Consider the following 54584-nt stretch of genomic DNA (forward strand, 5'->3'; position numbering starts at 1 on the left):
CAGGGCGGCGCCGGAGCGCAGCGGAGGTGACGTCATGACCGTCTCGACGGTGCCGCCGGAGGAGAAGGCGTCCGGAGGACAGCCCGCGACGCTCGGGCTGTACGTCCGCACCTACTTCCAGAAAGTGCGTGGCGGGGACATGGGCGCCCTGCCCGCCATCCTCGGCCTGATCGCGCTCACCATCATCTTCTCCGTCGCGCGGCCGGTGTTCTTCAGCGCCGCGAACTTCGCCAACCTGCTGTCCCAGGGCGCCGCCGTCACGGTCATCGCCATGGGCCTGGTGTTCGTGCTCCTGCTCGGCGAGATCGACCTGTCCGCCGGGTACGCCAGCGGGGTCTGCGCCGCGGTCCTGGCGACCCTGCTGACCACGCACGGCTTCCCCTGGTACGTGGCGATCCTCGGCGCGGTCGTGACCGGCGTCGCCATCGGCATCGTCATCGGGCTGCTGGTGTCGAAGATCGGCATCCCGTCGTTCGTGGTGACCCTGGCCGCGTTCCTCGCCTTCCAGGGCGCGGTGCTGCTGCTCATCAAGGGCGGCACGATCATCTCCGTCGACGACCCGGCGATCAAGCTGATCAACTTCGACGGCCGGTTCACCCCGTTGCAGGGCTGGATCCTGTACAGCGTGACGATCGCCGGAATCGCCGCGCTGCAGCTGTGGAAGCGCACCAGCCGCGCCCGCCGCGGCCTGGCCGTGGAGCCGACGTCGGTGATCGCGCTGCGGGTCGGCACGATCGCCGCGCTCATGGGCGTCGGCGTCTACGTGCTCAACCTCGAACGCGGCCGCAACATCCTGTTCTCGCAGAAGGGGGTGCCGATGGTCGTCCTGCTCATCGGCATCCTGCTGGTGATCTGGACGTTCGTGCTGGGCCGCACCGCCTACGGCCGGCACCTGTACGCGGTCGGCGGCAACAAGGAGGCCGCCCGCCGGGCCGGCATCAACGTCGACGGGATCCGCATCTCCGTCTTCGTGATCTGCTCCGCCATGGCCGCCGTCGGCGGCATCATCGCCGCGTCGCGGCAGGCGTCCGTCGACCCGAACACCGGCGGCAGCAACGTGCTGCTCTACGCCGTCGGCGCGGCCGTCATCGGCGGCACCAGCCTCTTCGGCGGCAAGGGCCGCGTCCTGGACGCCGTCCTCGGCGGCGCGGTCGTCGCCGTCATCGAGAACGGCATGGGCCTCATGCAGTACAGCGCCGGGCAGAAGTTCATCGTCACCGGTGTCGTCCTGCTCGCCGCCGCCGGCATCGACGCCCTTTCCCGGCGCCGGGCCGCATCAGCCGGGCTGAGATAGCCGCGCCCTCCCGCCGGTCGAAACAGGTGCCAGAACGGACCTGTTCCGCCCGGCGGGCCGGTCGTACGGTAAGCGCCAGGCACCACCAACGAGAAAGACGAGCATGCGCGTCGGCCCCAGCCAGGAGGAGATCCGCAGGAGCAACCTCGGTGCTCTGCTGCGATCCGTGCACCTCCACGGCGCCATGTCCCGCGCCGACCTGACCACGAGCCTGGGCCTCAACCGCAGCACGATCGGCGCCCTCACCGCCGACCTCGCCGCCGCCGGGCTCGTCAGCGAAGGCGTCCCCCGCGAGCAGCGCGGCCGGGCCGGGCGCCCGTCGCTGGTCGTGCGCCCCGAGTCCGAGCACGTGTACGTCTTCGCGTTCGCCGTCGAGGTCGACCGGATCGTCGCGGCCCGCGTCGGGCTCGGCGGGACGGTGCTCGACCGGCACGCCGCCGTCCGCGAACGCGGCGACCGCAGCGCCGCCCAGGTCGTCGCGCCGATCGCCGACTTCGTCCGGCAGATGCAGAAGGCCGCCCCGCCCGGCGCCCGGCTCGTCGGCAGCGCCGCGGCGGTCTCCGCCATGGTGCGCCGCGAGGACGGGTTCGTCCGGCTCGGCCCGGAGCTCGGCTGGGTCGACCAGCCGCTCGGCGAGGCCCTCGCCGACGTCATCACCAGCACCGGCGTCGACCTGTTCCCGGCCACCGGCGTGCGCGGCCCCGCCACCGGCGTCGTCCCGGTGCAGCGCACGCCCGTACGGGACGGCCTCGTCGCCGCGCGGCTGTCCACCGGCGGTACCGGCGCCGCCGACGACATCGACGAGGACTTCGAGGAACCGGACGGCGCCGAACCGCCACAGACCCGGCCGCTGGTGCAGGTGCGCAACAACGCCGACCTCGCCGCGCTCGCCGAGCACGCCCGGGGCGCCGCCGTCGGCTGCGACAACGTCGTCTACCTGTACGGCGACGCGGGCGTCGGCGGCGGCATCATCGCCGCCGGGCGGCCCGTCACCGGCCACGGCGGTTACGGCGGCGAGGTCGGGCACATGGTCGTCAACCCGGCCGGCAAACCGTGCAGCTGCGGCTCCCACGGCTGCTGGGAGACCGAGATCGGCGAGCACGCGCTGCTCGCCGCCGCCGGGCGCAACCCCTCCGCCGGCCGCGACGGCATCCTCGCCGTCGTCGACGCGGCCGGCCGGGGCGACGCGTCGGCGCAGGCGGCGGTCCGGCAGGTCGGCGACTGGCTCGGCTTCGGCGTCGCCAACCTCGTCAACATCTTCAACCCCGAGATGGTGATCTTCGGTGGGACGCTGCGGGAGGTGTACCTCGCATCCGCCGCACAGGTGCGCAGCCGCCTCAACCGCAACGCCCTGCCCGCCTGCCGCGAACACGTCCGCCTGCGCACCCCGGTCCTCGGCGAGGACGCCGCCCTGCTCGGCGCCGCCGAGCTCGCGTTCGAGCCGCTGTTCGCCGACCCGCTCGACTTCGCCTGACCGCGGTCCCGCGCCACTCACCCGCGGTTTCCGGGGCTTCCTGGGTGCGGTGCGGTTGCCGGGACCCGCGACGTCTCAGTTCCGCATCCTGTCGCCCGATCTTGCCGGTCACTGGACGGGAACTGCGACAGGGAGGCGACAGGCGCATGTTGACCAGGCTGCAGCATGTCGTGGCCCAGCACCGGGGGTTCGCGATCCTCTGCGGCTGCGTCGCCGCCGTCACCGTCGCCCTGTTCGCCGTGCTCGTCACGGGCGCCGGCGGCCCGATGGTCTCGCAGAACACGTCCAACATCGCCCTGTTCGCCGCCGCGCTCACCGCCGCCTGGGGCTGTCTCGCCAAGGCGCTGCGCCCGGCTCCGCGCCGGGTGCGCTGGTCCTGGGCACTGACCGGGTTCGGCGCGCTGTCCTGGGGCGTCGGGCAGTTCTTCTGCATCTGGTACGAGACGTTCCTCGGCGTCGAGGTGCCCTTCCCCTCCCTCGCCGACGCCGGCTACTTCTGGATGATGCCGTTCACCGCCACCGGCCTGCTGGTGCTGCCGATGAGCCGGCAGAGCGTCGCCCAGCAGGCGCGCAGCATCCTCGACGGCCTCATGATCGCCGTGTCGCTGCTGCTCATGACCTGGATCCTGATCCTCGGCCCGCTCGCCCGGCAGGGCGCGGACAGCTTCCTCGCGCTGCTGGTCACCCTCTGGTACCCCGGCGGCGACGTCGTCGTGCTCACCGTCGTGCTGTTCATGCTCGCCCGGCTGCGCGCCGGCGGGCAGCGGCCCATGTCCCTGCCGCTCGTCGGCACCGGCCTGGCCGCGTTCACCGTCTCCGACAGCGGCTACGCGTACCTCACGCTCGTCGACAGCTACGGCTCCGGCGCCGTGCTGGACCTCGGCTGGTTCGTCGGCTTCGCCCTGATCCTCATCGCGTCCCGCAAGCCCGAGACCGAGCACGAGGTCGAGACACCCGCGGCGCTGACCCGACCGCTCGGCGTCATGCTGCCGTACCTCGCCGTTGTCGGCTCGCTGATCACCAGCACGTTCGAGGTCCTCCGGCACGGCGCCCACGACCCGGTCGTGTCCTGGTCGCGTTCGGCGATCATCCTGCTCATCGTCGGCCGGCAGCTGCTCACCCTGCTGGAGAACCGCAACCTGACCCAGGACCTCGAGGACCGGGTCGAGGCCCGTACCGCCGAACTGCGCGCCAGCGAGCAGCGCTTCCAGGCGCTCGTGCAGCACAGCTCCGACGTCGTCACCGTCGTCGCGCTGGACGGCTCCGTCACCTACCAGTCCGAGTCGATCACCCGTGTCTTCGGTTACCCCCGCGAGCACGTCACCGGGCAACGCATCCTCGACTTCCTCGGCGCCGAGGCCCGCGGCCGGCTCGAGGAGGCGTTCGGCGCGGTCTCCGAGACCCCCTACGCCAGCCGGGTCGTGGAGATCCCGATGCGGCACGCCGACGGCGAGTTCCGCCTCGCCGAGGTCACCGTCACCAACCTCCTCACCGACCTCAACGTGCAGGGCCTGGTGCTCAACTCCCGCGACATCTCCGAACGCAAGGAGCTCGAGGACCAGCTCGTCCACGAGGCGTTCCACGACGGTCTCACCAAGCTCGCGAACCGGGCCCTGTTCAAGGACCGGGTCGAGCTCGCGCTGCGCCGCCGCGGCGACGCCGACATCGCCGTGCTCTTCCTCGACCTCGACGGGTTCAAGGAGGTCAACGACAGCCTCGGCCACGCCGCCGGCGACCAGCTGCTGGTCCAGGTCGCCGACCGGCTCAGCGCCGCCGTGCGCCCCGGCGACACCGTCGCCCGCTTCGGCGGCGACGAGTTCGCGGTCCTCATCGACCTGGCCGGCGACGCGGAGGGAGCGGCCGGCGACGCCGACGACCTCGCCACCCGCATCATCGACGCCCTCGACCGGCAGTTCGACATCGACAACACCGAGATCCACGTGCAGGGCTCCATCGGCATCGCCCTCACCGGCCCCGACGCCACCGACGCCGACCAGCTGATGCGCAACGCCGACCTCGCCATGTACCGCGCGAAGGCGACCGGCGAGGGCACCTTCGCCCGCTACGACCCCGCCATGCACACCGGCCTCGTCGACCGGCTGCAGCTCGCCGCCGACCTGCGTCGCGCGCTGGAGGGCAGCACCGGCGAACTGGTCCTGTACTACCAGCCGACGATCGAGCTGCGCTCCGGCACCATCACCGGCTTCGAGGCGCTCGTACGCTGGCAGCACCCGGTCCGCGGGATGATCTCCCCGGCGGACTTCATCCCCCTGGCGGAGTCGACCGGGCTCATCCGGCCGCTCGGCCAGTGGGTCCTCGCCGAGGCCAGCCGGCAGTGCGTCGAATGGGGCCGGTTCGACCCGCAGCGGCCGCTCACCATGGCCGTCAACGTGTCGGGCCGCCAGTTCGACCAGACCGACCTCCCGGCGATCGTCACCGCGGTCCTCGCCGACACCGGGCTGCCGCCGGAGCGGCTGTGCCTGGAGATGACCGAGAGCGTCCTGATGACCGACACCGAGGAGAACCTCGCGGTCCTGCTCAGCCTCAAGGCGATCGGCGTCAAGCTCGCCATCGACGACTTCGGCACCGGCTACTCGTCGCTGGCGTACCTGCGCCGCTTCCCCGTCGACACGCTGAAGATCGACCGTTCGTTCGTCGAGCGCATCGGCGGCGCGACCCCGGACGCGGCCCTGGCCCGCACGATCGTGCAGCTCGGGCAGAGCCTGGGGATGGCCACCGTCGCCGAGGGCATCGAGCAGTACGCCCAGTTCCTCGCGCTGCGCCGGATGGGCTGCGACCTGGGCCAGGGCTACTACTTCTCCCGCCCGCTGCCCGCCGACGAGGCCGGTGCCCTGCTGCGCGACCCGGCCGCGATCGCCGCCTGAGCCGGCCCGATGGTCCGCGCCGGGCTACGGTGGCGGGCATGACCACGCCGCCGGTCGACCCGGCGACGCTGACCAACGGGTACGTCTTCGGCGTCGGCGCCCTGCTGAGCGGCCTGACCGACGCGATCGTCATCGCCGGCGACGAGATGGGCTACGAGGACCTCGCCCCGTACTCCGTGATCCTCGCCGAGGCGGGCGCCCGCGCGACCGACCTGCGCGGCGAACCCCTGCTGTCCGGTCCCCGCACCGCGCTGCTGAGCACGGGCCGGTTCCACGACGAGCTCCTCGCCCTGATCGCGGAGGCCCTGGCCGGATAGCGCACACCCACCTGTACGGCAGCGGAAGACGCCGACCGCTGAAACCTGGCTGCACCGCGGCCGGCACCGAATTGTCAACCGTCCCACGGGACCTTGGTCAGGCGCGTGCTGAGCCAATCTGACCAGGCAATTTCGTAGGATCGGAGTACATCTCACATGACGGCTGCCATCACCGACCAGGCGCGTCTCGACCTTCCGGGGCACTGGCCGGCCGCTCTCGGCCCGAGGGCGCTGGCGGGCTTCGACGTGCCGACGCCGTTCCTGGCGGTCGACCTGGACACCGTCGTGGACCGGTACACCGCGTTCGCCGCCGCCATCCCCGGCGTGCAGACGTTCTACGCGATGAAGTGCAACCCCAGCGCCGACATCCTCGGCACCCTCGCCGCGCTCGGCTCCAGCTTCGAGGTCGCCTCCATCGGCGAGCTGCGGATGCTGCAGGAGATCGGCGTCGACCCCGCCGAGGTCCTCTACAGCAACCCGATCAAGCCGCCCGCCGCCATCGTCGAGGCCCGCAAGGCCGGCCTGTGGCGCTTCAGCTTCGACTCCGAGGGCGAGCTGCGCAAGCTCGCCCAGCTCGCCCCCGGCGCCGCCGTCTACATGCGGCTGCGCGTCGACGACTCGACCAGCAGCTTCCCGCTGTCGCGCAAGTTCGGCGCGGAGGCGCACGAGGCCCGCGCGCTGCTGCTGCTCGCCCGTGAGCTGGGCCTGCGCCCGTACGGCGTGACCTTCCACGTCGGGTCGCAGTGCGCGACGACGAGCGCGTGGCGGCAGGCGATCGCGGCCGCCGGCCGACTCATGGCGGCCCTCGCCACCGACGGCGTGCACCTGGAGATGCTCGACCTCGGCGGCGGCTTCCCCGCCCGCTACGTCGAGCGGGTGCCGTCGCTGACCCAGATCGCCGACACGATCGTCACCGCGCTGGACGAGCTGCTGCCCTACCGGCCGGCCGTCCTCGCCGCCGAGCCGGGCCGGCACCTCGTCGCGGAGAGCTCCGTCATGGTGTCCTCCGTCCTCGGCCGCGAGGTCCGGGCCGGGGAGAACTGGCTGTACCTCGACATCGGCGCCTACCACGGCATGATGGAGACCCAGCAGACCGTGCAGCAGTGGCGCTTCCCGCTGTGGACGTCACGGACCGACCACGCCCTCGTGCCGCATCTGCCGTTCACCGTCACCGGGCCGTCCTGCGACAGCTCCGACACGATGTTCTACGGCGTCAACCTCCCGTCGACCATCGACGTCGGCGACCGGCTGTACATCGGCTCCGCCGGCGCGTACACGCTGAGCTATGCCTCGAACTTCAACGGCTTCCCGCCGCCGGAGCCCGTGTTCGTCGGCGGTGTCGCCCCGTCGGCCGCTCCCGTCCACCTGCCGGCGCAGCCGCCCGCGGCGCGGGTGGGCAGCAGCTGATGACCACGGCCGTTGCGCCCCCGCGGACGCACCGGCCCGAACGCCCCGCCCGCCACCGCAGCGTCACGCCCGGCGGGCGGCGGCGCGCCGGGCGGTTGCGCGAGGTCATGGTGTCCGGGCTCGTCGACTCGTTCGGCCTGTCCCTGGGCTGGACCGTCTTCAACCTCGTCGCCGTCGACCGGGGCGGCCTCGCCCTGGCCGGCCTCTTCAACGCCGCCATGCTCCTCGGCGTCGTGCTGTCCGCGCCCGTCACCGGCCGCCTCGCCCGGCACCTGCCCGGGCGCAAGCTGCTGCTGCTGGCCGGCGGCACCGAGGGCACGCTGCGGGTCGCGACGCTCGCCGCGCTCCTCGCCGGCTACGACGGCAAGCTGATCGCGGCGGGCATCGTCGTCATGCACGTCGCCGCCTACGCCGGGTTCGCCGCGATGCGCGCCGAGGTCGCCGCCGTCGACGCCCGCCCGCAGGCGATGACCCGCTACGCCCTGTCCATCGCCGCCGTCGAGGCCGCCGGCGCCGGCGTCGCCGCGTTGCTCCCGCTGCGCGGCAACTTCGAGGTCGTGGTGTTCCTCGTGTACGGGCTGAGCCTCGTCCCGACGATCCTCACCGCACGGCGGGCGCGGGTGCGTGACTCCGCCTCGGCACCGCCGGCCGCCACGCGGCTGGAGCGGCACCGGGCCAGGCTGCCGTGGCCGGTGCTCGCCGGCGGCGGGTGCGTCACCCTCCTCGCGGCGGGCCCGACGCTGCTGTCGGTGGCCCTCGCGAGCGAGCTGCACGGGCACGCCGCGGTGGCGGGCGCGGCGATCGCGTTCAGCGCCGGCTGCCTGCTGTCGTCGTCCGCGGTCACCGCCGTCGGCAAGCTCCGCCTCCCCATCCAGGTCACCTGGCCGCTGTGGGGCGTCGGGATGCTGATCGGCTGGCTCCTCGCCCCGGCACACGTGGCCGGGCTCTTCGCCGCGCAGTTCCTGTCCGGACTGTCGATGACCGCCTTCGAAGGCGGCATGGACGCCCGGATCGCCCGCGACGTCACACCCGGCACCGTGACCAGGGTCCTCGCGTGGAGCGCCTCGACCCGCGCCCTCGGCGGCGCGATCGCCGTGCGCTTCCTGCCGGCCCTGGTCGCGGCGCCGGCGATCGGCCTCGTCAGCGGTGTCGCGGCGGCGACCCTGGGAGCGGCGGCGCTCGCCGCCCTCGTCCGCTTCCGCCTGTTCAACCTCAAGGGAGCGTCTTGAGCAGCTCCTGCGCGAGCGGTCCCGCCGACGCCGGGTTCTGTCCGGTGAACAGGTTGCGGTCCACGACCGTGTACGGCTTCCAGATCTCGCCACGGCTGAACTGCACGCCCAGCGCGACGAGCTCGTCCTCGGCCAGCCACCTGGCCTTGTCCGCCAGCCCGACCGCCGCTTCCTCGTCGTTGGTGTACGCCGTGACCCGGTACCCCTCGAACGGCGACCTCCCGTCGCGCCGCGTCGCCAGCATGGCCACGGGAGCGTGACACACCACGGCGAGCGGGCGGCCACCGGCGAGGGCAGCGGCCAGCAGCCGCCCCGAGTCGGCGTCCTGCCACAGGTCCTCCATCGGCCCGTGCCCACCCGGGTAGTAGACGGCGTCGTAGTCCTCGACCCGGACGTCCTTGATGTCGACCGGCCGCCGTAGCTCCTCCGCCTCCCGCATGGTCGCTTCCAGCTCCAGCGCCACGTCCGCCCCACCGGCCATCTCCGGCCGCAGGCTCATCACGTCCACGTGCGGCACCACCCCACCGGGCGTCGCCACCACCACCTCATGCCCAGCCTCGGTCAGCACGCTGTACGGCGCCGCGAACTCCTCCGCCCAGTACCCGGTCGGATGTCTCGTGCCGTCCCGCAGCGTCCAGTAGCTCGCCCCGGTCATCACGAACAGGATCTTCGCCATGCCCAAATCGTCCCCGCCCCTCCTGCGCCTGCCACAGCCCCGGCGGGTGATTCCGGCACCCGGGCCGGTAAGCAGTACTGCGCAGAAAATGGCCCGCTCGCTGCGATGGCTGTCACTGTCGAACCGCTCACCTCGCAATGCTTGATTGGAGGCTCCAATGCGGAAGACCGTGCGCGCCAGAGTCGCATCCGTGGCAGCGGCCGTCGTGATGGGCGTGGGCGCCGTCACGCTCCAGGCCAGCCCCGCCGCGGCCTGGTCCACCGGCAACGTGTGGGTCAACTTCGGCTCCTGGAACTGCACCGACGGCGGGACCGTCGACGGGATCTACTGGGCGGTCGACACGCTCTCCAGCGGCCCGGCGGGCGGCGACTGGGGCGACAACGTCATCTACCCGCAGGTCCGGGTCGGCTCCGGGTCCTACAACACCCTGAGCTACCAGCTGTTCTGCCGCAAATGGGGGTGGTACACGTACCGCAGCGTCGTGAGCCAGCGGACGCTGACGCCGTACCAGTCGGGGCTGAGCTACACGTACTGACGCGGGTGCCGGTCGCCTGTCCCCCGGCAGGCGACCGGCTCGCTTAAGCTCCTCGATGTGCTGACCGACATGTCCTGGTTGAACGAGCCCGGCGAGTGGTCCGTCGAGGACGGCGTGCTCCGCGCGGTCACGGACCTGCGCACCGACTTCTGGCGCGAGACGTTCTACGGCTGGACCACCGGCAACGGGCACTTCTACCACCGGCCGGTGACCGGCGACTTCACCGCCTCAGTGCTGGTGTCCGCGAAGCACACGACCCGCTTCGACCAGGCCGGCATGATGCTGCGCGCCGACGCGCGCAACTGGCTGAAGACCGGCCTCGAGATCACCTCCGGCACCCTGCACGTCAGCACCGTGTACACCCGCGACTATTCCGACGTGTCGATGGTCGCGCTTCCGGGCTCCCCCACCGCGGTCGCGCTGCGGGTGTCCCGCTTCGGCACCGCCGTCACCGTGCACTGCCGCGCCGGCGACGACCCGTGGCAACTGCTGCGCCTCGGGCACCTCGACCTCCCGGCCACCGTCGGCGTCGGCGTCATGTGCTGCTCCCCGGAGCGCGCCGGCCTCGAGGCCACCTTCCGGGACCTGCACATCGGCCCGCCGATGCCCCGTGACAACCTCGAGTGATGAGCTACGCACTGGACGTCGACCGGGTCATCGACGCGTCGCCGGAGGCCGTCTTCGACGGCTTCGTCGCGCTGTACGACAGCGAACGCCCGGACTGGGTCGTCGACTCGTCCCTCGATCTGCGCGTCGGCGGCCGCTGGTCGGTCGCCTTCCAGGTGCCGGACGGCGACGCGTTCCGCGAGGAGCGGGTGCTGACCGCCGTCGACCGGCCCTCGCGCCTGGCCTACGACATGACCGCGGTGTTCGCGGACCAGCCGTCCTTCAGCACCCAGGTGCGGATCACGGTCGCCGCCGCGCCCGGCGGACAGCGGATCCGCCTGGAGCAGCAGGGCTTCCCGACGTCGGCGATCCGCGACGAGTTCGCCGGGGCGTGGCCCGCCGTCCTGGACGAGCTGGCCCGCCGTTTGTCATGACCGCCGTTGGACGACCAGCACGTTGTCGGTGACGGTGGCGGTCTGGCCGCCGGGCCCGGTGGCCTGCCGCCGCGGCATGCCGGACCGGACCACCCGCCACCGCCCGGCGTCCAGGTCCAGCTCACCGGCGATCTCGTCCGGCGTCGGGAAGTGCGTGTCCGGGTCCTGGTTCCACGACCACGGTGCGATGGAGCCGTGGTCGACGACCAGGAGCAGCCCGCCCGGTTTCAGGGCTTCCGCCGCGGTACGCAGCACGCGCGGCCGATCCATCGCGAACGGCGTCTGCAGGTACTGCGCGGACACCAGGTCGAACGCCCCACCGGGAAAGCTCTCGGTCAGGTCGTGCCGCTCGGCCGTCACCGCACCACCGCCGGCGTGCGCCCTGACCCGCTCGACGGCGCTGCCGGAGATGTCCACGGCGGTGACCCGCCAGCCCCGCGCCGCCAGCCAGAACGTGTCCCCGCCCGCGCCGCACCCGAGATCCAGCGCGTCCCCCGCCGCCAGGGGTCCGGCCACCTCTTCCAGGATCGGGTTGACCCGCCGACCCGGCGCCTGGTGGGTGCGGTAGTGCCGCTCCCAGAACTCCTCAGCCTCGCTCATGCCCTCCACCGTCCTGCTGCCCGGCGCCGCTTGCAAGGAAAGTTGCGGATCCGCATGCTGGGCGTCATGGACGACGTGCTGCTCGGGGTCGGCCCACGCCTGCGTGCCCTGCGCCGCGCCCGCAACGCCACCCTCGCCGACCTGGCGCTGGAGACCGGGCTGACCGCCAGCACCCTGTCCCGCCTGGAGACCGGCAAGCTCCGCCCGACCCTGGAGCAGCTCCTCCCGCTGGCCCGCGCCCACGGCGTCCCCCTCGACGACCTGGTCGCCGCCCCACCGACCGGCGACCCCCGCATCCACCTGCGCCCCCTGCGCCGCAACGGCCTCACCGTCATCCCACTGACCCGCCGCCCCGGCGGCATCCAGACCTACAAGGTCATCTACCCACCGGCCGGCCAGTCCCCGACGACCACCCTGCAGACCCACGACGGCTACGAATGGTTCTACGTCCTCAACGGCACGATCCGCTTCATCCTCGGCACCCAGGACCTGTGCCTCGGCCCCGGCGAGGCCGCCGAGTTCGACACCCGCGTCCCGCACTGGCTCGGCAGCGCCGGCACCCACCCCGCCGAGCTCCTCACCATGTTCGGCCCCCAGGGCGAACGAGCCCACCTCTCCCCCCGCTGACCAGGCGTCAATCGACCGCTGCCGCTGGGCCTTCGCTGAGCAACACAGTGCGGAAGCCGGAGCAATTGGACTCGCGATGGGCGGCGCGGTGGCTCATCCACAGCGCGACATCCAGAATGCGCAGGAGACTCACGGTGGCGGGGACGCCGGCTTGGACACGGGCCAGCGCCAACGCGTCGCGCAGCGCGCCACCATTCTCGATGAGCCGGTCGTGCAGCGCCAACCACACTCCTCCGGCCGGCTTCCCGAACAGACAGGCGACGACACTGTCATAGACGGGGATGAGGTGCGGGCGTTTGCGGGCCATGAGCTTTCCGGCGATGACGAAGCCGACCTTCGGCCGGCTCTCCAGAAGGCGCCACGCCTGGTCCGCCGGGCTGTTGTCATCCACCAGCTCACCGCTTCCATCGGTGCCCAGTTCCGCGCACACGGCGATCCCAGCAAGCAGGTCCGCCAGCTGCCGTCCGAGAGCACCGTCGAGAAGGTCGATGGCCACCTCGGCGGGAACGACGACGCTCAGCGTCTGCACCGCCACAATGTCCGCAGCGGTGAACACGGAATGGCTGCCGGGGCGATCGCCACCACCTGCGAGCGCTTCAAATCTTCGACCGGTGAATCGGGGCGACGCTTCGTCGAAATAGTTCCGCAAATTTGGAACGACGCTTGCGCCGCCGATGAAGTCGATCAGATTCGGGAGCATGCCGGCAGCGTATCGATCTGCGGGGTATCGCCGCTTCGGCTGAATGATGGCCGATGTGATCCGGTCGATAGGTTGACGGGTCTCCTCATTGCTGGTTCAAATGCCATGATTCGGGGGTGGTGAATGACGGGGAATGGTATGCGATGCCGGAGTTGGTGGGGCGGCGGGTGAGGCTCGAGCCGCTGCGGGTGGAGCACGCGGAGGGGTATCTCGCGGCGGCCGGGAGTGCGGACGAGTCGGTGGAGATCTTCCGGTGGCAGAGTCCGGCCGGTGGGGCGCTGGCGCGGCCGGTGACGGTGCGGGACGCGCGGGGGCACATCGAGGCGGCGCTGGCCGGGCGGGCTCGGGGGGTGCGGTTGCCGTACGCGCAGGTCGACGCCGTCACCGGGGAGGTGGCAGGGACGACGTCGTTCGCGGACCCGGATCCTGGGCTGCGCGCGATCACGATCGGCTACACGTGGCTGGGGCAGCGGTGGTGGGGTGGCGGGGCGAACGCCGAGGCGAAGCTGCTGATGTTGACGTTCGCGTTCGAGACGCTCGGCGCGGTGCGGGTCGGGCTGGTCACCGACGTGCTCAACGAGCGGGCGCAGCGGGCCATCGAGCGGCTCGGCGCCACGCGCGAGGGGGTGCTGCGCAAGCACCGGCGGCGGGGGGACGGGTCGTGGCGGGACACCGTCGTGTACTCGATCGTCGACGACGACTGGGCGCGGGTCCGGGACGGGCTCAACGCGCGGCTGGGGCGCTGAGCAGCGCCTCGACCTCGTCGGCGAGCTCGGTGACCGGGCGGCGGCCGTCCAGTTCGACGGACGCGCCGCGCCGCAGCAGGGGTTCGATTTCGCGGGTGTACCGCGTGATCTCCGCCCGATCGCCGGGGGTGCGCCCGTACGGGTTGCCGGTGCGGTGCGTGACGCGGTGCAGGAGCACGGCGAGCGGGGCGCTCAGCAGGACGACGTGCTCGAAGCGGTCGTAGAAGCGGCCCTGGTTGTCGGTGGTGCCGGAGACGGCGACGTCGGGGTGGGTGGCGAGGAGCGCGGCCATGCGGGGCTCGTCCCACGTGCCGTCCGGCAGGGTCCAGGCGTCGTGGTCGGTGTCGACGGTGGTGTGGCCGCGGCGGGCGAGCTCGGCCAGGACCGTGGACTTCCCCGCCCCGGACATGCCGGTCACCAGTACCCGCGCCACACCGCGACTCTAATGCCTGTTCGGTCCGTTTACGGTATGCGGTCGATGTGCCAAGATCCTGCCCGTGGCAATCGACATTGACGTGCGCGCGGGCGCGGACTGGGCCGTGGCCGCGCTGACCGCGGCCGGCTACCGCGCCGACTTCTCGCCGTCGTCGCTGTGGGAGATCGAGCGGTTCCTGAGCACCGAGGCGCCGGACGGGCGGCCGCGCCCGCGCGGGCTGCTCGGCAAGGACCTCGACGCCCGGGTGTCCATGGTGGGCGGGTACGTCGGCGAGGTGATCCGGCGCCAGCTGGGCGGCGCCTGGGTCCGCGAGGGCGACCACGCCGCCCTGGACCTGCCCGGCGGCGCCCGGATCCGGCCCGCGCAGCAGGTGATGCACCGCCTCGCCACCGGCCCCGCCGGCAGCCTCACCGCCTTCGCGGCAGCGGTCGGCGCCGACCCGGGCCCGTCGACGCCGATCCTGCAGTGCCGCTGCTGCGGTGCGGTCCCGGCCGCGGACACCAAGTTCCGTGCCGTCCAGTCCGTGCTGGTCTGGGGCAGCTACACCCGGAGCCCGGGCCCGTTCTGCCGCGACTGCGGCACCGCCGAGTTCCGGGCGCTCCAGCAGAAGATCTTCACGTTTGGCTGGTACGGCATCTTCTCCGTGGTCGCGCTGGTCACCCTGCTGCTCAACTGGGCCGCCATGAAGAAGGTGGCCGGGCTGGCGGCCCCGGCCCCGCAGCCGGGCGCCGCACCCGTCCAGCCGATGGACGCCGGCCGGCCGCTGCTGCGCCGCCCGCAGGTGATCGCCGGCATCCTCGCCCCGTTCGTGCTGCTGGCCGCCTTCGCGATCCACGCCAGTTCGACCGCTCCCTGACCGGCGTCCCCACTGATCAGGCCGCTCGACCCGGATCCCGGTTTTCACGATGAACACGTTCCGTAGTCACTAGATTGCGAATCGTGCTCGCGTCTTCGGGACGCGGACGATCGTCGGTGACGGGGGACGGCATGACGTCGAGTGTCAGAGGTCGCGCCGGGTCGAAGCGCCGGCGGGTGCGCACCGGTCTCGCGCTGGTGGCGGCGGGGCTGATCGGGCTCGCCACGGGCGGGCCGGCGTTCGCCGGTCTGATGGGGCAGCCGGACGCCTCTCCCGAGCCGTCCGGGGTGGCGAGCATGCCGGCGCCGTCCACCAAGGCCTCGCGGGCGCCGAGCGCGCAGCGCGCCGGCGGCTCACCGACCGGGACCGGGACCGGCGACGCGCGGCCGAGCGGCGGGAACCCGGCGACATCACCCACGAAGGCAACGGCGACGACATCGGCCGCCCACGGGCCGCTGGACGCCGACGGCAACCCCGCCGACGCGATCATCGACGACGCGACCGGCAACCCGGTCGCCCAGCCCGGACCCGCGCCCAGCGACCCCGCAGCCGATCCCGCGACCGACACCGACGACGCCACGGCCGGCGACACCGCGGACGACGGCACGATCGGCACGGCAGACGACACCACGGACGACGGGGTAGACGACACCACGGACGACGGCACGGACGGCACGGCGGACGACGGGGCGGACGCGGATGACCCGGGCGCCGACCCGACCGGCGGCGCGGACGCGATGGCCAATGGCACCGGCGGCACCGGCGGCACCGACACGGACGCCGGCCTCGCAGACGTCACCGCGGCCGGCGCCGCGAACGCCGACGCGGTGCCGGAGGCTCCCGGGCAGGTGTCCGCGGCGCCGGTACAGGGTGGGCTCCGCGTCACCTGGGTCCACGACGGCGTCGACGTCGACCACTACGTGGCCACGGCGTACGACGAGCGGGGCGACATCGCCGGGAGCTGCCTCGGCGCCCACGCCGGCACGTCGTCGTGCGAGATCGGCACCGGGATCGGTGCGGGCGGCGCGTACACGGTGAAGGTCGTCGCGTACGGCGGCGCGGGCTCCAGCGACCCGTCCGCCCCCGCGACCGCACCGGCCGTCGCGGCCGGGCCGCCGGCGTCACCGACCGCGGTCCACGCCACCGCCACCTCGGCGACGTCGGTGACCGTCGTGTGGACGCGACCCACGACCCCGCTCGCGGGAACCCGCGGCTACCGGGTGACCGCCGTCCAGGACGGCACCAGGACGTGCGCCACCGCGGACGGGTCCACCACCTGGTGCGAGGTCACGGGCCTCGACGCCGGTGTCGAGTACACGTTCCGGGTCGTCGCCGAAGGTCCCGCCGGCAGTTCCGCGCCCAGCGCGCCGTCGGCGCCCGTGACGACGGACGGCCCTGGTGTCCGGTCCGCCGCGGAGGTGCCGGAGCCCGTCGACCTCGTGGTGACGCCCGGCGACGGGAAGCTCAACGTCGAGTGGCGGGCGCCGTGGGACCCGCAGCACGCCGTCGGCGGGTACACCGTCCACGTCGAGGAAGAGCCCGGCATGGACTGTGTCACGGCGGACCCGCACTGCACGATCACCGGGTTGGCGAACGGCACCTCGTACACCATCCGCGTCCGCAGCAACGGGACGCACACCGGCGAGTCGGGGTGGGTGACGGCGGTCGGGACGCCGAGTGTCGCGCCGGGTGAGCCGACCGCCGTGACCGCCGTGGCGCGGATCGAGGCGATCACCGTGTCGTGGGTGGCGACGGCGCCCGGCACGGGGGTGGCGCGGTTCCAGGCGCTCGCGACCGCGCCCGGCGGCGATCACGGGGTGTGCGAGACCGAAGAGGGCAACACGTGCACGATCACCGGGTTGAAGTGGGGCGACACGTACACGGTGACGGTCAAGGCGATCGGCCGGCACGGGCGCAACTCGGCCTGGAGCGAGCCGGCGAAGGTCGCCGTGCCGGAAGAGGTGACGGTGCCGGCGCACCTGCCGGCCGGGGTCGGGCACTTCGGCAGTTCCAGCGGTGCCGAGGTCGGGGCGGGTGAGCGCTTCACGGTGAGCGGGTCGGGGTTCGCGCCGCACTCGACGGTGAAGGTGGCGCTGTACTCCGAGCCGACCGTGCTCGCCACGACGATGACCGACGGGACCGGCACGTTCAGCGTCGAGGTGTCGATGCCGCAGACCAGCGGGGCGCACACGCTGGTCGCGGCGGGCACCGACACCGAGGGTGAGGCGCGCTACCTGACGCTGGACGTGACGGTCGGCGCGGAGCACGTCGCGCTGGCGGCGCACGGCGACGCGGGCGGCAGCGTCCTCGCGGTGACCGGCGACCCCGTCCGCGACGTCGCGGGCACGGGCGCGGCCCTCGTCCTGGCCGGCGTGGTCCTCGTCGGACTGGCCCGGAGGCCGAAAAGCACTGAGGGCACCCCGTGACGGGATGCCCTCAGCGGGTGTGACGAAGGTTCAATGTCCTGCCTCGGCGTGGTACCGCTCGACGAGATCCGAACGGATCCGGCCGCGGTCGGACACCTCGATGCCCTTGGACAGGGCCCACTCACGGATGGCCCGGTTCTGCTCCCGCTCGGCGCGGGCGGACAGGACCGGCCGGACCCGGCCGCCCGGGCGAGCCGGCGCGGTGGGTGCGGGGGTGAGACGGCCGACCTTGGTCGCGGCGCCGACGAACGGTGCGAGGGTGTCGCGCAGTTCACCGGCGTGCTTCGCGGAAAGGTCGATCGTGTACTGCACGCCGTCGAGGCCGAAGCTGACACTCTCGTCGGCGAGTTCGCCGTCGAGGTCGTCGATCAGCTCATGGATCACGCGTCTGGCCATGGCGATGCTGCCTTCCGATACGGGGAGTTACTTCCGAACCTGCCAGTTGCCCGAATTTCGTGTAAAAAACGGTCAGACGGGCAGTGACAGGCACGGAACGGTCGTTGGAGCGTACCCGAAGAGTAACCGCTCTCAGACGGCGGCCCGGGCGGACTGACGCGCCCTGGTGGCGTCCCGCCGCTCCACGAACCGGCTCGCCTGCGCGTCGAGGTCGGCCAGGAACGCCGACAGCTCCTCGCGGGCCGCCTCGCCGTCGCCGGTCAGCCCGGTCCGCTCGAACGCCTTCACCTGACGCAGCACCGGGGTGAGCACGTCGTCGTGGTGCAGGCGCAGGTCGTAGATGCCGGCCATGGCGATCTGCACCGACTTACGGCCGAAGTTCTCGATCGTGTGCCCCGGCATCTGGAACGACTTCGCGACCTTCGTCACGGCCCGCATCGACGCGTTGGGCGCGACGTCGAACGCGGCGTTGAGCAGGTTGCGGTAGAAGATCATGTGGAGGTTCTCGTCGTTGGCGACCTTCGCCAGGAGCTGCTCGCACAGCGGGTCGCCGCTGGCGGCGCCGGTGTTGCGGTGCGACACGCGGGTCGCCAGCTCCTGGAACGACACGTAGGCGACCGACTCGATGAGCCCCTCGTAGGAGTTGGCGAAGCCGCCCTCCATGTGGCTCATCCGGGCCCGCTCCAGCGCGACCGGGTCGACGGCCCGCGTGGCGAGGAGGTAGTCGCGGATCGCGATGCCGTGCCGGCCCTCCTCCGCCGTCCAGCGGTGCACCCACGTCCCCCACGCGCCGTCACGACCGAAGATCGTGGCGATCTCGTGGTGGTAGCTGGGCAGGTTGTCCTCGGTCAGCAGGTTCACGATGAGGGAGGTGCGTGCCACCTCCGACAGCTTCGACTGGCCGGGCTCCCACGCCTCACCGCCGAGCACGCCGTCGAAGTCGCGGCCCTCGCTCCACGGCACGTACTCGTGCGGGAACCACTCCTTGGCCGTGGCCAGGTGACGGTTGAGGTTGGCCTCGACCACCGGCTCCAGCTCGTCGAGCAGGGCAAGGGTGTCGGTGGGCTCGGTCGTCACGGAACCTCCGTTGATTGCACGGGATCGTTTGGGTACAGAGTGAAACATGCTCAACTAGTCGGCGGCCAGCAGCGACTCAGGCGTCGGCGCAGTGCCGCCCAGGTGCGCGGGCTGCCAGAACACGCCGTCGGGCTGATGCGGGTATTCGCGCTGGGCCCGGTCCAGCATCGTGCTCATTCGGGTCCGAAGCTCCACGGTGACGGCGTCGGCGTTGTCCTTGCGGGTCGGGTGCAGCGGCTCACCCGCGATGATCGTGATCGGCACCCCGCGCTGGGTGAGGTTCTTCGGGTGGCCCTTCGTCCAGAACCGCTGCGTGCCCCACAGCACCATCGGCACCAGCGGCGTGCCGGTGGCGGCGGCCAGCCGGGCGGCGCCGGACTTGAGGTCCTTGACCATGAACGACTGGCTGATCGTCGCCTCCGGGAACACCCCGACGACCTCGCCGGCCTTCAGGTTCTCCAGCGCCGCCTTGTAGGAGGCCATGCCCGCCTCCCGGTCGACGGGGATGTGCCGCATGCCACGCATCAGCGGCCCGCCGATCCGGTGCCGGAAGATCGACTCCTTGGCCATGAACCGCACCAGCCGCTTGGAGGCGTTGGCGCCCAGGCCGCAGAAGATGAAGTCGAGGTACGACACGTGGTTGCAGGCGATGACCGCCCCACCCGTGGTCGGCACGTGCTCGGCACCCTCGACGGTAATACGCATATTGAGCGCCCGGAACATCGTCTTCGCGAACGCGATGACCGGGGGGTACACGAGATCAGCCATGTTCATACGCTACCGACCTTCGCTGGTGGCCACCCGGTACCCTGCCCCAAGGTCGTTTCTTTCTACTCTTGTAATGGAGCCCGGGTGTCGGTCGACCAGGACCTCGAGAACGACGAAGCCGGCGAGAACGGCGAGCCCGACGGTCCCGACGAGGACGTCATCATCGTCGTGCCCCCGCCGCAGTTCGGCACGCCGGGCCCGCCGATCCGGCGCTCCCCGCTGCTCATCGGCCTGTTCGGCGGGCTGGGGCTCCTGCTGGCCTACAGCCTGTACCAGGCCGTCGACCAGGTCATGTCGATCCTGGTGCTCATCTTCATCGCGATGTTCCTGGCGATCGGCCTCAACCCGGCCGTCGTCCGGCTCACCCGGTGGGGCATGCCGCGGGTCCTGGCCGTGGCATGCGTCGGCATCGGCGCGATGCTGCTGCTGTGCGGCGGCCTGCTCGCGCTCATCCCGCCGCTGGTGACGCAGACCGGGGCGCTGGTGGAGAACCTGCCCGGCTACATCGACAACCTGCGCCACCAGGACCAGCTCAACAAGCTCAACGAGGACTACAAGCTGCTCGACCAGCTCAAGGCGGTGGCCACCGCCGGCAACGTCACCAAGGCCCTCGGCGGCGTCTGGGGCGGCGCGCAGGTCGTGTTCAGCGCCCTGTTCAACATCGTCACCGTGGTCGTGCTCACGCTGTACTTCATGGCCGCGTTCGACCGGTTGAAGGAGGGCGGCTACAAGCTCGTCCCCGCCTCCCGCCGGCAGCGGGTCGCGCTGCTCGGCGACGAGATCCTCGCGAAGGTCGGCGCCTACCTCGGCGGCGCGCTCGCCATCGCGGTCATCGCCGGCATCTCGTCGTTCGTGTTCCTGCTCATCGTCGGGATCGCGTACCCGTACGCGCTGGCCGTCCTCGTCGCGATCACCGACCTCATCCCGCAGATCGGCGCGACGCTGGGCGCGATCGTGGTGAGCATCGTCGGGTTCGCCACCAGCATCCCGGCGGGCATCGCGTGCGTCATCTTCTTCGTCATCTACCAGCAGGTGGAGAACTACCTGATCTACCCGACCGTGATGCGCCGCGCGGTGAAGGTCAGCGACCTCGCCGCGATCCTGTCGGTGCTGCTCGGCGTGGCCATGATGGGCGTCGTCGGCGCGCTGATCGCGATCCCGGTCGTCGCCGCGGTCCAGCTGATCGTCCGCGAGGTCCTCATCCCCCGCCAGAACGCCCGATAGCTCTCAGCAGCCTTCAGTAGCCCTCAGTTGCGGCTCAGGACCCTCGTGAACCCGGCGGCGACCGTGGTCGCGAGGGTCCAGCCGGCGGCGATCAGCCCGAACGCGAGCCACTGCCCGCCGCCGGTCGGCCGGTACGCCGACTCCTGACCGAAATCGATGATCGGCAGGAGGAGGTCCAGCGTGTAGACGACCGGATACAGGTCCGGCGGCTGACCGGGATCGACCGGCACCGGCCGCCACGCGGAGAACACCGCCGTGCCGAGCACCAGCAGGGCCGACAGCCAGCCGGCGGCGCGCTGCGGCCGGTACCCGTAGCCGACGGTGACGTCCTGCAGCCAGCTCCACGGCCACGTCCACCACGGCCGGGTCGCCCGCCGGCGGCGCTGCTTGGCGAGCAGGACGGTGCGGGCGTCCTCGTCGTGCCCGAGCTGCCGGTAGGCGGCGGCGAGCTGCTCGTAGGGCTGCGGCGGCAACCCGTCGCCGGCCCGGTCGAGCCAGTCCAGGCGCCGCTGCGGGTCCAGCAGCGGATGCAGGGTCTGGTAGGTGAGGCCGTCCAGCCGTACGTCGGCGGGCCAGGTGGCGGGGTCGTCGCGCAGCAGCGCCACCCGCACGTAACGCAGGTCGAGCGGTCCGGCCGGTGCCTCGGCGACGCGCAGGTCCAGCTCGACCGCCTCGGCGCCGGTGCACTTGAGGGCGGCGAGGCGGGCGTCCTGGAAGCAGAGCTTGCCGCCGATCCTCGCCGAGGTCAGCGAGACCCGGCCGGTCGCGGTGAACCCGGCGCAGCAGTTCATGAGCGATCCGGTGACGATGCCGCCGGCGCGCAGCGAGGTGCCGTCCGGGTTGTCCAGGTGCGCGCCGTCGAGGAACACCGGTCCGGCGACCCGCGCCTCGATCAGCGACACCTCGCCGGCGGCGGTGAACCCGTCGCGGCAGTCGACCGGCCCGTCGACGGCGCAGTTGTCGGCGCGCAGCGCGTGACCGCCGGGGTTGGTGAGGGTGGCACCGCTCAGCCGCAGGGTCCGGCCGATGCGGGTGCCGACGAGCCGGGTCTCCCCGTCGACGCGGCAGCCGCCGAGCAGGTGGACGCCGCCGCCGACGTCGGCGCGGTCCACGCGGAGCGCGACGGCGCCCGGGTTGTGCAGGGTGGCGCCGCTGAACGTGACGACGCCGCCGATCGTGGCGTGCCGGAGGCTGACCTCGCCGCGGACGTCGGCGCGGCGCAGGAACACCCCGCCGGTGACGGTGGCGCTGTCGATGTCGAGGCCCCGCAGATGCCGGTCGCGCGGCGTGGGTCCCCCGTCGTCGGCCGGTCCCGCGGACGGGACCGGCGGGCCGGGCGGGCTGTCGATGGTCGCGCCGTCGAGGTGCACACCGCCGGTGATGGTGGCCTGGAACAGCCGGATCGTTCCCTCGGCCCGGAAGCCGTTCTCGGCGAGGACGTCGCCGCCGACCTCGATGCGCTCGGCGGACAGGGCGATGCCGCCGGGGTTGGACAGGTGCGCCCGCTCCAGCAGCAGCCCACCGGCGATCTTCGCGCCCTTGAGGTTGATCATGCCGGTGCTGCGGACGCCGGCGAGCCGCAGGTGCCCGGCGATCGTCACGCCCGCCGCGTGCAGGCCCGGCATGCGGGTGTCCCGGAACCCGGTGAAGGCCAGCCGCGCCCAGTACAGGTCGGGTGCCTCCCGGAACTCGCTGTCCTGCACCAGCAGCGGGCAGGTGACCTCGGCGAAGGCGAGGCCGAGCCGGCCGGTGACCGTGGCCCGGCTCAGCCGCAGCGCGGCCCGCCGGGCGGGCGGCTCCCCCGTGAGCAGCTCGGCGAGCAGCGCGGCGGGCACCTCGGCGCCGCCGAGATCCAGCTGCTCCCCCGCCGCGAACGCCAGCCGCACCCGATCATCGACGTCCACGACTGCGATGGTAGCGGCGGCGCGCTCAGCCGTTCGCGGCGCGCCAGGTGGCGCGGGTGATCAGGACGCGGGCCTCGTCGGCGACCTCGGCCTCGACGGTCACCGCGTACTGGCTGGCCTGCAGCGTGCTGCGGGAGGTGAAGTCGCGCCGGCCGCCGGTCGCCGCGTGCGCGAGGGCACCGAAGATGCCGCCCCACAGGGCGCCGATGAGGACCGCGGACAGCATGATGCCGATCCACGACGAGTCGCTGAACAGCGTGAAGAGGAAACCGAGGAAGAGACCGAACCAGACGCCGCTGAGCGCGCCGGCGAGGAACGCCCGGCCGACGGTCAGGCGGCCCAGGACGTTCTCGACGAGCCGCAGGTCGGTGCCGATGATCGCGGTCCGTTCGACCGGGAACCCGTTGTCGGACAGGTAGTCCACGGCCCGCTGCGCGGAGGCGTAGTCGGAGTATCGGGCGACGGTGACGGTGCTGCGCTCCAGCTCGACGAGCTCGTCGGAAGCGGACGGCTGCAACGATTCGGGTTGTTGAGGGGTCGTCATGGGCGAAATCGTAGGCGCCGTCCGGGGATGCGGCTCAGGGACGGTTCAGGGCATCACCCGAGGTCGTCGGGTGCTTCCGGAAGGCAACCTTGGTGGCATGACCGAGATCAAGCGCCTGCGCCGCTCCCGCGCCGACCGTACCCTCGCCGGTGTCATCGGCGGGCTCGCCGAGTACTTCGGGGTCGACCCCACGATGGCCCGTGCCGCATTCCTGCTCGCGATCCTGCTCACCGGCGGGACCGCCGTCCTGGCGTACCCGATCCTGTGGCTGGTGATGCCCGATACCCCACCCGACGTGAAGCCGGTGAGTCCTGCGTCCGGCGATCATCTGCCCTATGGTGCGTGAGTGACCGCGTTGTGCGTGCCGGTGCTGGGCGGCACCCTGGAGGTCCGGGTGGTGTCGCCGGCCGGCGGCGCGGCCGTGGTCCTCGTCGCGCACGACGGACCGTCCTACGAGGACGGCGCCGCGCTGTCCCGGCTGGTGAGCGGCGCGCACGTGGCGCTGCTGTCCCCCGGCGACCGCAACGAGTGGTATTCGGCGAACCCCGCCTATGCCGACGCGCTGGTCGACGAGGTCCTCCCGCGGCTGCCGGCGGGGCCGGTGGTCGGTCTCGGCGCGAGCCTCGGCGCCCTGGCCCTGCTGCACGCCGAGCACCGCCGCCCCGGCGCGTTCGACGGGTTGTTCCTGCAGTCGGGGAGCTTCTTCACCGCCGAGCTCGACCCTCAGGAGTCGGGGTTCCCGCGGTACCGGCGGATCCTCGACTTCGTGGAGAGCGCCGAGCCGACCGGGGCGAGGACGGTGCTGACGTGCGGGCTGGACGAGGAGAACCTGCACAACAACCGGGCGATGGCGCGGCGGCTGGGTGTGCCGCTGGTCGAGGTGCCCGGCGGTCACAACATGACGACGTGGCGCCACGCACTGCGACCCCACCTGCCACCGCTGCTCCGGGAGTTCACGGATGGACCATCTCATCGGCCTGCTGCTCGGCACGGAGCAGGACTGGCCCCGCGCGTTCGAGACGCTGATCGGCCGGATCGGGCCGATCCGCGACCGTGACGGCGTCACGCACCACCTGCGCACCTCCAGGGTGAGCATCGAGCCGTTCAACCTGCGCGACAAGCCGCGGCACGACCTGGTGATCGACCGGCTGGCGTACTGGTACTACCACCCGCGCGAGTGGCTGAAGAAGGTCGCGCTGATGGACGACGTGTATCTGCTCAACAGCCCCTTCACGTTCCAGTCGATGGAGAAGCACGCCGCGTACTGCGCGATGATGCGCCTCGGCCTGCACGTCCCGGAGACGGTGCTGGTGCCGTACAAGAACCCGGTCGACCACGCGAAGTGGGCGTACACGGCGGAACGCTACAACCAGCCGTTCGACCTGGACGCGGTCGCCGAGGAGCTCGGCTATCCGCTGTTCATGAAGCCGTACGACGGTGGCGCGTGGGTCGGGGTGTCCCGGATCGCGGACTCGACCGCGCTGCACGCCGCGTACGACCAGTCCGGTGAGCGGCTGATGCACCTGCAGCAGTCGGTGGAGAACTACGAGGTGTTCACCCGGTCGCTGACGATCGGGCCCGAGACGATGGTGATGAAGTTCCGGCCGGAGCTGCCGATGCACGAGCGGTACGCGGTGGAGCACGACTTCCTCGACGCGACCGTCGGCGACGAGGTGGTGACGATCTCCCGCCTGGTCAACGCGTTCTTCCGCTGGGAGTTCAACTCGTGCGAGTCCCTCGTCCGCGACGGGGTCGTCTACCCGATCGACTACGCGAACGCGTGCCCGGACGTGGCGCTGACCAGCCTGCACTACTACTTCCCGTGGGCGATGACGGCGCTGGTGCGCTGGACGGCGTTCTGTGTCGTGACCGGCCGCCGGCCGGGCCTGGACCTGGACACCGCGCGGTACTTCGCCGTCGCCGACGACGAGAGCCTCGACTATCGGGGCAAGCTCGGCGCGTACCGCCGCATCGCCGACGACTATCTCGCCGTCGACGACTACCGGGAGTTCTGCGACACGGCCCTGCCGCACGTGCCGGAGCTCGTCGCGGGGTGGGTCGCGTCGCAGGAGTTCGACGACCTGCTCGTGGCGACGGTCCGCGGGACGTACCCGCCGCACGAGCACGACCGGTTCATCGCGCACTTCCGCGGCCTGATCGACCTGTGGAAGCACGACACGATCAGCTGATCAGCGCCTTCTGCAGCAGCGGGGTCAGCAGTTTGACGTAGCTGGTCGTGACGTGGCTGCCGTCGCGGAACACGAGGGCGTTGCCGACAATGACCGGGCACACCGTCGCGGTGCAGAACCAGGCGGTGGGGTCGATCACCGTGTAGCCCTCCGCCGCGGCCGCGTCGGCGTTGGCGGTACGGCGGGACGCGTAGATCGCGGTCGTGACCTTCAGCGCGCACTGCTGGACGGCGTCGGGGTGGGCGGCGACGCAGTCGGGGACGCTGGTGCCGCGCGGGTCCGGGGTGTCCTGCATGATGACCGGCCGGGCGCCGAGCTCCTCAAGGCGTTTCGCCGACCGGACGAGCGCCTTGGACCAGGCGTCGTCGGCCTCGGCCTTCCCGGCGGTGACCGCGCCCGACTTGTCGACCGGCGGGTCCGTGTAGGTGCGGGTCGACAGCACGACCAGCGCCGGTTTGAGTTCCTTGATCTTTGCGAACGCCTCCTCGCGCCAGGTCGCGCACTCGGTGAACGCCCGCCGCGCGTTGACCTTGATCGTGTACGCGTCCGCCGGGGTGCATCCCGACTTGGTCAGGACGACCAGCTTCTGGTGCCGGCGTTTGGCGATCGCGTCGAACGCGTCGAACCACTGCTCGGTGTGCGAGTCGCCGAACAGCACCATCGTCTCGGTGCCCTTCGGGTCGCCGTGCTTGTCGCAGCCCTCGGCGAGGGCCGGCTTGATCGACGTCTCGTCCAGCGACGCGAGGCAACCCTTCGACCCCTGCGGCCGGTCGTTGGTCGCCGCGGTGACCGGCGGGGTCAGGTTCTCCGGCATCGCCTTCAGGGTCGCGCCGGCGGCGATGAGCTCCAGCAGCTTCTTGCGGGCCGCCTCCTGCTGCCGCTCCTCGGCGGCCGCGTCGGCCGCCTGCTGCTGGGCGAGGGCCTGCGCGGTGTCCTGCGCGGTGCCCTCGCCGCGGACTTCGTTGGGCAGGCCGAGGAAGATCGCGGCGGCGCCGCAGGCGAGCGCGGTCAGGGTCGCGCCGAGACCCAGCCCGCGGCGGGGGCGGCGCTTGAACACCGGGTTGAACCTGACCCGGTTCTCCACCAGGCGCAGCGACAGCCACGCCGGGATGAGGCTGCCGGCGGCGACCGCCGCCTTCGCCCAGGTGCCGAGCTCGTCCTGGCCGGCGATGTGCGGGGCGAGCATGAGCGCCGGCCAGTGCCACAGGTACCAGCTGTAGGAGAGCTTGCCGATCGCCTGCATCGGGGCGGCGCCGAGGATCCTGATCGCGCCGTTGCGGGGGCGTGCCGCGCCGCCGGCGATGACGAGGACCGCGCCGGCGACCGGGAGCAGCGCCGCGATGCCGGGGAACCTGGTCGTCTCGTCGTACATGACCGCGGCGGCGACGATCGCGGCGACGCCGAGCCACGTCGCCGCGGCGGCCCCTTGCAGCCGTTCCAGGCGGGTCACGGCCAGGGCGACGAGCGCGCCCGCGGCCAGCTCCCATGCGCGGGCCTGGATCCCGAAGTACGCCCACGGCTGCGAGTGCCCGGTCTGCCACACGCACACCGCGAGGCTCACCAGGGCCAGGACGGTGAGCGCTGCCGCGGCGCGTTTGCGGCTCGCTCTGGCGCCGGCCGCGGCGATCAGCAGCAGCGGCCAGATGAAGTAGAACTGCTCCTCGACCGCGAGGGACCAGAAGTGCTGCAGCGGCGACGGCTCCAGCTCCGCCGACAGGTAGTCGGTGCCGAGGACGGAGAGCCTGACGTTGATCCCGTACGCGGCGGCGGCGAGCGCGTCGTACACCACGGCCTTCGCCTGGACCGGCGACATCCACGTCCACGCGGCGGCGACGGTGGCGATCACGACGACCGTCGAGGCCGGCAGCAGCCGGACGATCCGCCGGCCGTAGAACGCGCCGAACCCGATCCTGCCGGTCTGCTGCAGCTCCCGGAACAGGTGCAGGGTGATCAGGAACCCGGAGATGACGAAGAAGACGTCGACGCCCACGTAGCCGCCGTGGACGAGGCCGAGCCCGGCGTGGTTGGCGACGACGAGGAGCACCGCGACCGCGCGCAGCCCCTCGATGTCCGGCCGGAAGCGGTCACCGCTCGGCTTCGGCTGCGGCTTCGGCTGGGGCCTGGCGTCCGCGTGCTGCCGCTGCTGCGCTTGATAGGTGGTCAACAACCCCTCCGGCGGCTCGGCACCGGGACACGGTAGCGGGTGCCTCTGCACGGTCGTCTGTCAGGTGACGCGGCTCACCGGCGTCGTTCCCTCGTACCGGTGACGCTGCGGTAGCCCGCATCACAATCCGGTAGTTCACGCTGGTAGGGCTTCGTACCGTCGATGGTGTCAACGTCATCGCTGTGCTTTGGAGGCCCTTGACATGCGTCCGTACGACCACCCCGAATGGTGCGCCCGCGGTCACCGGTGCGGGCTCGGCGAGCACCGCGCGCACCCGGTCGTCATGGAGGTCGACGGCGTCGGCAAGGTCCTGCTGACCCGGGTCCTCGGCACGAACGGCCGCGAGCGGATGGAGCTGACCGGCTCCGCCTACGTGACCGGGAAGGGCCCGGCCGCCCGCCGCCAGGTCGACCGCACGCTGCGCGGCTTCGCGAACGTCCTGTCTACCGAGGCCAGTCTCGCAGGCGCTGGCGGAGCTCGCTGACCCGTTCCGCGGTCAGCCCGTAGTAGGCGAACCGGCCGTCGTCGAGCCGGTCCAGGTAGCGGCCCGCGGCGTGGACATCGTCGTCCTCGATCCCCGGGTCCTGCCGCCGGGCCAGATCCAGCAGCTGCCGCACGTCGTAGTGCTGCAAAGCCGCCGCGACGTCGATGTAGTCACGGACCTCCCGCCGGTTGACCAGCGCCGCAACCTTCGTCGCGATCAGGTCGTCGCGGTGCATGACCGGCCCGACGTCCATCATCACCGGACTCTCCGTCCGGTCGAGCCGGCTCAACGTCAGCCGCACCGTCCTGCTGCCGTCACCGACGGTGAACTCCCGCTGGTCGAACCCGGCGAACAGCTCCAGCAGGTCGTCGGCCTCCTCGACCTCGACCGAATACCCGGCGGTCTGCAGCGCCTGCCGGACGGCGTCGGCCGCCCGCCCCGCACCGCCGTCGGTGTCGGTGAACAGGTCCACGTCCTCCGTCGGCCGCGACACCAGCCCGCTCATCAGCCACGCGAACCCGCCCCCGAGCACGAACCCGTGCCGGTGCCCGACCGCGAGCGCGATCCTGGCGACCTCGGTGTAGAACGGGTCGGCCTTGTGTCCTCCGCCGTGCCCTCCGCCGTGCCTTCGGCTGTGTTCTTCGCCATGCGCCTGGCTGTGTTCTTCGCCGTGCGCCTGGCTGTGTTCTTCGCCATGCGCCTGGCTGTGTTCTTCGCCGTGCCCCTGGCTCACCTCAGGCGCAGCGGCTGGTGGCGGGCCTCCCAGGCCAGGCGGACCCCGCGGGGCAGATTCAGCTCGGGCCACACCCTGACCAGCCGCCGCCCATTCACCCAGCGCCGCAGCTCCTCGACGCGGATCGCCTCGCGCAGCACGTTCTCATACATCCACAGCAGCAGGTCAGGCTTGTCCAGGTCGAAGTCCCGGCGCGGATTCCACATCAGCCGCTGCGGCAGCTCCACCACCCCACGGACCGGCCCGCGCAGCTCGGTCAGCGTCCGCGAGACGAGCGCGGGACGATGCGGCCGCGCGAGAAACGCGACGCGTCCCGGATCCGACTCGTCCTGCATGCCCGGCCCTTCCCTGGTCCCTGTTGGCGGTAGTGTACCGCCGGTCACCACCCCGAGCTTGTGTGTGCCTTTCGGCATGTCCCCCGTCCGGCGCCGCCGGTCGACCGTCGCGTCCCGGCCCGGGCGTCGACCGGTGGACGCCCGGGACGTGCGCCGGACCGCATGATGTCGCGATGACGCCCCTGCCACCCACCGTCGACGCCGCGACCTTCCGCAGCGCCCCGACCCGGACCGCCATCCTCATGGTCGCCACGGCCGTCGGTGTCTGGTTCGTCTTCGCCACCGTCATGATGGCCGTCAGCCTCCTGGCCGGCGCCTCACTCGCCGGCGCCGCCGACTTCTGGCTCACCCCGCAGGCCCCGCTCGTGGCGTCCCTCGCGCTCAGCGTCCTGTTCGTCAAGATGCTCCGCCGCCCGCACTGGGTCCGGATCACCCCCACCGGCGTCGAGCTCGGCACCACCCACGCACAGGCCGTCCTGATTCCATGGTCCGCCGTCCAGTCCGCCACCGTCCACGGCAGGTCCCTGCTCGCCACGCTCCACATCGTCCCCGCCCCGTCCGCGGACCCCGTGCTCCAGCCGGGCCCCGGCCGGGCTCCGCTCATGCGCCGCTGCGACGGCCACAACGGCTACCTGACCTACGCCGGCCTCTTCCCAGGCGGCGCCGCCGGCGTCCTGTCCACCCTCCGCGCCCACGGCATCCCCAGGACCACACCCCCGGAAGCGCCGCGAAGGTAGCCTGGCAGCGTCCGTAGGTTCCGACCGAAGTGGAGGCCAGCGTGCTGGTCCGCTTTGACGGTGACGCTGTCGACGCGATCCACGACACTGCGAGCCGTCGTTACCTGAAGGAGGTCGGCCTGCCGGCAGATCATCTCCTGTGCGCGGCGCGCCCTCCAGGCACGATGGTGCACACCCAGAGCGGAGCCGAGGCAGTCGCACTCGCCGAGGTTGACGGCGGCATGCTCTGCGTCAACACCGCCACCGGCGTAGCGTTCGTTCTGGGCACCTACGGAGGCATGGAATGGCACGCCAATGCCTCGATAGAGCAATTTGGCGGGTCACTGGCCGTATTTGACAGTCAGTACCCATTTCATGGCGAAGATGCCGACTACGATAGCCTGCTGGCCGCCGCCGACGCTTTTGAGGCGGCAATCTCCACCGTTGATCCTTCTGCAATTTCGCCGCGGACCCTTTGGTCAAACGTAAGCTGGGAAATTTCCAACGGCGACTACATTGAGCCATTTCCAAGCTGACCTTGCGGCTCGAGGTGGGTGCAGCGGACCCGGGCATTGTTGAGGGCGAGGCTCCAGGTAAGACAGCAGCCGGCCAAGATCCGAACAGGATGAAGATGGCTCACTGTTGCCGCACATGGGCCTTCGGGGTCGAAAACGCGGCCGCGAGCCGACAGAGTACGCAGGTGGCCGACGGGTTCGCTGCATCACGCAGCATTCTCGAAGAAGCCGACTGGCGCAGCTTCGAGAACTGGGACGACATCGCCAAAGGATGGCCTCCGCTGGACTCGGCCGTCCGGCTCCGAGGGTTGCCATCCGACAACCTGCCACTCGTGGAAGCGGGACTCTGGCACCTCATGCACGACCTGGTGACAGAGCACCCGAACGTACACCCGGCAACGGCGCCCGCGGTTCGATATGTGGCCGCGCTCCTGACGGAACCGCTGCCTGACGTTGTGCTCAAGTCCAGCTCGGACAGCAGGCTGCTGCCGTTGCGGGCGCACCTGCTGGCGTGGCTGGAAGCAGCGCTCCAATCGGTAAATGACGCGAGTGTCCGCCACTTCGTCGAGCTCGCCGGTTTCTCGCCGATCGAGGACCCGGACTCACCATGGCACGCGGTACGGCAGGTCCGGCCACAGGTGTTCGACGCCGTCGGGCCCTTCTTCGACGATCCGGACCCCGTAGTGCGTAAGTCCGCCCTCGCCGTGGCGGTGATTCTGGTGCAAGACGCAGGGCTCGAAGACCACCGTGAGCACGTTGCCGCTGCGGTGCGACGATTCCTCACCGTCTGTACGAGCCCGATCCACAAACAATGGGCGGTTACCGCACTACAGCAGCTGGACTGCAACTGACGCTGACCGGAGCCGGTCGCCGTAGGTGTGCCGGACGAGGAGCACCCGGTCAGCATCGACCGGGTGAACGATCAGCGCTTTCACGCCGTAGGTGGTCGGCTTGACGATCCGCCAGTAGAACGTTCGGACCCGATGGAGCAGTTCGAACGCGAACGGCGGAACCCTCATGCGGTCATCATCGGTCAGCCGTGGCTTGCAGCGCCGGCTCACCGCCGTGCGCCCATGAGCCGCGGGTGACGTCCGGCAGGTGACGCGGCCTGCACCGGAATACCGCCTCACCTGCCAGAAGTGACATCAGTTATCGGCAGGTGACCGTGGGGTACCTTGTCCGTGGGCCCGGCCGCAAGGCGAAGAGAGCGCCGTCGTCCGGCTTCTGTGCACGTTGGTGTGCTTGTCGCACGCCGATCAGGTGCCGCTCTTGCGATGGCCCGAGTCGCGCGATCATCATGCCCGTTTCTGCATGCCCGCCACGAAGGCGGGTCGATCGCGCCTGCCCAGATTCGCCGGTAATTCTCTCGACACAGTCGAAAACACAAGGGAGGCCATGACATGAAGACGCATTTCGGCCGTGCGGCCGTCGTTCTCGGCGCCGCGGTGATAATCATCGCGGCGGGCGGCGCGGCGGCGCTCGCCACCACCACCAAGCACACCAGGATCTCGTTCAAGATGGTCCGGTCGGCGGCCTCTGAGACGGCGGGCCCGGGCTGCCTGCCCAACGCCAAGGCCGAGGTCACCGTCCGGTCGAAGGGGCCGGTCGAGGAGATGAGGATCGAAGCGAGCGGTCTGCCGAAGAACACCGAGTTCGACCTGTTCGTCATCCAGGTGCCGAACGCGCCGTTCGGCCTGTCCTGGTACCAGGGCGACCTGGAGACGAACCGCAAGGGCAGGGCCGAGGGCACGTTCGTCGGCCGGTTCAGCATCGAGACCTTCACTGTGGCGCCCGGCTCCACCACGGCGCCCGTCGTGCACACCTCGCCGATCCCGGACGCCTCGACGAACCCGGCGACGGGCCCGGTCCACCAGTACCACCTCGGGCTGTGGTTCAACTCCCCGGCGGATGCGAAGGCCGCCGGCTGCCTGGACGCCCTCACGCCGTTCAACGGCGACCACACCGCGGGCGTGCAGGCGTTGAGCACGAAGAACTTCGCGCCCGACCGGGGTCCGCTGCGCATGCTCCAGCCGTGACCGACGGCAGACGGTGACGGCGGTCAGGCCCCGGTGACAACGTCCCCGGCCTGGCCGCCGTCGCTACAGCTGCCTCGCCAGCCGGGCCGGGGCGCGCTCGATACCGCCGCACCAGACACGGCTGATCGAGCGCGTGGCGCGGATGTCATGCAGCGGGTCACCGTCGACGAGCACCAGGTCGGCCCGGCGGCCCGGCGCGATGACGCCACGGTCGGCGAGGCCGAAGTGTTCGGCGGGCAGCACCGTCGCGGCGCGCAGCGCGTCGGTGGTGCTGAGGCCGGCGTCGACGAGCAGCTCCAGCTCGTGGTGCAGGCTGTCGCCGAAGCTGAAGTTCCCCGCGGACTCGGCGTCGGTGTTCGTGTCGGTGCCGGCCAGGATCGGCACCCCGGCGCGGTACGCGGTGGCGACGCTCGTCCGCGCGCTGTCGTAGGTCGCGCCGGGCATCGCCCATTGCGCCAGCGTCTCCGGCGGCGTCGACGGCGCCGTCAACGCCTCCATCATGACCAGTGTGGGGATCAGCGTCCGGCCCGCGGAAGTCATCCGGTCCGCCTCGGTACGGTCCAGTGGCCGGTCCAGCGGCGTGTGGGTGAGCGCGTCGACCCCGGCCGCCTGCGCCACCTCCACGGCCTCGGACGACAGGGCGTGCGCCACGACGAGCCGACCGAGCCTGTGCGCGGTGGCGACGAGCGCGTCGATGGTGGCCCGGTCGGGGCTGGGCCCGGGCAGGTCGATCAGGATCTTCAGGAAATTGGAGCCCTCGGCGAACCGTTCGGTCACGAACCGCTCCGCTTCGCCGGCGGAACGGACCAGGCCGCGCCGGCCGATCTCCGGGATGTGCGAGTGGACGCTGCCCGGGGCGAGCGCCGCCGTGCCGGCGCTGCGGACGTCGGTGACCCCCCGGATCCCGCGCATCGAGTCGATGAACTCCGGCGGGGCGTTGGCCATGTCCAGGGCGGTGGTCACCCCGAAGCGCACCAGCCGGTCGAGCGCGGACCGCCCGTCGAGGTGCAGGTGGGCGTCGGTCAGTCCGGGCAGGAGCACCGCCCCCGCGCCGTCGACGACCGCCTGGGCCCCCGTGGCGTCGGATCCGATGTGCGCGCCGTCGAGCACCACCGTGCCGGGCCGGAGAAGTTGCCTGCCGTCGAACACGCGGACGTTGCGCAGTGCAGTCCTCATGGGTCCGTAGCTGCCCACTTCCCGCCCTGATGAACACCCGTCCGGGCACCCGGACGGGTACCCGGACCGAGCGGGGCACTCACCCGCGGGTGAACCGCTCCCACCAGCTGAGCGGTGCGAGCGCGGCGGTGGTCTGCAGGGGCGTGGTCACGGCGACGGCCGAGGCGGTGAGCTTGAGCGTGCCGACACCGGCCCCCGCCGCGACGCGGCCCGGTACGGTCGCCAGGGTGTCGATCCTGTAGGTCAGCCCGGGCCAGCCGAGCACGTCCACGTCGCCGGTCGCGGCGAGGGTCGTCTTCCTGCCCATCGGTCCCCGGGCGGTCGCCACGACGTCGCCGGTGCGGACGGCCCGGTACTTGTGCACCAGTCCGCTGCCGGCCTGGATCAGGCGGCCGCTGGCCGCGAACGCGTCCGACATGCTCGGGCCGGGTGCGAACACGGCGCCGATGAGCCAGAACCGTTGCCCTTCCGAGGAGATCTCGGCCGCGAAGAGCAGGCAGCCGCCGGCCTCGTCGGTGGAGCCGGTCTTGATGCCGATGACCCCGTCCTTGCCGAGCATGGTGTTGACGTTCCTGACCTGCCCGACCACGGGGAGCGTGGCCTGCGACATCGCCACGATCTGCGCCAGCACCGGTAGCCGCATCGCCGACCGGGCCAGGATCACCTGGTCGACGGCGGTGCTGACGGTGGACGCCGCGAGCCCGGACGGGTCGGTGTACCGCGTGTCCTTCATCCCGAGCTGGGCCGCGGCCTGGTTCATCTTGGTCACGAACGCGTCACTGCTACCGGCGTCCCACCGGGCGAGGATGTGGGCGATGTTGTTGGCCGAGGGCAGGAGCAGGGCCTGCAGCGCCTGCCGTTCGGTGAGCACCTCGCCGGCGATCACCCGTACCAGCGACTGACCGGAGGCGAGCTGGCCCGGGTAGGCGGCGGCCTCTTCAGCCGACACGGTCATCGTCGGGCCGTCCTCGTCCACCCGCAGCGGATGGTCCCGCAGGACGAGGTACGCCGTCATGACCTTGGCGACGCTGGCGATCGGCACGGGCCGCGCTTCGCCGGAGGTGCCCACCCGGCCGAGTCCGTCGACCTCGAGCGCCGCCTGCCCCGCCTGCGGCCACGGCAGTACCGGCGCGGCGCCCGGGATCGCGTACGTCTGCGGCGCGGTCTGCACGATCTGCGGCGCCGGCACCGAACGGGCCAACCTGAACACGATGAATCCGCCCGCGGCGAGGACCGTGACCACCACGGCCACGGACAGCCACAGCCCTCGACGACGAGCCGGCGACGGTACAACCACCGGCTCCACACTGGTCTTGACCAACCCGAACCCCCACGACCGATCGCTCCAAAGTCAAGCCGCGGCACGAGCGCGGCAGTGCGCGCTACCCGGTGCCGCCGTCGGCTAACATCCGAACCGACCTATGGCGATCCTGGTCAGGGCACGATGCCGCCGAGACATCGAGCAGGTGTGGGTGACTTCCGGCGGATACAGCGCCCTGCTAGCGGATGGTCTCCTGTTGCAGTACCCCGAGGTAACCGTGGGCGGCGATGCGCTTCGCGCGATCGGTGTAGAAGTCGGGGTCGTCCGGCAGGACGGTGGCCAACCCGTCGACGTACCGGTTGAACATGCAGAACGCGGCCGCGATCAGCACCGTGTCGTGGAGCTCGACATCGGTGGCGCCCTCGGCCCGGGCGGCGGCCACCAGGTCCTCGGTGACCTCCTTGCCGCCACGTTGGACCGCGCCGGCGACGCCGAGCAGCGCGCGCATCTTGGCCGACACCGCTGCGCCGTCGACGTTGTCACGGACCTGATCGACCAGGGCCATGCCGGCGGGAAGCTGCGCCGCCGCGTACGCCGCGTGAGCGGAGTAGCAGTACGTGCATTCGTTCAGGCTGGACACATAGGCCGCGATGAGTTCACGTTCGCCCCGGGTCAACGTGCCGGGGGCACAGAGCAGCGCCTCGACCAGCCCGTTGAGCGGCAGCGCCGTCTCCGGCCTGAACCGGAACAGGCCACGAATCCCGGGCTCGTCGGTGTTGAGCGTGATGTGTGGCATACGCACTCCTTCGTGAACGGACTGCCGCCCATATTGAGTCACGTCCATCGATCTCGTCAACGTCGGGCAAGCATTTAACCGGGAGCAGGCATTCCCCTATACTGCGGACATGTTCACCCTCGAGCACATCAACGACATCCACGATCGCCTGGGCAACAGAGATTCTCTGGCCCTGTATTTGGCCGCCCTGCGGAACATCGGCGTCGAAACGTACACGTCATATATAACAGACGGGCATTCGGAGTACTTCGGCACGGACGGACAGAAGCTCGTGGGCCCGGCGTTTCACGAGACATTCCCCGTCTCCGACGCCTGCGACAAGGAATGGTTCCTGAAATACCTGCGGGAGGTTGAGAGCGGAGGTATCGGCTACGTGGAAATGTCCAGGTCCCTGGCGGAGCACGGCGTCGAGAAGTGGTCGTTCGACACGGAGAAGCTGACCATCACCTACCTCGACAAGGCCGGCGACGTTCTGCTGAGCGAGAAGGTCGAGTAGGTCGCCGGGCACGCGGCAAGTCGACCTTCCTCTATGCTCATCGGCATGTCGAGTTCAGGAGCCGGTGTCACGGTCCTGCTGTGGGCCATCGGTTGCGTGTCGCTCTACCTCGTTGTCCGGGCGGCGGTCCGGGCCGGCATCGAGGACGCCTGGAAGCGTCGCGCGCAACGGGAGAACGCCCAGCCGTAGACGCATGCCGGGCCTTCTCCGTACCCGCGGGGTTCCGTGTCACCACCCGGGGCCGCGAGCAGGGCGAACAGGCCCGCCCGCGGCGGCTTGATCAACGCCGGCGCATGCTGACGGTTCCCTGTTCCGACAACTCGGCGGCGACCTCCCGAGCCATGGCCATCAGGTCGCGCCACGACTCGCCGCCGACGACCCGGGCGGCGTCGCTCGGGCAGATCGTGGCGTCAGGGCGGCGGTGCTGCAGCAGTGCCCGCATCGCCGCAGCCAGCCGTACACGTTGGCCATCGGGCGTCGGCTCCCACCACGGGTCGCCGCGCTCCCCCAACGCCACCTTGGCATCCTGCACGCGTGGACAGGCCGCGTCCGGATCGCTGCGCACGAGCCGACGGGCCGCCATCAGCTCGTCCACCAGTTCCTGACGCAACGACTCCGGCACGGCCGGGTCGGTGGCCCGCCACCGGCGACCGCCCACGACCAGGTACCGGCCGTCCGCCGTCATCGCGGCATCGTCGCCGGGGTTCACCAAACCAGTATCTCCAGACTCCGGACCGAAATCAGGCAAGCGCTTGCCCTGAAGCGCAGTTGAGCTCTTACGTTCGAGATTCGACAGGATCCCGAACCAGAAGGAGACAGCCGTGCCTGCCGCCATCCCGGATCGCTACCGATACGCCGCCATCCCGCACATCATGCTCGACGGGGCCCGCGAGGCGGCGGAGTTCTACGTCGCCGCGTTCGACGCTGAGGAGCTGATGCGTATTGCCCGTCCGGACGGCAGAATCCTGCACGCCGAGCTGCGCATCGGCACGTCGGTGGTGATGCTCGGTGACGCCGAGATGCCGTTCGTCTCCCCGCAGGCCGCCGGCGGCACCACCGTAGGGCTGCACATCTACGTCGACGACGTCGACGCCCTCTATGACCGCGCCGTAGCCGCCGGCGCGACGTCAGTGCAGCCGCCGACGGACATGTTCTACGGCGACCGAACCATCATGCTGAAAGATCCATTCGGCCATGTGTGGGTGTTCCTCACCCACCTGTACGACCTCCCGGTCCACGAAATCGTGGCACGAGGCACGGCGCTGTTGCACGCCGACAAGGTGGACTGAACACGACGCCGGGGCATCGGGGCAGTCAGGGCCACTGCCACACTGCCGCCAACGCGGCCGGGTCGTCGTCGGGACGGACCAGCAGCACGCCGTCTTCGAGGTCGTCGTCAGAGGCCATGACGACGACCGCGCCGAGCAGATGGCGGATGGCCAACGTCGCTGCCAACGTCGACTCGCCCGGCTTGTACAGCGTGACCTCACGGACCGGATCCTCCGGACGGCTCGCAGGGATGCTGCCGCTCATGTACACGGTCCCGAGATCCCGGGCGTGGTCGTAGTCGTCCCAATCCTGCCGCGGCAGTTCCAGACCGGCGATCTCGAATCCGAGTTGCCCGCGCAGGCCGGCTTCGGCGAAGGCCGCGACGAGCTGGGCCACGGTCGGCCGCGGTCGAGTCTCGGGAAGCGGCAACGCCCGCCCGTCATCCAGCAACGGCCGCGCCCGATCATGCCGTGGACGGTACGCGTGGATCATGAACTCCCAGCTCACGCCGGCAGCGTACCGGCGCGGGCGAGCACTCGATTCGAAACGGCGGAGCCACAGGTCGCGACAGCAGGCCTCATCACGAGGAAACCCCAAAGGTCGGCGGATGTGACGCCGCGCCGTTGTGCGTGTGGCGCGGCCGTCAGCCTCATGGAGACTGCCAGCGGCGTGGTGAGGCCCACGGCCGGGATGAGGACCGGCGACGCAGTCGGCCGCATGGGCGCTGGCTGCCGCCGCTGAGCCGTTGTCCGGAGGCGTTGCACCGTTGCCCGATGAGCCGGAGCGTTGCCGGCCAAGGCCGGGTCGTTGGACGCCACGGACCGAGCCGTTGCCCACCGCCTGAATTCCGCCGGCACGGAATGCCCCTCGGCCGGTTGAGCACACCGAGGAACGGGCAGCGAGCGCGATGGGTGCCGCGTCGTCGTTGCTGGCGCGGCCGTCCGCCTCGTGGCCGCCGACGGCGTGGTGAGGCGCGTGGCCGGGGTGAAGGTCCGCCACGCCGACGGCCGCATGAGTGCCGGCGGCCGCCGTTGTGCCGTTGCTCGAAGGCGTTCGGTCGATACTCGAAGGCGCTGGGCCGTTGCACGACGGGCCTCAGATGCTGGCCCCGGCTGGAAGTGGACGCCACGGGGCGAGCCGTTGCTCACTGCCTGAGCTCTGCTGGGACGGATCGTCCCTTGGCCGGTGACAAGACCGAGGAGCACGCTGCAGTCAGCGGGCAGCCGGTCAGCGGGCGCGGCTGGTCGTCGTGGGTAACGTGCCCGTCCGCCTCGTGGGCGCCCGGACCGTGGTGAGGCTCGTGGCCGAGGTTCAGAGGTCCGCCACGCCATCGGCAACATCAGCACCGGCAGTTGCCGATGAGTCGTTACCCGAAGGCGCTCGGCCCCTGCGCAACGGGCCTGAGCCGTTTCCGGCTAAAGGCGGGTCGCTGGACGCCACGGGTCGAGCCATTGCCCGCCGCCTGAACTCCGCTCGGACGGACTACTCCTCGGCAGGTGCTAGGGAAGACCGAGGAGCGGACTGCTGGTCAGCGGGCGTGGCGGGGTGCCCCATCGTCGTGGATGGCATGGCCGTCCGCCTTATCGCCGTCCGCAGTGTGGTGAGGCGCGTGGCCAGGATGGGGGTCCGCCACACCGTCGGCCGCATCAGCGCCGGCAGCCGCCGATGAGCCGTCGCTCGAATGCACTCGGCCGATACCCGAAGGCACTGGGCCCCTGCACGACGGCCTGAGCCCACCGGCAGCCACCGACGAGCCGCCACCCGAAAGCACTCGGCCGACGCCCGAAAGCACTGGGCCGCTGCACGACCCGGCCTGAGCCGTTTCCGGCCAATGCCGGGTCGTTGGGCGCCACGGGCCGGGCCATTGCCCGCCGCCTGAGCTTCGCTGCGACGGACTGCTCCTCTGTCGGTGGCAGGGAGGAGGACCGAGGAGCGGAGTGCGGTCAGCGGACCGCCGGTCAGCGGGCGTGGCGGGGTGCCGCGTCGTCGTGGGTGGCGTGGCCGTCCGCCTCGTGGGCGCCGGCGGCGTGGTGGGGCGCGTGGCCGGGGTGGGGGTCCGCCACACCGTCGGCCGCATGAACGCCGGCAGCCGCCGCTGAGCCGTTGCCCGACGGCGTTGCGCCGTTGCCGGTCAGGGCAGAGTCGGTGGCGGCGCGGGCGGAGCCGTTGCCCGTGGTGTGGGCGCCTGGCGCGGAGTGATCGGTGGTCGGTGACTTGCCGTTGGGTGGAGCGCCCGCGGTGGCCGATGAGGAGGCGGCAGCGGCAGCGGCGCCGGAGGTGGGAGCGGCGGCGGGGGCGAGCGTGGCCCCGGGAGCCGACGACGAGCCGGCCGCGGCGTCCTCAGCGGCGCGCTGCTGGACGGCGGACTGCGAGCGCAGTGGCAGCTCAGGGAGGAAGAGGATGACGAAGAAGCCGACGATCATGATGGCGGCGGCGACCATGAAGACGGTGCTCATGGCGTCGGAGAAGCCGACCTTGAACGGGTGGGCGAGGGCGTCGTCGAGGCGGTTGACGAAGGAGGTGTTGTTGAAGGAGCTGGCGCTGCCCGATGTGCCGGCCTGCTGGATCTCGCGGACCTGGTCGGGGTGGGCGCGGGCGGCGGACTGGAACTCCGGCGTGGACTGCGCGGTGGTGAAGGCGCCCTTGATCTTGTCGGGCAGGAGGCTGAACAGGACGGAGAGGAAGACGGCCGCGCCGAGGGTGCCGCCCATGGAGCGGAAGAACGTCACCGTGGAGGTGGCGACGCCGATCTCGCGCGGGTTCGCCGCGTTCTGCGCGGCGGTGATGACCGGCTGCATGTTGCCGCCGAGGCCGAGGCCCATCAGGGCCATGACCAGCATGGTCTGCCACAGCGGGGTGTCGGCGCCGATGCGGGAGAACAGGGCGAGGGCGGCGACCATGAGCACCGAGCCGATGATCGGGAACTTGCGGTATTTGCCGGTGCGGGCGATGACCTGGCCGGAGACGATCGAGCCGGTCATGATGCCCAGGACGAGCGGCAGGAGCATGAGGCCGGACTCGGTGGGCGTGGCGCCCTTCACGATCTGCAGGTAGAGCGGCAGGGTCAGCAGGCCGCCGAACATGGCCATGCCGAGGATGAAGCTGCTGGTCGAGGCGACGGAGAAGGTGCGGCCGCGGAACAGGCGCAGCGGCAGCAGGGCCTCGTCCTTGTAGGACCACTCGGCGATCAGGAACAGCACGAGGCCGACGACGCCGATGCCGAAGCACAGCAGGGAGCGGGCGGAGCCCCAGCCCCACTCGCGGCCCTGCTCGGCGACGGTCAGCAGCGGCACGAGGCAGACGATGAGGGCGAGCGCGCCGGGCCAGTCGATGCGGTGGTCCTGGCGGCGGTGCGGGATGTGCAGCACCCGCATGACGACCAGGAACGCGGCGAGAGCGATCGGCACGTTGATGTAGAAGATCCAGCGCCAGCCGGTCACGCCGAGGATGCTGTCGGTGCCGGCGAAGAAGCCGCCGAGGACGGGGCCGAGGACGCTGGAGGTGCCGAAGACGGCGAGGAAGTAGCCCTGGTACTTCGCGCGTTCGCGCGGCGGGACGATGTCGCCGATGATCGCGAACGCCAGGGAGAACAGACCGCCGGCGCCGATGCCCTGGACCGCCCGGTATGCGGCGAGCTGGTAGATGGACCCGGCGATGCCGCACAGGACGGAGCCGAGGATGAAGATGCCGATCGCGAACAGGATGAACGGCTTGCGGCCGTAGATATCGGACAGCTTGCCATACAGCGGGGTCGCGATCGTGGACGTGATGAGGAACGCCGTCGTCGCCCACGCCTGGATAGAGAAGCCGCCCAGGTCGTCGGCGATGGTGCGCATGGCCGTGGACACGATGGTCTGGTCGAGGGCGGCCAGGAACATCGCCATCATCAGCCCGCCGAGGATCGTGAGGATCTGGCGGTGGGTGAGCGCCGTGTCGTCGGCGGTCGTCGCAGTCAAAGCATCTCTCCAAAACCGAGCCGATCGCGTTCCGGAAATCACGCTACTCCTTGCGGACGATCACGGCGCGCTCAGCCACAATATGCGCAAGGTACGACAAGACTGCGGAGGTAACTGGTGAGCGCCACGCTGGTGGTGAAGGAGCTCGCGGCCGGTCATGGCGATCGGGCGTTGTTCTCGGGGCTGGACCTCGTCGTCGCGCCCGGCGACGTGATCGGCCTGGTCGGGGCCAACGGGGCGGGCAAGTCGACACTGTTGCGCACGCTCGCGGGGCTGCTGCCGACGGAGGCGGGCGGCTTCGGGCTCAACCCGCCGACCGCCACCGTCGGCTACCTGCCGCAGGAGCCGGACCGGCGGGACGGCGAGAGCCTCCTGCAGTTCCTGGCCCGCCGCACCGGGGTCGCCGAGGCCCAGCTGCGCATGGACGCGGCCGCCGAGCGCATCGAGCAGGACCCGGACGCCTACGGGGACGCCCTGGAGCGCTGGCTGGCGCTCGGCGGCGCCGACCTCGACGAGCGCGCCGGGGCCGTCGCCGCCGACCTCGGGCTCGCCGTGGACCTCGACCTGCCGATGACGGCGTTGTCCGGCGGGCAGGCCGCCAGGGCCGGGATGGCGTCGCTGCTGCTGTCGCGGTACGACGTGTTCCTGCTCGACGAGCCCACCAACGACCTCGACCTGGACGGCCTGGACCGGCTCGAACGCTTCGTGCAGGGGCTCAAGGCCGGCGCGGTGATCGTCAGCCACGACCGGGAGTTCCTCGCCCGCACCGCCACCGGTGTCCTGGAGCTGGACCTCGCCCAGCAGCAGGTCAACTTCTTCGGCGGCGGTTACGCGTCGTACCTGGAGGAGAAGGCCATCGCCAAACGGCGTGCCCGGGAGGCGTACGACGAGTACGACGACAAGAAGTCCGACCTCGAGGCGCGCGCCCGGATGCAGCGGGCCTGGATGGAGAAGGGCGTCAAGAACGCCCGGCGCAAGCAGCCCGACAACGACAAGATCGGCAAGAGCAAGAAGATCGAGGGGACGGAGAAGCAGGCCGCGAAGGCCCGCCAGACCGACCGGATGATCGAGCGACTGGAGGTCGTCGAGGAGCCGCGCAAGGAGTGGCAGCTGCGGATGGAGATCGCCGCCGCCCCGCGCGCGGGCGCGGTCGTGGCGACGCTCAACCGGGCCGTGGTGACGCTCGGCGATTTCACGCTCGGGCCGGTGGACCTGCAGGTCGACTGGGCCGACCGGGTCGCGATCACCGGCGCGAACGGCGCGGGCAAGTCGACGCTGCTCGGCGCGCTGCTCAACCGTGTCCCGCTGACCAGCGGCACCGCGCACCTCGGGCCGGGGGTCGTCGTCGGCGAGGTCGACCAGGCCCGTGGACTGTTCCTCGGCGAGTCGACGCTGCTGGACGCGTTCTGCGCGGCCGTGCCGGATCAGCAGCCTGCCGACGTACGGACGCTGCTGGCGAAATTCGGGTTGAAGTCGCATCACGTCCTGCGGCCCGCGGCGAGCCTGTCGCCCGGCGAGCGGACCCGGGCGGCGCTCGCGCTGCTGCAGGGGCGCGGCGTGAACCTGCTCGTCCTCGACGAGCCGACGAACCACCTGGACCTGCCCGCGATCGAGCAGCTGGAGTCGGCGCTGGACAACTATCCCGGCACGTTGCTGCTGGTCACGCACGACCGGCGGATGCTGGCGGCGGTCAGCACGAACCGTCACGTCGACGTGCACGAGGGCAAGGTGACCGTCCGGTGATCGACGAGTTCTGGACCGAGCGGCACCTGGCCACGATCACCACCGTCCGCGCCGACGGCACCCCGCACGTCGCGCCGGTCGGCGTCACGTACGACGAGACGACCGGCACCGCACGGGTCATCACGTCCGGGACGTCGCAGAAGGTGCGCAACGTGCGCGGCAACCCGCGGGTCGCGATCTGCCAGGTCGACGGGCGGCGCTGGACCACCCTCGAGGGCACCGCCGTCATCGCCGACGACCCGCTGGTCGTCGCGGACGCCGAGCGGCGGTACGCGGCGCGGTACCGGCAACCACGGCCGAACCCGGCCCGGGTCGTCATCGTCGTGACCGTGACACGTGTGCTGGGGACGGTGCGGGTGCCGGTAGGTTCGCCGGATGGGGATTCCTGAATACGTCCGTACCATGCGCGCCCGCATCGGGCACGACCTGCTGCTCCTGCCCGGGGTGAGCGGGATCGTCGTCGACGACCGCGGCCGGCTGCTGCTCGGGCGGCGTGCCGACACCGGCCGGTGGGCCGTCCTCGCCGGGGTGATGGAGGCCGGTGAGCAGCCGGCGGACGCGGTCGTGCGGGAGGTCCGGGAGGAGACCGGTGTCGAGGTCGTCGTCGAGCGGCTGCTCGGGGTCGCCTCGCACCCGGTGCGCTATCCGAACGGCGATCACTGCGAATACCTGAACGTGACCTTCCTGTGCCGCCCCGTCGCCGGCACCGCCACCGTCAACGACGACGAGTCCCTGGCCGTCGAGTGGTTCGAGGTGCGGGACCTGCCGGACATGGAGCCGTATTCGCGGCTGCGGGTGGAGATGGCGTTGCGGGACGCGAAGGAGGCGTGGTTCGCGCCGGCCGGTTCGCGGCACCCGGCGCTGGTCGAGCCCTCGATGTGACGGCCGAGGGGCGGCGGGCCGCCCCTCGGCACCTGGTCAGCTCTGCGGGGGCCAGCTCGGCGGCGGGGTCTGCGGGTAGCCGGGCGGCGGGTCGGTGCTCGGCGGTCCGCTGACCGGCGGTGACGCCGGCTGCGCCGGGACCTGCGGGGCGGGTCCGCCGGCGGCGGGGACCGTCCACGGCTGCGGGATGTTCCCACCGGCCGGCGGCGGGAGCGCGGGCGGGCCGGACACCGGCGGGCCGCTCGGATAGGTCGGCTGCCCGAACACCGGTCCGCCCGAGGTCGGCGGCGGCGGGGCCGGATACCCGGACGGCTGCGCGGGCGCCTGCCCGGACGACTGCGCGGGGATCCCGGACTGCGGGGCGACCCCGGCCGGCGACCCGAACGGCGGCGGCGGGCCCGTGAAACCGGGCGGCGGCCCGCCGGGCGCGAAGTCCGGCGTCCCGGAGACCGGCGCACCCGCGAACGCGGGCGGGGGGAAGCCACCGGCGTACATCGGCGGCGGGAACCCGGAGACCGCCGGCGCGGGACCCGGCACGGCCGCCGACAGCGGCGCGACCCGCCGGCCGACGAGTTCGAGCAGCCACACCGCCAGCAGACCGACCAGGCCGATGACCCCGACCGTCAGCATCGTCGTCGGCCCGTCGACGTTCTCCAGGGCCAGCCAGCGGCGGACCCCGTCGACGATGACGACCGCGAGGACCACCCCGAACACCCCGGCGCGGCGGCCGAAGACGCTGACGCCGCCGAGCAGGCACGCGACGATCGCGTACGGCAGCTGACCGGACTCGGTGAACGCCGCCGCGCTGGTGAACCGGGCCGTCAGGACCCCGGCGACGCCGGCGAGGACGGAGGAGCCGACGATGCCGACGAGGGCGCCGACGAACTTCGCCGACCGCCAGCGGGACGGGTCGGCGTCGCCGTCGACCGGCCGGTTCGCCGACAGCAGCCGCCGCACGGCCGACAGCGCGAACAGGACGGCGCCGGCGACGGAGACGACCACGAAGGCGACCGCCCACAGGCCGAAGCCGTCGGCGCGGAGGTTGCGCGGGACCGGGACGAGCTGCCCCTCGGTGGCCTTGAGCAGCCCGGCGGAGATGACGAACGTGCTGGCCAGGGTCACCGCCCAGGCGGGCAGCGAGGTGAGGCCGGTCAGCAGGGCGAGGAGCAGCCCGACCCCGGCGGCGGCGAGGACGGCGACGACGAACCCGACCGTGACGGACGCGCCGTCGCGGACCCGTTCGGCGAACACCCAGCCGGCCAGGACACCGATCGAGCCGATCGCCAGGTTGGGCGTCGCGGTGCGCAGCGACAGGGCCAGCCCGCAGGCGGCGAAGCCGAGGATCGCGATCCCCGCCCACACCTGACCTCGGGTGAACACGGCGGAGTTGGCGTTGTACAGGCCGGCGACGACGGCGCCGGCGGCGAGCAGGAGCACCGCCTCCCAGACCAGGTGCGGTGCGAGCTCGCGTATGGGGCGGACCTCGGTCATGCGGCGACGCTACCCCGCATCGACAGGGAGCGCTTCCCACACGCCGCCCGGCGTCATCCCTTCGGCGTGCTCTAGTCTCCGCGGGTGGCCGACGATGTCGAAGATCCGGTGGCGCAGGCGCACGGCGAGCTGTCCCTCGCCAGGGTGGCGCTCGCCGAGGACGACCTCGAGCACGCCGCCGGCCACCTCGCGGGCGCGATCGCGTGGGCGCCGGGGCTGCCGGAGGTCCATGAGCTGCTGGCGGCGTTGACGGTACGAGCCGGCGACGCGATCTCCGACCTGTTCCCGCTGCGCGAGCCGGTGTTCGTCGGCATGGTCGTGGCCAGGGCGCACGTCACGGCGCCCGGGGACCCGCTCGGGTCGCTGCGGATGCTGGCGCAGGCGACCGGGTTCGACCCCGGGCAGCCGTGGGCGGACGTGAGCTGGGTGCGTGCCGTCGACCCGGCCGGGCTCGACCCGGACGAGCTGGCCAGGTTGTTCGTCGGGGTGATGCAGCGGCTCGGCGACCCGGCGGCGCCGCCGGTGGCGAAGGCCAACGAGGTGTATCTGGATCTGGCCCGCCGGTCCGTCGCCGCGCACCCGGACCATGCCCTGCTGCACGGCGCGGCGGCCGGGCTGGGCCGGCGGTTCGGCGACACCGCGGAGGCGGTCCGGTGGGGCGCCCGCGGGCACCGGCTGCACCCGGACAAGCTCACGTCGGTCTGGTACGCGTACGCGCTGCGCGCCGACGGCCGGCTCGACGCGGCGTTGCGGGTGATGCGGGCGGCGTGGCGGGCCATGCCGCAGGAGATGGACCTGTGCGCCGACATGGCCAACTGGCTCGCCGACGCCGGCCGCGTCGACGAGGCGATCGACCTGCTCGACGAGGGGATACGCCGCCGGGCGGACTACGACTGCGTGGTCCACACGGCGCAGCGGCTGCGGTTCCAGCGCGACGGCGACGCGAAGCACCTGGTGGCGCTGGTCGACTTCATGCGTGAGCACCCGGTCGTCAGCCACGAGCACGCCGACCTGGCGCAGGCGTGCGAACGCCGCCCGTGGCTGGGCCGGGTCACCGGGCCGACGGAGGCGTGCGTGAACACGCTGCACCGGGTGCCGCCGGAGCAACGGGCCACGATGGACGGCGGGATGTCGCTGTCCGCGCTGGAGGTGCCGAGCGCCCTCGCCCTGCTGCGCCGCGCGGTGCCGGGCCTGACCGTCGAGGTGGAGGGGCCGGCGCCGGCCGACCTGGTGCGGCCGCTCAAGCAGGTGCGGGTGCTGTGGCGGTACGACACGACGACCGCCTATCCGACGGTCGAGCCGGCTTCCGCGGCGAGCCGGGCGTTGCTCGCCGGTCTCGCCGGTCCGGTCTGGCCGCACCCGGTCGCCGCCTACGACCACGCGATGCCGCTGGGCGAGCTGCCGGTCGAGGAGCTGCTGTCGCTGCTGGTGCACCCGCCCGCCCGGCCGGAACGGTTCGAGGAGCTGCCGGACGGCTGGTGGGAGCGTTCGGCGCAGGTGTTCGCGTGTCTCGGCCTGCTGCACTGCGGCGAGCTGCGCGACCCGGCGGACCCGGGCGACACGGCCGCGCAGCGGCGGCTGCTCACGGACATCGCGTGGGGTGTGGAGGACTGGACGACGGAGGCGGCGCTGTTCGCCCTGACGGTCGCGGCGTGGCTCGACCCGGCCTGCCGGGCGGAGGTCCGTGACACGGTCGGCCGCCGGTTCCTCGCGGCGGCGCAGGCGTCCCGGACGCGGGCGGTCACGATCCGCGGTTCGCTGGCGGACCTGGTCCGGATCGTGCCGGGCATGCACCCCGACGTCCTCGCCCTCGCCGGCGAGATCTCCGGCGCCGGCGCGGCGAAGCCGGCGGCCCCGTCGTGGTTCGGCCGGTTCTTCCGGCGGCGTCAGCGGTAGCGGTCATGGTCCGCGGGAGTGCGGAGACGCCGATGGCCGGCGGGGGTCCGCCGGCCATCCGGAGCTTTGCGAGTGGGCTTTACCAGTAGTGTCGGCGACCGGCGAGCGGACGACCGACGGCGCCCAGAATCCAGAGCACCGCGCCCACGATCAGCAGCACGATGCCGATCGTCTCCAGGATGCCGACGTGCAGGAAGAGCCCGAGCAGGAACAGGATCAGGCCAAGGACGATCATCTTCAGCTCCCGGGGAGGAGGGGGTGTTGCATGGACGTTCTTCAGGTACCCCTCCCCCGGCTCATCTGAAACACGGATCACCCGCGGCGGCCCCGGCGGGCGCGGATGTAGTCGGAGACGACGTATCGGCCCAGGTCACCGGCCTCCGGGGTGAAGACCCGGCCGCCGCTGCGCCGGGCGACGGCGTCGACGAAGCGGCGCAGCCCGGGGTCCTCGCCGAGCATGAACACGTTGAGGACGGCGCCGTAGCGGGTCAGCTGGTCGACCTCGTGGACGGTCGCGTTGACCGTCTCCCGGGTGGACGGCCAGCGGAAGTGCGAGGTGCCGTCCTCCAGCAGGTGCGCGGTCGGCTCGCCGTCGGTGACCACGAGGACGACCGGGTCGGAGCCCGGGTGCCGGCGCAGGTGCCGCCCGGCGAGCATCAGGGCGTGCTGCAGGTTGGTGCCCTGCACGTAGTCGGGTTCGACGGCGGCGAGCTCCTCGACGGACAGTTTCATGGCGTACCGGCCGAACCCGATGATCTGCAGCGCGTCCTGCGGGAACCGGGTCGCGACGAGGTGCGACAGCGCGAGGGCGGCCTGTTTCATCGGGCCCCACCGGCCGTCGGCCATCATCGAGAAGGACAGGTCGACGCAGAGCGCGACGGCGGCCGACACGCGCCGTTCGGTCTCGGCGATCTCGAAGTCCTCGACGTCCAGCGCGATCGGCAGGACGGCCGTGCCGCCGGTGGCCTGGCGGCGGACCGCGTTGCCGATGGTGCGCACGACGTCGATGGGCTGCTCGTCGCCGTACTGCCAGCGCCGCGACGCCCCGGTGAGCTCGCCCGCGGCACCGGCGTCGCGCAGGTCGTGCTGGCCCTTGCGGCCGGCGGTGAGGTCGGCGAAGACGGTCCGCAGCGCGGTGCCGCCGAGCCGGCGCAGCGCCTTCGGGCTGAGCGTGAGCCCGTCGGCGCCGCGGGTGACCCAGCCCTGCCGGCGCAGCTGCTGCTCCAGCTCCCGCAGGCGGCGCAGGTCGTCGGCCGCGGACCGGCCGAGCTGCCGCTCCACCGCCTCCACGTCGACGTCGTCGAGGGTCGCGCCGGGGTGCTCCTGGCCGAGCTGGTCGAGGAGGTCGTCGAGGTCACCGATTTCTTCGAGGGCGCCGGCGGCTTCGCCGTAGCCGAGGTCGCGCTCGCCGCGGACCCGTTCGCCGCGGCCCCAGTTGAGGTCGGGGCGCAGCGAGCGCAGGTTGTCGGTGAGGGCGGCCATCTGCCCGGCGAGGCTGCCCAGGGACTGCTCCATCAGCGACTGCAGCTCGGCGCGCTGCTGGGGGCTGAGGGACCGCATGAGGCGCTCCCCGGCGGCGGCGCGGCGGGCGAGCGCGTCGATGAGCTCGTCGACGGTGCCGGGCTGCTCGGGGAAGAAGTCGCCGTGCCGGGCCATGAACTGCGCGAACGCGTCGTCGGTGTTCTCGCCGCGGGCGTGCTTGGCGAGGAGGTCGTTGAGGTCCTCCAGCATCTGCCCCATGCGGGCGGCCATGGCGGGGTCCTGCAGCGCCTCCTTCATGCCCTGGAACCGCTGGCCGAGGACCTCGTCGCGGAGCTGGTCGAGGATCTGCTGGTAGATCGCCTTCGCCTCGGGCGACGTCCACTCGTATCCGGACAGCTCCTCGACGGCTTTCGCCGTGGACCGGGGCAGGCTGGCCAGCTGCGTCTCGGCGAAGCGGGCGTCGTCGGAGTCGAGCTGGGCGAGGGCGTCGCGTTCGGTGGCGACGGCCTGGTCCAGCAGCTGCTGGGCGCGGGTGACGGCGCCGTCGAGGTCGCCGCGGCGCATCGCCTCCCGGCGCAGCCGCCGTGCCCTGGCGAGGAGGTCGTCGAGGCCGCGGCCGCCGTCCTGAGGACCGTTGCGCAGGAGGTTGCGCAACGCGTCGCGGAGGCTGCCGCCGTCGAGGACCTCGGCGCCGACCTGGTCGACGGCGGCGCGCACGTCGTAGGGCGGGGAGAGCGGGTCGGGCCCGCCGCGCCACGCCCCATACCGGAACCTGTTGTGACGCACGTGCTCAGCCTCCGTAGACGGTGCGGCCGTCCTCGGTGAGATCCTTGGACAGCCGTCTGGTGAGGTGCAGGCCCTCGAGGACGAACTCGATGCCGGCGGCGGCCTCGCCGCGGCTGGGCGCGTCGCCGAGCCCGAGCCGCTCCAGGACCTTCGCCAGGCCGGGGACGGTGCCGACCTGCTGCAGGATGTCGTCGGCGCCGGCGAGCTCACCGGTCTCGATGACGGCGCCCTCGGCGACGAGGTCGGTGAAGCCGGACAGGTCGAGGCCGGCGAGCCGGGCCCGGAACGTGTCGGCGGTGGCGGTGCGCAGCAGGTGCGCGAGGATCTCGATCTCGCGGCCTTCCTCGCCGCTGTCGAACTCGACCTTGCCGCGCAGCGTGCTGGTGACCGACACGGTGTCGCCGACCCGGGCGACGGGCTTGTCGTCGCCGAGCAGCCCGCCGCGGCGCAGCGCGGACGCGGCGACGGTCTCGGCCGCCGCGATCGCGAAGCGGGCCGACACGCCGGAGCGCGAGTCGACGGCCGGCGACTCCCGCACGGCGCGGGTGAAGCGGGCGAGGACCTCCAGGACGTGCCCGGGGACCTGCGCCACCAGCTGGGCCTCCTGCTGGATCAGGTCGGTCTCCAGCTCCAGATCGAGGGGGTAGTGGGTGCGGATCTCGGCGCCGAAGCGGTCCTTCAGCGGCGTGATGATCCGGCCGCGGTTGGTGTAGTCCTCGGGGTTGGCGCTGGCCACGAGCAGCACGTCCAGGGGCAGGCGCAGCTGGTAGCCGCGGACCTGGATGTCGCGCTCCTCCAGGACGTTGAGCAACGACACCTGGATGCGCTCGGCGAGGTCGGGCAGCTCGTTGACGGCGAAGATGCCGCGGTTGGTGCGCGGGACGAGTCCGAAGTGGATGGTCTCCGGGTCGCCGAGGGTGCGGCCCTGCGCGACCCGGATCGGGTCGACGTCGCCGATGAGGTCACCGACGGACGTGTCGGGGGTGGCGAGCTTCTCCCCGTAACGCTTCGAGCGGTGCAGCCAGTCCACGGGCAGCGCGTCGCCGGCCTCGAGGGCGAGCCGCTGCGACGCGGGCGTGATCGGCTCATACGGGTGCTCGTTGAGCTCGGACCCGGCGATGACGGGGGTCCACTCGTCCAGCAGCGACACGAGGCCGCGGATGACGCGGGTCTTGCCCTGGCCGCGCTCGCCGAGCAGGACCAGGTCGTGGCCGGCGAGGATGGCCCGCTCGAGCTCGGGCAGGACGGTGTCTTCGTAGCCGACGATGCCGGGGAAGCGGGGCTCGCCGGATCGGAGCTTGGCCAGCAGGTTGTCGCGGAGCTCTTGCTTGACGGTGCGGAACCGGTGGCCGCTCGATCGCAGCTCGCCCACGGTGCGGGGCAGGTCCAAAGGCTGGGTCACCGTCTGAACGTAGCGCGGTTACGTTTCCATCGGCGAAACGGCGCGGAACTCCTCCAGCAGCCGGGCCCGGACCGCGGCGACGGCGGGGGCGGCCGGACCGGCGCGGTGGGCCAGGAACAGCGTGTTCAGCGGGGGTACCGGCGGGTCGTGCAGCAGCACGAGACGGCCCGCGGCCAGATCCGCCCGGACGAGGTACTCCGGCAGCACGCTGCATCCGGCACCGGCGAGGACGAGCGCGCGGACGGCGTGCAGGTTCGGCACCACCACGTCCGCCGTGCGGTGCTGCTTCTGGTCGAAGACGCTGCGCCAGTACCGGCGGATGATCGGCAGCTCCTCGGCGTAGCTGACGAGCGGGGTGGCCGCGACGTCGCAGGGGCGGGCGGCGACGAGGACGAACTCCTCGTCGTAGAGCGGGTCGGCGCGGACCGGGCGGCGCCGGGGGCGGCTGGTGAGGACGGCGAGGTCGAGGGTCCCGGCGGCGAGGGCGTCGGCGAGGTCGTCGGACAGGCCGAGCGTGACCCGCAGCTTCAGGCCACCGGCGACGAGCCCGGCGAGGGCCGGCAGGACCAGGTCGGTGAGGAACTCGGCGGCGCCGCCGAGCCGCACGCTGCCCTCCTCGGGGCGTTCGGCGACGCCGGCGAGGTCGTCCAGCGGGCCGGCGACCTGCCTGGCCAGCAGGTCGGCGGCCGGGGTCGGCGCGACGCCGCGCGGCTGCCGGACGAACAGCGGCCGGCCGAGCGCCGCCTCGAGGGCCTGCAGCTGCGCGGTGACGGTCGGCTGCGACAGGGCGAGGCGCCGGGCCGCGCCCGTGACGGACCCCTCCCGGTGGACGGCGAGGAACGTCCGCAGGAGGTCCAGCGAGACTGCCATAGGATTTCCTATGGTACCGGTGTCCGTTCGTGATTGGTGCCGATGGCCGTCCCGGGGCAGGCTGTCCGGTATGACAGCGATCCTGATCGTCCTGACCAGCCATTCCTCCCTCGGCGACACCGGCCGCCGCACCGGCTACTACGTGTCGGAGGCGGCCCACCCGTGGACGGTGTTCACCAAGGCGGGGCACCCGGTGACCGTCGCGTCGGTCCTCGGCGGCGACCCGCCCCGCGACGGCGACACCGAGGGCCACGAGGACTTCCTCGCCGCCCTCGGCCACGACACCCCAGCCGTCGACCAGGTCGACCCGGCCGCGTTCGGCGCGGTGTTCCTCGCCGGCGGGCACGGCACCATGTGGGACTTCCCGGCCGCCACGGCGCTGCGGTCGTTGATCCGGCAGGTGTACGAGCGGGGCGGCGTCATCGGTGCCGTCTGCCACGGTCCGGCCGGACTGGTCGACGTCACCCTCTCCGACGGCGGGCACCTGCTGGCGGGCCGGGACGTCGCCGGGTTCACCGACGAGGAGGAGCACCTGGCCGGGCTGACCGAGGTGGTGCCGTTCTCGCTGCAGCGGCGCCTCGAGGCGGCCGGCGCGCGGCACACCGCGGCGGCGCCGTGGCAGCCGTGGGTGGTCCGCGACGGCCGTCTGGTGACGGGCCAGAACCCGGCGAGCGCGACCGGCGTCGCGGAGGCGATGCTCCAGCTGGTGTCTCAGCCGGTGCCCCAGGAGTCCGGCTCAGCGGTCCCTGGCGGCCTGTGACCAGGTGCTGAAGCCGGACCAGGCGCTCCGCGGCCCCTGATAGTGGTAGTAGTCGTGGGCCGCGTCCCGGCCGAGGAGCACGAACGCGGCGGCGAGCGCCACCAGCACGCCGGTGACCGCGGTTGAGGACAGCACCGAGAACCACAGCGGCAGCACCTTGTAGAGGTGCGCCTCCTCGGCGGGGCCCGAGGCGAGCAGCGCGTTGTCGGGGTTGATCACCACGCCGAGCAGGAGCACGACCCCGGCGAGCAGGGCGGCGAACCCGACGACGACGCGGGTGCCGATGTGCCGGCGCGGGATCGCCGTCGCCGCCCCCGTGAGCAGCAGGGCCATGCCCGCGCCGAGGACGACGGTCAGCGCCAGCCGGGTGTGCATGCTGTCCAGCTGCGTCTGCTCCCCGATGCTCCACGGGCCGTGCTCGGTGTAGGCGCCGCCGAACCGGCCGAGGAGCACCGCCGCCGCGGCGGTCTGCGCGGCGAGCAGGCCGACCGCGCCGACGACCAGCCAGAACGCCCGCCGGACGGGCGCGGCCGGGCGCCTGCTCAGCAGCGTGTCGTCTCCCATCGCTTCCAGGGTAGGTGGTGCCCGCCGGTGATCCGGGGTGGGCGGGCGGATGATCAGCGGCGCCGGAAGAAGTCCAGCCAGGACCCGAAGCCGCGCCACCGGGCGGCCGGGTCGTAGTCCTGGTAGTAGTCGGCGGCCGCCGCCTTGCCCATCCGGGCGAACACGACGCCGAACAGCACGACGACGCCGAGGACGGTGACGGCGGACAGCGCCTGGAACCAGGCCGGGACCAGCGTCTCGTAGTGCGCGAGGGACACCGAGTCGTCCGCGGCGATGGCGCTCTCGGGGCTGAACGTCACGCCGAGGACGAGCGCGGCGGCCGCGACGAGCGCGAGGAACCCGACGAGGGTCCGGCTGCCGTCGCCACGGCGCCCGACGGCCATGGCGGCGGCGCCGACGATGAGCGTCACGGCCACGCCGACGATCAGGGCCATGGCCAGCCGCCAGCGGATCTCGTCGGCGATCAGGTCGAAGCCGGGGCTCCACGGCTGGCCGGCGCCGGTCTCGTACGTGCCGTCGAACCCGGCGAACAGGGTCCCGGCGGCGACGGTCTTCGCGAGGACCAGCAGGAAGCCGACGGCGGCGAGCCAGAACGCCCGCCGCACCAGGGCGGGCGCCGGGTCGAGCCGGAAGTTGTCAGTCATCGCCGGTCAGCGTAGGGCCGGCGGCGGGTCCCGGGCGACCCCGTTCATCAAGGCGTGATCAGGGCCGGTTCACGATGTCGTGCCACGAGGTGAAACCGCGCCAGGGCGCCGCCGGGCCGCGGGCGTGGTAGTAGTCGACGGCCGGGTCGCGGCCCATCCGCAGCAGGGCGGCGGCGAGCAGGACGATGACGCCGGTGACGACGCCGGAGGCGAGCGCGGAGAACCAGACCGGCAGCAGCTGCTCCAGGTCGGCGAGCTCGTCGGCGCCGGCGGCGAGCAGCGCGTTGTCGGCGGCGAGGGTGACGCCGAGCAGCAGCGCGGTCCCGGCGAAGAGGGCCGCGCCGGTGACGGCGGTGCGGGTGGCGGCGGTGCGGCGCGGGACGGCGAGCGCGGCGCCGGCGAGCAGGACGGCGATGCCGGCGCCGAGGATGACGGCGACGGCGAGCCGGCCGTGGACGCTGTCGACCTGGGCCTGCTCGGCGACCGACCACGTGCCGTGCGCGCGGTGGGTGGTGTCGAAGCGGGCAAGGAGGACCGCGGCCGCGACCGCTTGCGTCGCGGCCAGCGTGAGCGCGCCGATGACCAGCCAGAATGCCTGCCGCACCGGGGCGCATGGGCGCCTGGGCGCCTGCCGTCCGCCATCACGCTCAGCGTACGACCGGTCACCGCGACCGGTCCAGACTCACCCCGTGCTCATCACAGGGCCGTTTGCGGGGTGGTCGCGCGCCACCTCGCGGCGCGTACGGCAGGATGGACGCTGCACGTGACCGCAAGCAA

The 54584-nt window shown here is 72.0% G+C and carries 57 protein-coding genes; 30 read left to right on the forward strand and 27 right to left on the reverse strand.

Features of this window, described 5'->3' with window-relative positions; all coding sequences use genetic code 11:
- Window positions 1–34: 34 nt before the first annotated feature.
- The 6 genes from ACZ6TV_RS17840 to ACZ6TV_RS17865 all read left to right on the forward strand — a co-directional run bounded on the left by ACZ6TV_RS17840 (window position 35) and on the right by ACZ6TV_RS17865 (window position 8606).
- The gene (locus ACZ6TV_RS17840; RefSeq protein ID WP_465298340.1) at window positions 35–1294 is read left to right on the forward strand and encodes a sugar ABC transporter permease; all 1260 of its coding nucleotides are present in this window, start codon (window positions 35–37) and stop codon (window positions 1292–1294) included.
- A 103-nt stretch (window positions 1295–1397) separates the two neighbouring features.
- Entirely contained in the window at window positions 1398–2768 is a 1371-nt protein-coding gene (locus tag ACZ6TV_RS17845) for an ROK family protein (RefSeq protein WP_465298269.1), read from the forward strand.
- 146 nt (window positions 2769–2914) lie between these two features.
- Entirely contained in the window at window positions 2915–5653 is a 2739-nt protein-coding gene (locus ACZ6TV_RS17850) for a putative bifunctional diguanylate cyclase/phosphodiesterase (protein WP_465298270.1), read from the forward strand.
- 38 nt (window positions 5654–5691) lie between these two features.
- On the forward strand, window positions 5692–5970 hold the full coding sequence (locus ACZ6TV_RS17855; RefSeq protein WP_465298271.1) for a hypothetical protein: 279 nt from the start codon (window positions 5692–5694) through the stop codon (window positions 5968–5970).
- 156 nt (window positions 5971–6126) lie between these two features.
- Window positions 6127–7377: a type III PLP-dependent enzyme gene (locus tag ACZ6TV_RS17860; protein WP_465298272.1), complete on the forward strand. Its 1251-nt coding sequence runs from the start codon at window positions 6127–6129 to the stop codon at window positions 7375–7377.
- On the forward strand, window positions 7377–8606 hold the full coding sequence (locus ACZ6TV_RS17865; protein ID WP_465298273.1) for a hypothetical protein: 1230 nt from the start codon (window positions 7377–7379) through the stop codon (window positions 8604–8606). Before ACZ6TV_RS17860 ends, ACZ6TV_RS17865 begins: the two co-directional genes overlap by 1 nt.
- Here ACZ6TV_RS17865 and ACZ6TV_RS17870 read toward each other — a convergent pair.
- Window positions 8590–9282, reverse strand: a complete 693-nt coding sequence (locus ACZ6TV_RS17870; protein ID WP_465298274.1) for a type 1 glutamine amidotransferase domain-containing protein — start codon at window positions 9280–9282, stop codon at window positions 8590–8592. The genes ACZ6TV_RS17865 and ACZ6TV_RS17870 overlap by 17 nt on opposite strands.
- A 190-nt stretch (window positions 9283–9472) precedes the next feature.
- Here ACZ6TV_RS17870 and ACZ6TV_RS17875 point away from each other — a divergent pair, with 190 nt between their 5' ends.
- The 3 genes from ACZ6TV_RS17875 (at window position 9473) to ACZ6TV_RS17885 (ending at window position 10857) form a co-directional block, all read left to right on the forward strand.
- Window positions 9473–9817, forward strand: a complete 345-nt coding sequence (locus ACZ6TV_RS17875) for a hypothetical protein (protein WP_465298275.1) — start codon at window positions 9473–9475, stop codon at window positions 9815–9817.
- Between the two features lie 69 nt (window positions 9818–9886).
- On the forward strand, window positions 9887–10444 hold the full coding sequence (locus tag ACZ6TV_RS17880; protein ID WP_465298276.1) for a DUF1349 domain-containing protein: 558 nt from the start codon (window positions 9887–9889) through the stop codon (window positions 10442–10444).
- Window positions 10444–10857 carry an SRPBCC family protein gene (locus ACZ6TV_RS17885; RefSeq protein WP_465298277.1) on the forward strand — a complete coding sequence of 138 codons (414 nt, stop codon included), beginning with the start codon at window positions 10444–10446 and terminating at the stop codon, window positions 10855–10857. Before ACZ6TV_RS17880 ends, ACZ6TV_RS17885 begins: the two co-directional genes overlap by 1 nt.
- Here ACZ6TV_RS17885 and ACZ6TV_RS17890 read toward each other — a convergent pair.
- On the reverse strand, window positions 10852–11457 hold the full coding sequence (locus ACZ6TV_RS17890) for a class I SAM-dependent methyltransferase (RefSeq protein ID WP_465298278.1): 606 nt from the start codon (window positions 11455–11457) through the stop codon (window positions 10852–10854). The genes ACZ6TV_RS17885 and ACZ6TV_RS17890 overlap by 6 nt on opposite strands.
- 54 nt (window positions 11458–11511) lie before the next feature.
- Between ACZ6TV_RS17890 and ACZ6TV_RS17895 the strand changes: the two genes are divergently transcribed.
- The gene (locus ACZ6TV_RS17895; protein ID WP_465298279.1) at window positions 11512–12084 is read left to right on the forward strand and encodes a helix-turn-helix domain-containing protein; all 573 of its coding nucleotides are present in this window, start codon (window positions 11512–11514) and stop codon (window positions 12082–12084) included.
- A gap of 7 nt (window positions 12085–12091) precedes the next feature.
- On the opposite strand, the gene ACZ6TV_RS17900 is transcribed toward ACZ6TV_RS17895, so the two are convergent.
- Window positions 12092–12784 carry a DUF6308 family protein gene (locus tag ACZ6TV_RS17900; protein ID WP_465298280.1) on the reverse strand — a complete coding sequence of 231 codons (693 nt, stop codon included), beginning with the start codon at window positions 12782–12784 and terminating at the stop codon, window positions 12092–12094.
- Window positions 12785–12951: 167 nt separating this feature from the next.
- Between ACZ6TV_RS17900 and ACZ6TV_RS17905 the strand changes: the two genes are divergently transcribed.
- Window positions 12952–13530 carry a GNAT family N-acetyltransferase gene (locus tag ACZ6TV_RS17905; RefSeq protein WP_465298281.1) on the forward strand — a complete coding sequence of 193 codons (579 nt, stop codon included), beginning with the start codon at window positions 12952–12954 and terminating at the stop codon, window positions 13528–13530.
- Here the strand turns inward: ACZ6TV_RS17905 and ACZ6TV_RS17910 are convergent.
- Window positions 13508–13963: an AAA family ATPase gene (locus ACZ6TV_RS17910; RefSeq protein ID WP_465298282.1), complete on the reverse strand. Its 456-nt coding sequence runs from the start codon at window positions 13961–13963 to the stop codon at window positions 13508–13510. The two genes, ACZ6TV_RS17905 and ACZ6TV_RS17910, sit on opposite strands and share 23 nt — an antisense overlap.
- A 64-nt stretch (window positions 13964–14027) precedes the next feature.
- Here ACZ6TV_RS17910 and ACZ6TV_RS17915 point away from each other — a divergent pair, with 64 nt between their 5' ends.
- Together ACZ6TV_RS17915 and ACZ6TV_RS17920 are read left to right on the forward strand one after the other, a co-directional pair.
- Window positions 14028–14822, forward strand: a complete 795-nt coding sequence (locus ACZ6TV_RS17915) for a hypothetical protein (RefSeq protein ID WP_465298283.1) — start codon at window positions 14028–14030, stop codon at window positions 14820–14822.
- 131 nt (window positions 14823–14953) lie between these two features.
- Window positions 14954–17248 (forward strand): fibronectin type III domain-containing protein, encoded by a 2295-nt coding sequence (locus tag ACZ6TV_RS17920; protein WP_465298284.1) that lies wholly within the window; start codon window positions 14954–14956, stop codon window positions 17246–17248.
- 30 nt (window positions 17249–17278) lie between these two features.
- Here ACZ6TV_RS17920 and ACZ6TV_RS17925 read toward each other — a convergent pair whose 3' ends face one another.
- The 3 genes from ACZ6TV_RS17925 to ACZ6TV_RS17935 form a co-directional block, all read right to left on the reverse strand.
- Window positions 17279–17644, reverse strand: a complete 366-nt coding sequence (locus tag ACZ6TV_RS17925) for a histone-like nucleoid-structuring protein Lsr2 (protein ID WP_465298285.1) — start codon at window positions 17642–17644, stop codon at window positions 17279–17281.
- Between the two features lie 132 nt (window positions 17645–17776).
- Window positions 17777–18721 (reverse strand): acyl-ACP desaturase, encoded by a 945-nt coding sequence (locus tag ACZ6TV_RS17930; RefSeq protein WP_465298286.1) that lies wholly within the window; start codon window positions 18719–18721, stop codon window positions 17777–17779.
- Window positions 18722–18775: 54 nt separating this feature from the next.
- Window positions 18776–19489 carry a lysophospholipid acyltransferase family protein gene (locus tag ACZ6TV_RS17935; RefSeq protein ID WP_465298287.1) on the reverse strand — a complete coding sequence of 238 codons (714 nt, stop codon included), beginning with the start codon at window positions 19487–19489 and terminating at the stop codon, window positions 18776–18778.
- 159 nt (window positions 19490–19648) lie between these two features.
- Here ACZ6TV_RS17935 and ACZ6TV_RS17940 point away from each other — a divergent pair, with 159 nt between their 5' ends.
- Window positions 19649–20713, forward strand: coding sequence for an AI-2E family transporter (locus tag ACZ6TV_RS17940; RefSeq protein ID WP_465298341.1), 1065 nt, complete (start codon window positions 19649–19651; stop codon window positions 20711–20713).
- A 23-nt stretch (window positions 20714–20736) separates the two neighbouring features.
- On the opposite strand, the gene ACZ6TV_RS17945 is transcribed toward ACZ6TV_RS17940, so the two are convergent.
- Window positions 20737–22617, reverse strand: coding sequence for a hypothetical protein (locus tag ACZ6TV_RS17945; RefSeq protein WP_465298288.1), 1881 nt, complete (start codon window positions 22615–22617; stop codon window positions 20737–20739).
- Window positions 22618–22642: 25 nt separating this feature from the next.
- On the reverse strand, window positions 22643–23161 hold the full coding sequence (locus tag ACZ6TV_RS17950; RefSeq protein ID WP_465298289.1) for a YflT domain-containing protein: 519 nt from the start codon (window positions 23159–23161) through the stop codon (window positions 22643–22645).
- 97 nt (window positions 23162–23258) lie between these two features.
- On the opposite strand from ACZ6TV_RS17950, the gene ACZ6TV_RS17955 reads away from it, so the two are divergent.
- The 3 genes from ACZ6TV_RS17955 to ACZ6TV_RS17965 are packed head-to-tail and all read left to right on the forward strand — an operon-like array spanning window position 23259 to window position 25350.
- Window positions 23259–23507, forward strand: a complete 249-nt coding sequence (locus ACZ6TV_RS17955; protein WP_465298290.1) for a PspC domain-containing protein — start codon at window positions 23259–23261, stop codon at window positions 23505–23507.
- Complete coding sequence (locus ACZ6TV_RS17960; protein ID WP_465298291.1) at window positions 23508–24218, forward strand: alpha/beta hydrolase; 711 nt, start codon at window positions 23508–23510, stop codon at window positions 24216–24218.
- On the forward strand, window positions 24121–25350 hold the full coding sequence (locus ACZ6TV_RS17965; RefSeq protein WP_465298292.1) for an ATP-grasp domain-containing protein: 1230 nt from the start codon (window positions 24121–24123) through the stop codon (window positions 25348–25350). Before ACZ6TV_RS17960 ends, ACZ6TV_RS17965 begins: the two co-directional genes overlap by 98 nt.
- Here ACZ6TV_RS17965 and ACZ6TV_RS17970 read toward each other — a convergent pair.
- On the reverse strand, window positions 25343–27514 hold the full coding sequence (locus tag ACZ6TV_RS17970; protein WP_465298293.1) for an acyltransferase family protein: 2172 nt from the start codon (window positions 27512–27514) through the stop codon (window positions 25343–25345). The two genes, ACZ6TV_RS17965 and ACZ6TV_RS17970, sit on opposite strands and share 8 nt — an antisense overlap.
- Before the next feature lie 202 nt (window positions 27515–27716).
- Here ACZ6TV_RS17970 and ACZ6TV_RS17975 point away from each other — a divergent pair, with 202 nt between their 5' ends.
- On the forward strand, window positions 27717–27998 hold the full coding sequence (locus ACZ6TV_RS17975; protein WP_465298294.1) for a hypothetical protein: 282 nt from the start codon (window positions 27717–27719) through the stop codon (window positions 27996–27998).
- On the opposite strand, the gene ACZ6TV_RS17980 is transcribed toward ACZ6TV_RS17975, so the two are convergent.
- Both ACZ6TV_RS17980 and ACZ6TV_RS17985 read right to left on the reverse strand, forming a co-directional pair.
- Entirely contained in the window at window positions 27958–28563 is a 606-nt protein-coding gene (locus ACZ6TV_RS17980) for a nucleotidyl transferase AbiEii/AbiGii toxin family protein (protein ID WP_465298342.1), read from the reverse strand. The two genes, ACZ6TV_RS17975 and ACZ6TV_RS17980, sit on opposite strands and share 41 nt — an antisense overlap.
- Window positions 28564–28727: 164 nt before the next feature.
- Entirely contained in the window at window positions 28728–29066 is a 339-nt protein-coding gene (locus tag ACZ6TV_RS17985; protein WP_354791866.1) for a hypothetical protein, read from the reverse strand.
- 173 nt (window positions 29067–29239) lie between these two features.
- Here ACZ6TV_RS17985 and ACZ6TV_RS17990 point away from each other — a divergent pair, with 173 nt between their 5' ends.
- The 3 genes from ACZ6TV_RS17990 to ACZ6TV_RS18000 all read left to right on the forward strand — a co-directional run bounded on the left by ACZ6TV_RS17990 (window position 29240) and on the right by ACZ6TV_RS18000 (window position 31148).
- The gene (locus tag ACZ6TV_RS17990) at window positions 29240–29803 is read left to right on the forward strand and encodes a hypothetical protein (protein ID WP_465298295.1); all 564 of its coding nucleotides are present in this window, start codon (window positions 29240–29242) and stop codon (window positions 29801–29803) included.
- 29 nt (window positions 29804–29832) lie between these two features.
- On the forward strand, window positions 29833–30318 hold the full coding sequence (locus ACZ6TV_RS17995; RefSeq protein ID WP_465298296.1) for an SUKH-4 family immunity protein: 486 nt from the start codon (window positions 29833–29835) through the stop codon (window positions 30316–30318).
- Between the two features lie 164 nt (window positions 30319–30482).
- Window positions 30483–31148, forward strand: coding sequence for a hypothetical protein (locus ACZ6TV_RS18000; protein ID WP_465298297.1), 666 nt, complete (start codon window positions 30483–30485; stop codon window positions 31146–31148).
- Here ACZ6TV_RS18000 and ACZ6TV_RS18005 read toward each other — a convergent pair.
- Window positions 31125–31316: a hypothetical protein gene (locus ACZ6TV_RS18005; protein ID WP_465298298.1), complete on the reverse strand. Its 192-nt coding sequence runs from the start codon at window positions 31314–31316 to the stop codon at window positions 31125–31127. The genes ACZ6TV_RS18000 and ACZ6TV_RS18005 overlap by 24 nt on opposite strands.
- A gap of 381 nt (window positions 31317–31697) precedes the next feature.
- Between ACZ6TV_RS18005 and ACZ6TV_RS18010 the strand changes: the two genes are divergently transcribed.
- Window positions 31698–32333: a hypothetical protein gene (locus ACZ6TV_RS18010; protein ID WP_465298299.1), complete on the forward strand. Its 636-nt coding sequence runs from the start codon at window positions 31698–31700 to the stop codon at window positions 32331–32333.
- Window positions 32334–32396: 63 nt separating this feature from the next.
- Here ACZ6TV_RS18010 and ACZ6TV_RS18015 read toward each other — a convergent pair whose 3' ends face one another.
- The 3 genes from ACZ6TV_RS18015 to ACZ6TV_RS18025 form a co-directional block, all read right to left on the reverse strand.
- Window positions 32397–33509: an amidohydrolase family protein gene (locus tag ACZ6TV_RS18015; protein ID WP_465298300.1), complete on the reverse strand. Its 1113-nt coding sequence runs from the start codon at window positions 33507–33509 to the stop codon at window positions 32397–32399.
- A 79-nt stretch (window positions 33510–33588) separates the two neighbouring features.
- Window positions 33589–34806 (reverse strand): D-alanyl-D-alanine carboxypeptidase family protein, encoded by a 1218-nt coding sequence (locus tag ACZ6TV_RS18020; protein ID WP_465298301.1) that lies wholly within the window; start codon window positions 34804–34806, stop codon window positions 33589–33591.
- Window positions 34807–35008: 202 nt separating this feature from the next.
- Complete coding sequence (locus ACZ6TV_RS18025) at window positions 35009–35566, reverse strand: carboxymuconolactone decarboxylase family protein (protein WP_465298302.1); 558 nt, start codon at window positions 35564–35566, stop codon at window positions 35009–35011.
- Between the two features lie 109 nt (window positions 35567–35675).
- Here ACZ6TV_RS18025 and ACZ6TV_RS18030 point away from each other — a divergent pair, with 109 nt between their 5' ends.
- Both ACZ6TV_RS18030 and ACZ6TV_RS18035 read left to right on the forward strand, forming a co-directional pair.
- Window positions 35676–36062 (forward strand): DUF1398 family protein, encoded by a 387-nt coding sequence (locus ACZ6TV_RS18030; RefSeq protein WP_465298303.1) that lies wholly within the window; start codon window positions 35676–35678, stop codon window positions 36060–36062.
- A gap of 45 nt (window positions 36063–36107) precedes the next feature.
- Complete coding sequence (locus ACZ6TV_RS18035) at window positions 36108–36251, forward strand: hypothetical protein (protein WP_465298304.1); 144 nt, start codon at window positions 36108–36110, stop codon at window positions 36249–36251.
- 91 nt (window positions 36252–36342) lie between these two features.
- On the opposite strand, the gene ACZ6TV_RS18040 is transcribed toward ACZ6TV_RS18035, so the two are convergent.
- Window positions 36343–36897, reverse strand: coding sequence for a DUF3253 domain-containing protein (locus tag ACZ6TV_RS18040; RefSeq protein ID WP_465298305.1), 555 nt, complete (start codon window positions 36895–36897; stop codon window positions 36343–36345).
- Here ACZ6TV_RS18040 and ACZ6TV_RS18045 point away from each other — a divergent pair.
- Complete coding sequence (locus ACZ6TV_RS18045) at window positions 36884–37351, forward strand: VOC family protein (protein WP_465298306.1); 468 nt, start codon at window positions 36884–36886, stop codon at window positions 37349–37351. The two genes, ACZ6TV_RS18040 and ACZ6TV_RS18045, sit on opposite strands and share 14 nt — an antisense overlap.
- 25 nt (window positions 37352–37376) lie before the next feature.
- Here ACZ6TV_RS18045 and ACZ6TV_RS18050 read toward each other — a convergent pair whose 3' ends face one another.
- Both ACZ6TV_RS18050 and ACZ6TV_RS18055 read right to left on the reverse strand, forming a co-directional pair.
- Window positions 37377–37838, reverse strand: a complete 462-nt coding sequence (locus tag ACZ6TV_RS18050; RefSeq protein ID WP_465298307.1) for a hypothetical protein — start codon at window positions 37836–37838, stop codon at window positions 37377–37379.
- Window positions 37839–39289: 1451 nt separating this feature from the next.
- On the reverse strand, window positions 39290–41287 hold the full coding sequence (locus tag ACZ6TV_RS18055) for an MDR family MFS transporter (protein ID WP_465298308.1): 1998 nt from the start codon (window positions 41285–41287) through the stop codon (window positions 39290–39292).
- Between the two features lie 117 nt (window positions 41288–41404).
- On the opposite strand from ACZ6TV_RS18055, the gene ACZ6TV_RS18060 reads away from it, so the two are divergent.
- The 3 genes from ACZ6TV_RS18060 to ACZ6TV_RS18070 are packed head-to-tail and all read left to right on the forward strand — an operon-like array spanning window position 41405 to window position 43912.
- Entirely contained in the window at window positions 41405–43030 is a 1626-nt protein-coding gene (locus ACZ6TV_RS18060; protein ID WP_465298309.1) for an ABC-F family ATP-binding cassette domain-containing protein, read from the forward strand.
- Window positions 43027–43419 (forward strand): pyridoxamine 5'-phosphate oxidase family protein, encoded by a 393-nt coding sequence (locus ACZ6TV_RS18065; RefSeq protein ID WP_465298310.1) that lies wholly within the window; start codon window positions 43027–43029, stop codon window positions 43417–43419. The genes ACZ6TV_RS18060 and ACZ6TV_RS18065 overlap by 4 nt, the downstream gene beginning before the upstream one ends.
- Window positions 43406–43912: an NUDIX hydrolase gene (locus tag ACZ6TV_RS18070; protein WP_465298311.1), complete on the forward strand. Its 507-nt coding sequence runs from the start codon at window positions 43406–43408 to the stop codon at window positions 43910–43912. The genes ACZ6TV_RS18065 and ACZ6TV_RS18070 overlap by 14 nt, the downstream gene beginning before the upstream one ends.
- 36 nt (window positions 43913–43948) lie before the next feature.
- Here ACZ6TV_RS18070 and ACZ6TV_RS18075 read toward each other — a convergent pair whose 3' ends face one another.
- Window positions 43949–45403, reverse strand: a complete 1455-nt coding sequence (locus tag ACZ6TV_RS18075; protein ID WP_465298312.1) for a hypothetical protein — start codon at window positions 45401–45403, stop codon at window positions 43949–43951.
- A gap of 84 nt (window positions 45404–45487) precedes the next feature.
- Between ACZ6TV_RS18075 and ACZ6TV_RS18080 the strand changes: the two genes are divergently transcribed.
- Window positions 45488–47299, forward strand: a complete 1812-nt coding sequence (locus tag ACZ6TV_RS18080) for a tetratricopeptide repeat protein (protein WP_465298313.1) — start codon at window positions 45488–45490, stop codon at window positions 47297–47299.
- 79 nt (window positions 47300–47378) lie between these two features.
- On the opposite strand, the gene ACZ6TV_RS18085 is transcribed toward ACZ6TV_RS18080, so the two are convergent.
- The 4 genes from ACZ6TV_RS18085 to ACZ6TV_RS18100 all read right to left on the reverse strand — a co-directional run bounded on the left by ACZ6TV_RS18085 (window position 47379) and on the right by ACZ6TV_RS18100 (window position 51839).
- Complete coding sequence (locus ACZ6TV_RS18085) at window positions 47379–47534, reverse strand: DUF6131 family protein (protein ID WP_203853177.1); 156 nt, start codon at window positions 47532–47534, stop codon at window positions 47379–47381.
- Between the two features lie 77 nt (window positions 47535–47611).
- Window positions 47612–49567, reverse strand: a complete 1956-nt coding sequence (locus tag ACZ6TV_RS18090; protein WP_465298314.1) for a vWA domain-containing protein — start codon at window positions 49565–49567, stop codon at window positions 47612–47614.
- A gap of 4 nt (window positions 49568–49571) precedes the next feature.
- Complete coding sequence (locus ACZ6TV_RS18095; RefSeq protein WP_465298315.1) at window positions 49572–50969, reverse strand: sigma 54-interacting transcriptional regulator; 1398 nt, start codon at window positions 50967–50969, stop codon at window positions 49572–49574.
- Between the two features lie 18 nt (window positions 50970–50987).
- Complete coding sequence (locus ACZ6TV_RS18100) at window positions 50988–51839, reverse strand: LysR family transcriptional regulator (RefSeq protein ID WP_465298316.1); 852 nt, start codon at window positions 51837–51839, stop codon at window positions 50988–50990.
- Window positions 51840–51909: 70 nt separating this feature from the next.
- Between ACZ6TV_RS18100 and ACZ6TV_RS18105 the strand changes: the two genes are divergently transcribed.
- Window positions 51910–52599: a type 1 glutamine amidotransferase domain-containing protein gene (locus ACZ6TV_RS18105; RefSeq protein WP_465298317.1), complete on the forward strand. Its 690-nt coding sequence runs from the start codon at window positions 51910–51912 to the stop codon at window positions 52597–52599.
- Here ACZ6TV_RS18105 and ACZ6TV_RS18110 read toward each other — a convergent pair.
- Genes ACZ6TV_RS18110 through ACZ6TV_RS18120 form a run of 3 tightly spaced genes read right to left on the reverse strand, consistent with a single transcriptional unit; the run spans window position 52576 to window position 54411 of the window.
- Window positions 52576–53163: a hypothetical protein gene (locus ACZ6TV_RS18110; RefSeq protein WP_465298318.1), complete on the reverse strand. Its 588-nt coding sequence runs from the start codon at window positions 53161–53163 to the stop codon at window positions 52576–52578. The genes ACZ6TV_RS18105 and ACZ6TV_RS18110 overlap by 24 nt on opposite strands.
- Window positions 53164–53216: 53 nt before the next feature.
- Window positions 53217–53807, reverse strand: a complete 591-nt coding sequence (locus ACZ6TV_RS18115) for a hypothetical protein (RefSeq protein WP_465298319.1) — start codon at window positions 53805–53807, stop codon at window positions 53217–53219.
- 58 nt (window positions 53808–53865) lie between these two features.
- Entirely contained in the window at window positions 53866–54411 is a 546-nt protein-coding gene (locus tag ACZ6TV_RS18120) for a hypothetical protein (protein ID WP_465298320.1), read from the reverse strand.
- Window positions 54412–54584: the final 173 nt, after the last annotated feature.

The organism is Dactylosporangium sp. NPDC051087, from assembly GCF_055586325.1.

Bases quoted from the DNA above. Each gene is read 5' to 3' on its own strand.
- ACZ6TV_RS17990 (WP_465298295.1), top strand. From the start codon at position 29,240: ATGACGCCCCTGCCACCCACCGTCGACGCCGCGACCTTCCGCAGCGCC.
- ACZ6TV_RS18100 (WP_465298316.1), bottom strand. From the start codon at position 51,839: ATGGCAGTCTCGCTGGACCTCCTGCGGACGTTCCTCGCCGTCCACCGG.
- ACZ6TV_RS17860 (WP_465298272.1), top strand. From the start codon at position 6,127: ATGACGGCTGCCATCACCGACCAGGCGCGTCTCGACCTTCCGGGGCAC.
- ACZ6TV_RS18025 (WP_465298302.1), bottom strand. From the start codon at position 35,566: ATGCCACACATCACGCTCAACACCGACGAGCCCGGGATTCGTGGCCTG.
- ACZ6TV_RS18035 (WP_465298304.1), top strand. From the start codon at position 36,108: ATGTCGAGTTCAGGAGCCGGTGTCACGGTCCTGCTGTGGGCCATCGGT.
- ACZ6TV_RS18070 (WP_465298311.1), top strand. From the start codon at position 43,406: ATGGGGATTCCTGAATACGTCCGTACCATGCGCGCCCGCATCGGGCAC.
- ACZ6TV_RS17975 (WP_465298294.1), top strand. From the start codon at position 27,717: ATGCGTCCGTACGACCACCCCGAATGGTGCGCCCGCGGTCACCGGTGC.
- ACZ6TV_RS18040 (WP_465298305.1), bottom strand. From the start codon at position 36,897: ATGGCGGCAGGCACGGCTGTCTCCTTCTGGTTCGGGATCCTGTCGAAT.
- ACZ6TV_RS17885 (WP_465298277.1), top strand. From the start codon at position 10,444: ATGAGCTACGCACTGGACGTCGACCGGGTCATCGACGCGTCGCCGGAG.
- ACZ6TV_RS18105 (WP_465298317.1), top strand. From the start codon at position 51,910: ATGACAGCGATCCTGATCGTCCTGACCAGCCATTCCTCCCTCGGCGAC.
- ACZ6TV_RS17870 (WP_465298274.1), bottom strand. From the start codon at position 9,282: ATGGCGAAGATCCTGTTCGTGATGACCGGGGCGAGCTACTGGACGCTG.
- ACZ6TV_RS17900 (WP_465298280.1), bottom strand. From the start codon at position 12,784: ATGCTCCCGAATCTGATCGACTTCATCGGCGGCGCAAGCGTCGTTCCA.
- ACZ6TV_RS18085 (WP_203853177.1), bottom strand. From the start codon at position 47,534: ATGATCGTCCTTGGCCTGATCCTGTTCCTGCTCGGGCTCTTCCTGCAC.
- ACZ6TV_RS18005 (WP_465298298.1), bottom strand. From the start codon at position 31,316: ATGAGGGTTCCGCCGTTCGCGTTCGAACTGCTCCATCGGGTCCGAACG.
- ACZ6TV_RS18015 (WP_465298300.1), bottom strand. From the start codon at position 33,509: ATGAGGACTGCACTGCGCAACGTCCGCGTGTTCGACGGCAGGCAACTT.
- ACZ6TV_RS17920 (WP_465298284.1), top strand. From the start codon at position 14,954: ATGACGTCGAGTGTCAGAGGTCGCGCCGGGTCGAAGCGCCGGCGGGTG.
- ACZ6TV_RS18075 (WP_465298312.1), bottom strand. From the start codon at position 45,403: ATGACCGAGGTCCGCCCCATACGCGAGCTCGCACCGCACCTGGTCTGG.
- ACZ6TV_RS17880 (WP_465298276.1), top strand. From the start codon at position 9,887: ATGTCCTGGTTGAACGAGCCCGGCGAGTGGTCCGTCGAGGACGGCGTG.
- ACZ6TV_RS17890 (WP_465298278.1), bottom strand. From the start codon at position 11,457: ATGAGCGAGGCTGAGGAGTTCTGGGAGCGGCACTACCGCACCCACCAG.
- ACZ6TV_RS17850 (WP_465298270.1), top strand. From the start codon at position 2,915: ATGTTGACCAGGCTGCAGCATGTCGTGGCCCAGCACCGGGGGTTCGCG.
- ACZ6TV_RS17865 (WP_465298273.1), top strand. From the start codon at position 7,377: ATGACCACGGCCGTTGCGCCCCCGCGGACGCACCGGCCCGAACGCCCC.
- ACZ6TV_RS18110 (WP_465298318.1), bottom strand. From the start codon at position 53,163: ATGGGAGACGACACGCTGCTGAGCAGGCGCCCGGCCGCGCCCGTCCGG.
- ACZ6TV_RS18030 (WP_465298303.1), top strand. From the start codon at position 35,676: ATGTTCACCCTCGAGCACATCAACGACATCCACGATCGCCTGGGCAAC.
- ACZ6TV_RS17845 (WP_465298269.1), top strand. From the start codon at position 1,398: ATGCGCGTCGGCCCCAGCCAGGAGGAGATCCGCAGGAGCAACCTCGGT.
- ACZ6TV_RS17895 (WP_465298279.1), top strand. From the start codon at position 11,512: ATGCTGGGCGTCATGGACGACGTGCTGCTCGGGGTCGGCCCACGCCTG.
- ACZ6TV_RS17925 (WP_465298285.1), bottom strand. From the start codon at position 17,644: ATGGCCAGACGCGTGATCCATGAGCTGATCGACGACCTCGACGGCGAA.
- ACZ6TV_RS17965 (WP_465298292.1), top strand. From the start codon at position 24,121: ATGGACCATCTCATCGGCCTGCTGCTCGGCACGGAGCAGGACTGGCCC.
- ACZ6TV_RS17955 (WP_465298290.1), top strand. From the start codon at position 23,259: ATGACCGAGATCAAGCGCCTGCGCCGCTCCCGCGCCGACCGTACCCTC.
- ACZ6TV_RS17855 (WP_465298271.1), top strand. From the start codon at position 5,692: ATGACCACGCCGCCGGTCGACCCGGCGACGCTGACCAACGGGTACGTC.
- ACZ6TV_RS18010 (WP_465298299.1), top strand. From the start codon at position 31,698: ATGAAGACGCATTTCGGCCGTGCGGCCGTCGTTCTCGGCGCCGCGGTG.
- ACZ6TV_RS17950 (WP_465298289.1), bottom strand. From the start codon at position 23,161: ATGACGACCCCTCAACAACCCGAATCGTTGCAGCCGTCCGCTTCCGAC.
- ACZ6TV_RS17840 (WP_465298340.1), top strand. From the start codon at position 35: ATGACCGTCTCGACGGTGCCGCCGGAGGAGAAGGCGTCCGGAGGACAG.
- ACZ6TV_RS17935 (WP_465298287.1), bottom strand. From the start codon at position 19,489: ATGGCTGATCTCGTGTACCCCCCGGTCATCGCGTTCGCGAAGACGATG.
- ACZ6TV_RS18115 (WP_465298319.1), bottom strand. From the start codon at position 53,807: ATGACTGACAACTTCCGGCTCGACCCGGCGCCCGCCCTGGTGCGGCGG.
- ACZ6TV_RS17985 (WP_354791866.1), bottom strand. From the start codon at position 29,066: ATGCAGGACGAGTCGGATCCGGGACGCGTCGCGTTTCTCGCGCGGCCG.